Here is a 57671-nt window from a genome sequence, read left to right as displayed (position 1 = left end):
CAACCATTCTACTAAACGCCCTTGATCACGCATGACCACTCCCTTCAGCCTATCTTTAGGTCGTTACAAACTTTAAACGCTCAATTAACATATTGCGCATTTCAGCTGGGTTTTTCTGCAAAATATCATCCCCTGTACGGCCTTCAGCGGCATTTTTTTGTGCCACTTGCAAACGCATCATCCAGAAACGACCTGCAGCCATGGCCAAGTACAGCTCCAAACAAGATTTTTCATCCGAGGTTAAAGGGCGCACCGTTTCATAAGCATTTAAAAATGCAATGGCCTTTTCTTCATTCAACGCAACACTTGGGTATTCTGTACAAAAGTCATTGAGCGTAATCGCAATATCAAACAATAATTCGTCTTGATTTAACTCATAAAAGTCCAAAATGCCTTTGAGTTCATTGCCTTCAAATAAAGTGTTATCACGGAACAAATCGGAATGAATAAAGCCCTTTGGACGCTCTGGATACATTGCAGTTAATACTTCATATAAGCCTAAAAGGTTATTGAGTAGCATGGTATCGGCATCGTTTAAGCTTGGACGAAGCTCACGTGAAACCCCTAACCAATAGGCATGGTCACGGTAAAATGCGCGCTCTAATGGAAAACCTTGTAAAGCCACATGCATTTTTGCTTGCGCCACGGCAATCTGTTTCACTTGCTCAAGTTTAGATGGCATGGGATGTTCCCCACGCATACGCGGTGCAATTTGCGCAGGCTTATCTTTTAGCGTATGGATGGCTTTCCCCGCATAAGACAGAGGCACGGGTACAGCTAAGCCTGCTTGTCCCAAATGCTCTAATACAGGTACAAGTTCCCCTGCACCTTGCTCATCCATTTCTTCAAAAATGGTTAAAACAAACTGCTGATCATTTTCACAGACAATAAAATAGTTGGTATTTTGAATTCCGCCTTGAATGGGAATCAGGTCCACAACATTTAAACCATAAGGTGTGGCGAAGTCCTGAGCTTCCTTTAAAGTCAAAGTGGTATAAACCGACATACAAAACCTGCAAAAAATCTTACATAAGTTTGATAGAATAACCGCTCCGACTATTAAGGTGTAGCATCTAAGTCGCGAAGTTTCATAATCGGCTGTTATTTTTGGAAAAAATTATGCTTGCTAAACGTATTATTCCTTGCCTCGATGTCGACAATGGTCGCGTAGTAAAGGGTGTTCAATTCCTTGATATTCGTGATGCAGGCGATCCAGTAGAAGTAGCGCGCCGTTATAACGAACAAGGCGCAGATGAAATTACTTTTTTAGACATTACTGCCACATCAAATGGCCGTGACACGACTTACCGTACCGTAGAGCGCATGGCTGAGTCTGTATTTGTCCCACTGACTGTAGGTGGCGGTGTACGTAAAGTAGAAGATATCCGCTTATTACTCAATGCAGGTGCTGACAAAGTTTCAATTAACTCTGCAGCCATCTATAACCCAGAATTTGTACAAGAAGCATCTCAACGCTTTGGCGCACAGTGCATTGTGGTTGCTATTGATGCCAAAAAAACTGGCGACAATAAATGGGAAATTTTTACCCACGGTGGCCGTAAAGAAACAGGCATTGATGCCATTGAATGGGCAGTTAAAATGGCAGAATTTGGCGCGGGTGAATTACTCGTGACTTCAATGGATGCCGACGGCACTAAAGCTGGTTATGACCTTGCCCTCATGCGTCAAATCAACGACCGCGTGACGATTCCAACCATTGCATCAGGTGGTGTTGGTAATTTACAACATTTAGCAGATGGCATTATTCAAGGTGGTGCAGATGCGGTATTGGCAGCCTCTATTTTCCACTTTGGTCAGCATACCATTCCTGAAGCGAAAAAATATCTTGCAGAACAAGGTATTGAAATGCGTCTTTAATTGACTGCATAGCAACAAATATGATTAAAAGAGCATCTATATAGATGCTCTTTTTTTTGTCCATAATGTACTTAGACACCGCATTATTTATTACAAGCTTCGGTAGCTTGATCTTATTTGGCCTCGTTGCTTATGGGCTTAAAATGAGCCAAAACACACAATCTATCATCATCCTAGTGATGATCTGTGGTTTTATGTACATGTATTTATTTGGCTTAGACCTGTACCGTGAGTCAAAGTATCAAAAAGCCTTAGATACACCACTTCAAAATTATACTTGTGCCATTTTTGTAAGACAAATTCACTTCAATATAGGGCGCAAGCAACAATATGAAACTGCTTTTCAATTCATAACTCCGAATTCTAAATTTTTAGAATTTAATGGCGATCCGATTGCATTCAAGCATATTGCACAGTTGCAAACTTTGCAGGCTGGTCAAACTTATTGTTTTCATTATGCAAGTCAAATTCATGATTGGAATGGACGTTTTATTTTGACTGAATTACATCCATTCGCATTACTAAAATCAGAATAAAAAAAAGGAGCCTTTTCGGCTCCTATAAACCAAGAAAAACTACAGCACTTGGTTAGTGAATTTCAATATACGTCAATCTAAAATGCAGTACATTTTCGATAATAGGATTATAAAAACACTCAACTTAGAAATATTGACAATATTGAAGCAATTTATTGACCAATCACGACAAAACGATATTTTTAGACACCATTCGTCGTCTTTTCGGCCTAAGAGCGTAGCTCTTCAACAGCGGCCGCCTTTTTATCTGCGAGCTGAACAGGAAAGAAACGTGTAACCGCTTGATTTAAAGCTTTTGAAAGCAACGCTGGCAATGGAATACCTAAAGGGTTCTTCTCTTGTAAATTTGGTGATGAGATCACTCTGGTACCCAACAGATAATCAAACCAAGGTTTGGTCACACACCAATTGGCATCCTGATTTGAGTTCATGTGGTGGTCATAGTGCCACGGAATTTTTTTCATCGCCCAATCTGGCTCTAAGTGTGCACGGCGATGGATATAGTAATAATTACCTGCAGCATACAACACGGCAAGGCTCATTCCTTTAGATACAGGATAAAACAAAGGTGCAAATACACCTACAGCAACTGCCAAAGACATGACTTCATTTTTTGTACGCCAATTTTTTAAACCTTCGACATAGCCATAATCTTCAAAAGCAGTTTTTCGTACTTCACGATGATGCTCCCAATGCGATTTCATATTGCTTGGTGATGGGCTCCAGCGTGGCTTGCCTGTGCGGTGAGTGCCATGCAAAAGATACTTATGTGCAACCCACTCAAAACCATTAGCAACCACGAGGCCCACAAGAAAACCTTTTAACATATATGCAACCTCCGATCTTTTATCTCACTATAAGCAATCAAAAAGGCTAGATATTGACCATGTTTTTAAATATCATTGACAAATTACGACAAAACCAAGAATAAAAAATGCAGCACCTTAAAGATTATACTGGCACTGTGTATGGTGGTCTCGGGCATTTGCTCTATACGTTTTATGAGCAACAACAGCTAGAGATTCCTTCCGCCTTGACTCAAGTTCAAAACCTAGAACGTTTCGACTATTCGGTTTGGCGCGATTTACTCAACTTACTCAATGAACAATTACAACGCCCTGCACTCGGGCTAGAAATTGCCAATGCCGTACAGCCCAAACATTTGGGCATTATTGCCTATATCGCCATGTCCTGTGCCAATTTAGGCGAGGCGCTGTATCGTTATCATGATTTTCACCGTCTGGTTTATGATGGCTCTCCCTTAAAAGTCGAAGGCTTAGGCGCGTATTTATCCATTTGTTGGTCAGAGTTGCCACCGAATATGTCCAACCAACTCACCGATGAAGTCGCGATTGCATTAATGGTTGGTTTTTTAAAGCATTTTATTAATTTTGAAGATCTGCACATTCATGAAGTACATTTTAGGCAACCTGCACCTAAGCATGTGGCCTTATATGAACAGTTTTTCCGTTGCAAGGTCCGCTTTTCTCAACCGAGTTCACAAGTACTTTTACCCATCGAAGAGTTGTCTCGCCCGTTTTCACACAGTGATGACACCCTGCAACAGCTCTTAATTCAACAAGCGCAAGCCTTACTGGAAAAGCTCCCCAATATCACCCAAACGGATAAATATTTACAGCAAGCCATATTAACAGGCTTACAAAAAAATCAATTTCAGATTGAAGATATCGCCCAGCAATTGCATATTTCTGTGCGCCAACTACAACGCCATTTACAACAACAAGGCAGCACCTATCAACAGCGTATGCAACAAGTACGCTGTATGTTGGCCGAAGAATACTTAAGAGATCCACATTTGGGCTTACATGAAATTGCACTATTACTCGGTTATTCCGAACAAAGTGCCTTCCAACGTGCCTTTAAACAGTGGCGTCATGTGACCCCACTACAATGGCGTCAACAGGTGCAATAATCACAACATAAGCTCCGTTTATCTTTTGATTATTGTGAAGTGAATCACATTTTGATAAATATAATTCAGGCAAAACTCCACGCCGTCATACAACAAAAAAAGGATCTTTGGAGCACAACATGAATAAATATATTGCGGAATTAATCGGTACATTTTGGCTGGTGTTTGGTGGTTGGTGGTTGTGGGAGCGCAATTTTTGCCGCTACCTACCCTGAACTCGGTATTGGATTTGCAGGCGTTTCTCTGGCTTTTGGTTTAACGGTTTTAACCGGGGCTTATGCACTAGGTCATATCTCTGGAGGACATTTTAACCCTGACGTGAGTATTGGCTTATGGGCAGGTGGTCGCTTCAATACCAAGGACTTAGTGCCTTATATCATTGTACAAGTGATTGGTGCAGTCTTGGCTGCATGGGTGCTTTACGCCATTTTCAGTGGTCAAGCGAACTTCGCAGGAACAGGTGGATTTGCTAGTAATGGTTTTGGCGACCTTTCACCCAACAAATATTCGATGATGTCTGCACTGATCATTGAGGTTGTTCTCACTGCAATGTTCTTAATCATTATTATGGGTGCAACTGACAAACGCGCACCTGCAGGTTTTGCACCCATTGCTATCGGTTTAGCGCTCACCCTTATTCACCTCATTAGTATTCCTGTGACCAACACATCGGTAAACCCAGCACGAAGTACAGGTGTAGCACTGTTTGCAGAAACCGTCGCACTCAGCCAACTTTGGCTGTTCTGGATTGCGCCTATTGTTGGTGCTGTCATTGGTGCGGTCATTTATCGAGGCATCGCACAAGATGAACCTTAAGCAACACTAAATGCCCACTATACCCATAAAAATGCCCGTCATAGTGTGGGCATTTTTGTGTAAATTTAGCAGCGTTTATAAAAAAGGATTTTCGACTTCACCCGCCTCTGCACGTTGAATTTTTTCGGGTAAATTCACCTCAGCTTCTAAGGCTTTTACAACATCGTTTAACACTGCTTGCAAAGCTTTAGCCGCAGCTAACCCTGCTTGATCTTTGGTCAATTGTAAGTTGCCATAAAGATTGACGCAATCAAGGTCATTTTCTAAAGTCAGATCATGAATTGCGTGTGATTCTGTGCCATTTTCATAAGGCTTAAACATGATTATCTCGCTTTTTATTGATCATATCGTTGTTATATTGCCATGCCTTCGACATGGCCCTGATTTATCCTAAAGCAAGCACATTATTTCAACAACTGCAAAATATACTGCAATAATGTTTCGATCAGCTGACTAATGATCGCATCTTGTGTACTGCTGTTTTGCCCTGTACCGCTGTTCGCGTCCGTACTACTATTTGTATTAGATACATTTGAACCACCAGCAGACTTAAACTGGTTTTGCATCGCATTTAGCTTGTCAGTTGCAACATCTTCTGCACATTGGCTTTCTGCATCCCAATGTGAATAAGCAAATTGGGTGTTGGCTTTTACTCCAGCAGCGGTCAAAGGCAGTTTGTAAGTATTGCGCTTTTGCTCTTCAGTCAACTGCGGAAATAAATTAATGCCGAGTTGTTCTTCTAAATAGCAAACACTCACAACTTTCACCTGTAGCGAATTGTCATTCGGTGCATAGTAAGCACCGATCGTACCCGTTTTAGGTAAGTAGATTGCCTTATAGGTTGCCGTTGGAACAATCACCCCATTACCAATGGTTTTTAGTTTCTTCGCAGCAAATACTGGCCCAGTAACGACATACACATCTTGCTTTTGCTTTGTCACAATAGCGCGGGTCGCTTCTTCTAATTCACGCCAAACCTTTTGGTTATTCTTTGGCGCTTGAGGCACCATGTTGGCTAAAGAGAAACTGTCAAACTGCGATTCTGTGTTTGGCATATCGGCATTGGGTGCCATGTGACCACGATCATAACCCGATGCTTTGTAATCCGATAAAGTCGCGCGGTGTGCACGATCTACGCGCTCTTCTTCATGAAAGCTATCTTCACGCGGAATTTTTTGACTTAAACGAGAAGGTGTTAAAGCTTCCGCTACCCACAACGGCGTTTTAGACACCCCTGAATACATGACGTTAAAACCATTAAAACATAATGGATAACTGTGCTTATTCAAGCTGTCTTTCATTAAATAAGGGGGCACATCACGGTAAAACTGATCTAGGCATGCGCTATTTGAACCTGAGCCTGTATTAGACACAAACTGCTGAATTTTTTCTTGTCCAAATGCAATGGCAAAACTCCCTGCAGCAACCACACCCAAAATCGCTTTCACCCCATTTTGGTTGAATAATTGGGAAAGAACACCACCAGAACTACTTTTCTTTTTTGCCATTGCTACAACGATTACTTAAAAACAGATTATTTTTCTGGAGCTTAACAAGGGTAAGTCCGCCTGTATATGTAATCGCAATAGCATTGATGAAGTTTTATGCAAACATTGTCTAACAATTCACCAGATGATGTAACAGTTTGTCGCGCTTCTATATCAGTTTCATACAAGTCTTGACGTGATTAAGTATGTTTCATTGAATAAAGAACTTTGATTATGACATGGTAAGCCTACTTAAAATTCGAAGAATCGATTATTGGAGTCATTATGTATTCTAAACTTCTAGGCCTTGGCCTGATTGCTGGTCTTGCTAGTGCATCTGTATTTGCAGAACCTGCTGTACAGCCAGGTGAAACTTTGGAAAGCTTATCTAAAGCCAAAATTACCACCACAGTAAATGGCCAACCTGGCTCCTTAAATGAATTAATTGCAAGTGGCAAAATCCAACCGATTACGACAGCACCTGCGCAAGGTGCTGACAGTACAGTGACTGAAAACACACCCGTAACCCAAGCCGAACCCACTGCAGAGGCACCATTAAATCCAGCCAATGCTCAGGCGGAACTTCCTGACCCAAACGCTGAAGCACAGGCTACACTTTCATCCTCTGCTGATGCACCAGTTAACCTAGAAACGCCTGTACAAGCCACCCCAAATGCTCAAGCAACAGACGAAGCCCTGCAAGCATCACCTGAGCAACCTCAGATTAATGAAGATGCCTTTGCTCAATAAAATAAAGGTGGCAATAAAAAAACCAGAGCTTTGCTCTGGTTTTTTTATTGCTGATTACATATCAAATTTCAATTTGACTGCCCAACTCCACCACACGATTGGTTGGAATCTGGTAGAAGTCACTGACTGGACTGGTATTCCGTTGCATCGAAATAAACAGTTTTTCTCGCCACGGCGCCATTCCCTCACCCAAAGTATGAATAATACGATCGCGTGAAATGAAGAAGCTAATTTGCATCAAATCAAAATCAAAACCTAATTGCGTATATGCATGTGCTAAGGCCTGTGGAATATCAGGTTGATCTTTAAAACCATAGTACATAAAAATACGATAGAAACGATCATCCAGTTTTTCTACCTTAAAACGCTCCGCTTCAGTCACATAAGGAATGTCTCGAGTGACCACAGTCACCATCACATTACGCTCATGTAAAACCTTGTTGTGCTTAATATTATGCAACATTGCATGAGGCACAATATTTGGCGTTCCTGTTAAAAACACAGCATCGCCAGGGACAAACTTGGTTTCGTCACTAAAACCAATACTCTTAATAAATAAGTCGATTGGCAAGGCATCTTTGGCTAAGCGATTTAACACTAACTCGCGACCATCTTTCCATGTCATCAAAATAGTAAACAGCACTGCACCAATCATGATTGGCACCCAACCGCCCGACAGAATTTTTAATGATGTTGACGCGACAAACACCAAATCAATCAGCAAAAATGGCACCGCAAATAGCGCCACTTTCCACACGGGCCAACGCCATAGGCCATAAGCCAAAACTGAAATCAGAATCGTGCCACAGAGCATCGTCATAGTGACGGCTACACCATAAGCGCTGGCTAAATTGGCACTATTTTCAAACAGTAAAATCAGGATCAGAACCGAAATAAACAATGCCCAGTTAATAAATGGCAAGTAAATTTGGCCACGTTCCACATCTGAGGTATGACGTACTGTTAATCGGGGCAAATAGCGTAATTGAATGGCTTGGTTCACCATTGAAAATACACCCGTGATCACAGCCTGCGAAGCAATGACCGCAGCGGCCGTGGCTAAGCCAATCATCGGATACAGGGCCCACTCAGGGATCAGCATATAAAATGGATTGGCCAAAGCTTCAGCATTACGTAACAGTAGCGCTCCTTGGCCTGCATAGTTAAGTAGCAAGCAAGGTAACACCACAATAAACCACGCTAAACGAATCGGTAAACGCCCGAAATGCCCCATATCTGCATATAAAGCTTCACCGCCAGTGATGGTTAAAATCACAGCGCCCATAGTCAAAAAAGCCACATAAGGCTGATTAAATATGAAACTGAGTGCCCAATAAGGATTGGCCATTAACAACACATGTGGCGTTTGAATCACGCTCCACAGTCCAAACAACCCAATAGAGAGAAACCATGCCAAGGTAATTGGTCCAAAGAATTTCCCCATGGTGCCTGTGCCGTGTCTTTGTACCAAAAACAGCCCTGTCAAAATACCAATGGACAATGGCACCAACCATTGATTGAACATTGGCGTTGCAATGCTGAGGCCTTCAATCGCAGAGAGCACAGAAATTGCAGGTGTAATGATCCCGTCGCCAAAAAATAGCGAAGCACCAATAAAACCTAGAGCAATGAGATAAATCTTTTTATTGTCATTGATTAGTGTGGTACGTAGATTTAAGGCCAAAAGAGACATAATGCCCCCCTCGCCGTTATTGTCTGCGCGCATAATAATCATGACGTATTTAAAGCTGATGGTGAGCATCATGCACCAGAAAATCAGCGATAGAATACCTAACACGGATGCTTCTGAAATAGCTAAATGTGCAGTAAGGAAACACTGACGCAGTGCATACAACGGACTGGTCCCAATATCACCAAACACCACGCCGAGTGCTGCTAGGGTAATAGCGGGCAATGCGGCTTTTTGTGCAGTACTTTGCATATTATGTGTCTTCAGTTTAGACAGTATTTTCGCGCATCATATCACCATAGAAAAAGTTTTTCTCTAAATCAATTGTTTCAGCTTGGCAGTCCCATTATTTTTCGCTATTATCCTCCGCGCAATAAGGTGAAGTGTCCGAGTGGCTGAAGGAGCACGCCTGGAAAGTGTGTAAACGTTTATAGCGTTTCGAGGGTTCGAATCCCTCTTTCACCGCCAGAATTTAAAATCCCTAAATGGTTTCATTTAGGGATTTTTTTATGCCTGATAACAAGCGGACAATAAAAATTAAAGCTATCCCCAGTAAAATCAATACACTCAACCATCCAAATCATCCAGCCCAAGCTTATAAAGACTGTTTTAATGCTCATCACTCAACTTGGCACATATTTAGCTTCATACACATGCAATAAAAGCTATGTTATGTTTAAAACATCACTAAAAAACAAGGCGCGAATTAACCCATAACATTTTATCTAGGCTGAAACAAAGACACTGCAGCATAAAGCAAGTACCCAAAACCCTGCTATTTTTTGGAGTGAGCATGAATAACAGTGCAAATAACTACGCCAAACAAATGAAAAATGCCAAACGTGGAGGCTATGTGCCGACCATCGCCAAGGATGTGAATAAACATAAAATTCAAAAAGCCCTCAGACTGATCGAACAATGGAGGCAACTGGCCAACGAACTTAAGCCTCAAATGCAGTTAGATATGGCCTTTACGCTGGAAGAATGTGCCCAAGACCTCGATAAAATCCTAAGACAAAAATAGCCCCTAATCCCTCTTCATACCTTGCCATAACCCGATCTGATTGGGTTATGGCCATAATATTTAAAATTAAAATTCGATTGGCTATTTTTTGGCTTGCAGCTTCAAAAAAAATCTGTAGAATGCAACCCATAATGCCGGCATAGCTCAGTTGGTAGAGCAACTGACTTGTAATCAGTAGGTCCACAGTTCGAATCCGTGTGCCGGCACCATTATCTTAGCCTCGCTTTTTAGTGAGGCTTTGATGTTTCTGGGCTTTGTATTTTTACACCTTTCTTGCCCACGCAAAACATACTGCAAACCTAACTTTCAAGCATCTTCAACATGTGCACTATGCGTCTTTTAGACGTCTTTACTCGCACTAACCTGTACATAGTGAACCAAGCCTTCTTCAAATAAAGTACGGCATAATTTTGCTGTCATTTGAATTTTAAACTGCGCTAAACCTTGTGCTGTCATATTTGAATTTAAAACGTGATGTGCATACTGTGCAAAGCCCGAAAAAACCTGCATGCTGATATTTTCGATCTGAACATTTTTAAATTCAAATTGCTTCAAATTTTCTTGCAAGCTATTTGCTGTTGGTAATTTTCTTATATCAACATCAGCCGCCTTTAACAAAGCACGATAACGTAGTTGTTGCATCGCATTTAAATTCAAAAATTTCTCATCCACAATTAAATAATGGAAGCCCAAACGGCCTTTTGAATTTAAAACGGAAGTTGTGGATAACAAGAATGAATTTAAATTGCTGTGATACGCAGCATCAATGCACATCACAACATCGAAACATTTTTTTGGAAAGATTGAATTTAAATTCAAAAAAGAATCAGCAAATATTTCAATATTTGAGGTGGGTATGTGTTTTGAATTTAAAAGGTTTTGAATGCGTTGAACACAAGCCTCTTGTAGTTCAACAGCTTTGATGGATGCAACCTGATATTGCGTATGCCAATGCAAAATACTCGCACCCTGACCGCAGCCCAAATCTAAGACCTGATCATTGGCTTGTAGTTTTAAGCTCTGTGCTAAACGATCTGCGAGTGCTTGGCAAGCCTGCGGATAAGGATCATCCACGGCCTGCCAATAGCCTAAATTGCTCCAAGCCAACAGTGCATCATCACCCAAAAACTTTGCATCAATGGCATATTTATGGCGTGGAATATACTGTTTAATGCTGTGAAGCCACTTCATAGATTTAATAGCCGAGTTGCGGTGCAACCTCTACTTTAGGTTTTAAGCCTACAAACGGCAATGGTGCACCCAAAATTTCTGCAATATGCATAGCTGAGGTTACTGCAGATTCTAAAATTGGCAATCCATCACAAGACCATGAGCCACAGAAAAATACTTTACGGGCTGCGCTCATGTGACGTTGTTGCAATTGCTTATTTAATGCGACTGTTTTTGAATCAACAACCGCACGTGTAAGCGTCACTGTTGAAATCACTTTTTTAGGATCAATATCCGTTACTGGACGCCAAGTTTGGAACACTGGCGTTTTACCAACCAAACTCGGTTCAATCGAATTCAACCATACCGTAAACTGCTGACGGGTAAATTTACGGTCCATCATATAACTGAGTACAGACCAATCTTTACGCTTTGGTGGCATCACACTACTGTCAGTATGAATAACCAATTCACCTTGCTCAAACTTAAATTGTTTTAACAACGCAATATCTTCAGCAAACTGAGTTGGCTCTAAAAACTCTTCAATTTTAGTTGTTGGCGTTGCCACCACCACACGATCAAACAACATCTGCTGAGCTTGCGTATTTTCGACCAGAACTTTTTCACCCTGCTCTTGTACCTTGGTAATAGCTGAACCACTCACTACTTCAATATTTTCGATTAGCTTAGTTACCAAAGCTGAAGTGCCCCCCTGAATACGCAGTAAGGCATCACCATCCGTCAATTGGCGTAAAAAAATCAATAAAGGTTTGGCTGGCCAATCCCCAATGGTCTTCGGATTGCAGGTACAAATGGTATACAGCACAGGCATCACCGCACCATGCCAAAACACTTCTTCAATATCATTGCGGTTAATAAATTCCGCCAAGGTAATGTCTTGATCCTTCGATTTAAAGAATTTGCTCAGCGCAGTTTTCAGTTGCAACATACCTTTGACCAAACGCCAACCGTACTGCTGAATACCTTTACGGTTATTAATGATTGGAATATTGCCAATACGCGTGCGCGAAGTCGTCAACCATGTTTCAGTTTTGTCTTCAAATAACCAACTGCATGCCATATAGGTACGCACAGGAAAAGTAGGAATACCCAAATGAGCAGCCAGACTGAGCGTATTTTTCCATAGATGAGGATTCATAACTCTTAAAGGTGCATCAATAATGCCACCTTCAAATTCAGTACTGTGACTATCCATACCACGCCCAGGAAGCGCTTCAAAAATTGTAATGTTATGTCCTGCATCTTTCAGAATTCTTGCGGCAGCAAGACCAGCCATGCCGCTGCCGATGACTGCGATATCCAATCTTCTATTCCATATTTGAAATTTTATAAAATTATGACCCATGCCAGCAGAAAACAAGTTATTAAAAACTGCCAAATTCTGTTGTTTTCAGCAGATGCCAGACCAAAGTAAACAAACATCGCGTTAACATTTCTTAACATTTCTTAACATTAGAAAATCAAGCAAATAAGTTCATGAATTCACTTAATTTTATGCAATTTAAAATAAAAAACCTTATAAAAAAACAATATAGTTTAACCATTTCTTAAAATTTCGTTTTACTTCGCTACCTGTTCTCGCTATCATTCGAAGCACATAAAAACGATAACTGTGTCACATATTATCATTCTAACAGTACGTGTGATGACGACAAAAAAAGAAAATACAGCGCAAACGATAAAGCCCCTGAATTCATTCAGGGGCTTTTTTTATGCTTGAGTATTATGTGTAATCGCGTCACCAGAACTTAGGCCTGAACTGGAATTTCACCAAATTTTCCTTGGTTGAAATCGTCAAATGCCTGCACGATTTCTTCTTTGCTGTTCATCACAAATGGACCATAACCTTGGATAGGCTCATTTAAAGGTTCACCTGTTAAAAGCAAAAATTTAGTATCTTGATAGGCCTGTAACTGAATCGCTGTTTCACCATCTTTAGCAAACATCACAATCGAGCTATCAATCACTTTTTGTGTACCATTGACCAATACTTCACCATTCAACACCACCAAAATCGTGTTATGGCTAGCAGGAACAGTTAAAAAAGTTTCATATTCTGCTTTGAGCTCACCATCCCATACATTGACGGGACTATAAGTTAATGCAGGACCATGATGACCACCAAATTCACCCGCAATGACCCGAATATGACCTGCACTCTCATCCATCTCAATACGCGGAATCTCGCCCGCGGTTAAACCTTGATAGCGTGGCGCGGTCATTTTGTCTTTGGCCGGTAAATTAATCCAAAGTTGTACCATTTCAAATAAACCACCCGCCTCAGCAAATGCAGGAGAATGAAACTCCTCATGCACCACACCCGATGCTGCAGTCATCCATTGCACATCACCCGCTTGAATTGTGCCACCACCACCGCTGGAATCTTTATGTGTTACTTCACCTTGATAGGCTAAAGTGACCGTTTCAAAGCCACGGTGCGGATGCGAACCTACACCATGTTGAGCAGTAGTCGGATCAAAACGATACGGCGCAGCATAATCCAACAGTAAAAATGGACTAATTGCCTGTCCCAAACGGTCATAAGAAAACAGGTTTTTCACTGGGAAACCATCACCCACCCAATGCATGTTTTGATTGCGATAAACGCCTACAACTTTTTTCATCTTTTAACTCCTATATATGCGATAGGATGAACATGGGAGCTATCTTATTCTTTTGCTGCTCCGCTTTATAGATGCATAGCAATATTCATAATCTTAAAAATGAGATAATTTAATAAGCTTTATCTTATTACCTAGAATTATTTAGTGAATTTTTACCATATTTTACAAATAATCCTATTTATATGATTATTTTTCCTATCTATCGCCCTTACATTGTCATAATAATAGAACTAATATAAAAACCGAAATATATATCCCCACACACGTCTTTGCATTCCCTCAACACTGTGCAAAACACCAAAAAGGACATAGAAAATGGCTAAACCTTACGTTCGTTTAGATAAAGACAACGCTGCGGTTCTTTTAGTTGACCATCAAACAGGTCTACTTTCTCTAGTACGTGATATCGATCCAGACAAATTCAAAAATAACGTTCTTGCTTTAGCAGCAGCTGCTAAATATTTCAACCTGCCAACAATTTTAACAACAAGTTTTGAAGACGGTCCAAACGGCCCGCTGGTTCCTGAACTAGTAGAAATGTTCCCAGATGCGCCTTATATTGCCCGCCCAGGCCAAATTAATGCATGGGACAACGAAGATTTCGTTAAAGCAGTAAAAGCAACTGGCAAAAAACAATTGATCATTGCTGGCGTAGTCACTGAAGTTTGTGTTGCATTCCCGACGCTTTCTGCGCTCGCTGAAGACTTTGACGTATTTGTTGTGACCGATGCTTCAGGCACATTCAACCATTTGACACGTGATTCTGCATGGGATCGTATGTCTCAAGCTGGCGCACAGCTCATGACGTGGTTTGGTACAGCTTGCGAATTACACCGTGACTGGCGTAATGACGTAGAAGGTTTAGGAGCACTATTTGCGGCGCACATTCCAGACTACAAAAACTTGATCCAAAGCTACGTGAAAAACACCACAAAATAATTTATTTTGCGGACAAAAAAGCGGTCTTTTGACCGCTTTTTTTATATCTATAATACTTATACTATAATTTTATCCATGCGCTTGATTCAAGCGTGTTCATTTTCATGATGCATTTTGCATTTCATTTGCCCATGGAGCCACGATGCATTCATTTGATGATTACTATTATTTTTATCTTGTCGTCAAACACGGCGGATTCAGTGCAGCCAGCGAAGCGTCTAACATTACCAAATCCAAATTGAGCCGTCGGATTTTAGACTTAGAAGCCCAGTACAATGTCACCCTCATCCAGCGTTCTACCCGTCATTTTAAAGTCACACCTTTAGGCCAAGAACTGTATGAGGAATGCATTAAACTAATCCAACAGGTCGACTGCGCCAACAATGTCTTGCTGAAACAAAAAAGTGAACCTCAGGGCTTAGTCAAAATTAGCTGTCCGTCGGTGATGATGCGCTATCAAATCCGTAGCCTACTGAACAGTTTTTTATTGCAATACCCAATGGTACAAGTCGAAATGGAACTCACCAGTCGCCGTGTCGATGTTTTACATGATGATATTGATCTGGCCATCAGAACCAATTTTCAAGCCAATGAAGATTCCAGCATTGTGGTCCGCGACGTTGTTAAAACCACGCACTGCCTTGTGGCAAGTCCAGCCTTATTACAAGGACGTACTTTGCAATTCGCGACCGAAATCAGTGAATTTCCAAGTATTGTATTGGGCACACACAAAAACCATTACCAATGGACACTCCACCATCAGCAACACGATGAAGAGTTAGTTATTCCATTAGAACCACGGGTCAAAAGCAATGATTTGGCAGGTGTGTATTATTCTGTTTTGGATGGTTTAGGCATTGCAGACTTACCCTACCTGACCGTTGAAAAAGATATTGCTGAAGGACGCTTGGTCCATATTTTGCCAGAGTGGTGCTCAAATGTCGGGACGGTACAGCTGGTCTATGCATCACGTAAAGGACAACGTTTAGTCATGGAAAAACTGATTCAACACTTGGTCGACGGCTTGCGTGGTCAAGCCACTCAAAGCCAAGGCTATCTCAACTAAAATGGTGTTTATCAGAACTAAAAAAACCGGCAATAATGCCGGCTTTTTTATATTTTAAACTTAGATTTTACCTACTAAGTCAATTGAAGGAGCAAGTGTTGCTTCACCTTCTTTCCATTTTGCTGGGCAAACTTCACCTGGGTGAGCGTGAACATATTGAGCAGCTTTTACTTTACGAAGTAATTCAGATGCATCACGGCCAATACCACCCGCATTAATTTCTACAATTTGGATTTTGCCGTCTGGATCGATGACAAACGTACCACGGTCTGCAAGACCATCAGCTTCAATCAGTACATCGAAGTTTTTAGACAAAGTCCATGTTGGATCGCCAACCATTGGATATTGAATTTTTTTGATTTCTTCAGATGAATCATGCCAAGCTTTGTGCGTGAAATGTGTATCTGTTGATACTGAGTAGATTTCTACACCCATGCTTTGGAATTCAGCATAGTGATCCGCAAGATCGCCTAATTCTGTTGGACATACAAATGTAAAGTCAGCAGGATAGAAGAAAACCACAGACCATTTGCCTTTCATATCTTGCTCAGATACTTCAACAAATTGGCCATTTTGGTAAGCTGTTGCGTTAAATGGTTTTACTTCTGTATTAATCAAACTCATTGTGTATTCCTCTTCAATCATTTCAGGGAGTGCTTATCTGTTGAAGCTAGAATACGAAAAACATCTAAATAGGTAAAACTGTTCTTTTTTATAAAAACAATCGAATATTTAGATTTATTATTTCTCTAACGACCTTCAAGATTATCTCATTTTCCGATATCAGCCTAAATCAGACTGTCTGATCGAATCCCATGCCGAACGCGCCAATTGCTCTTGATACTGTAGCGGTGAGCTTTGCACACGACCTGAAAGCCATGCGCGGCAGTAGCTCTCCGTTGCACCAATCACCAAAGAAAATAGCAATTCATAAGGAATATGCTCCAACACGACACGGTCCAATTGCTGGTCAATCCAAAGCAATAAATACTGATTGCGTTGCTGATTCTGTTGCTCAATATCGGTTTGGGTCACTGTGTTAAAACTACTACGCGCTGTATATAAAAACCGTGCGAACTGTGGATGCTGCACAGTCCAAGCAATATAGCTGTGTATTAAAACCGCAATACCTTGTTGTATCCCTTGCGCATCATGTAAAGCATGCATACGTTGCTGACTTTGATCTTGCAGAGCCGCAAGATAAAGCGCACGGACAATCCCTTCTTTGTTTTTAAAATGATGATAAACCGCCCCCACACTGGCACCAGAGCGTTCGCAAATCTGTTCAATTGTAGTGGTTTCAATGCCTTGTTCTAAAAAACAATCTAATGCTTGCACCAAAATTTGACGTTTAAGTAACGCTCTTTTTCCTGAGTAAACCCGTTCCAGCAAGTCTTGTTCGTACATCGTTGCACCCATCTATAGCCCAAGCTCATCATAATCGGTTTATGGCAATTTGAAAGTGCTTGCGCGTCATCCAAGTCATTTACAGAATATTATTCTGTTTTTAAAGTAAAGGAATACAAATGAAGGACAAGCCAAATGAGCCAAGCACTGAAAATATGGAAAGCACTGGAAAATAAACCCGCAGGGAAATGGACTTTTTCTAAAATGCTGTGTTTGAAAGCACCTTATTTCAGCAGTATTTCACCGCTGTTTGAACAGCTTCAGCCCAGCCTTTGCATCATCCGAATGAAGAAGCATCGTGCCGTACTCAATCATTTGGGTACAGTCCATGCCATCGCCATGTGCAATATGGCAGAACTCGCTGGTGGGACCATGACCGATGCGACAGTACCCAGCACACACCGCTGGATTCCAAAAGGCATGACGGTCGAATATCTGAAAAAAGCCAAAACCGATTTAACTGCCACTGCGACCCCAGTACAAGCAAATTTTGTCTGGACAAATAGCAGTGAATATTTGGTCAATGTCGAAATTACCGATGAAGCACAACAGCCTGTATTCCGTGCTGTCATTACCATGCAGGTCTCTGCCAAAAAATAATGTCGAGTACAATGACATAAAAAAACCGCCTACTACAGGCGGTTTTTTATAAGGATTTTTCAGACTTAAAACGGAAGGTCGTCATCTAAATCTGCTGGTGCAGCTGCAGGCGCCGCTTGTGGTTTTGGCGCAAATGCAGCTGGGTTGTTGTTACCATAACCATTTGATTGGTTATTGTTAAAACCACCTTGCTGAGCACCACCATAGCCACCTTGACCGCCTTGGTTAGCATTACCATAACCGCCCTGCTGGCCGTAACTACCTTGCTGACCGCCATTATTGTTGTTAAAACGTGGCTGTTCAAAACCTTGGCCTTGTTCGCCTTGCTGACGGTTATTGTCTAGCATTTGCATTTGTTCGCCACGAATTTCAGTCGTGTAGCGCTCTTGACCATTTTGGTCTGTCCACTGACGCGTACGTAGTGAACCTTCGATATAAACTTTTGAACCTTTGCGTAGGTATTGCTGTGCAATTTCGCCTAAACGATTGTGCAATACAATACGGTGCCATTCTGTTTGTTCTTTACGTTCACCTGTATTTTTATCAGTCCACGAGTCGCTTGTTGCAATTGAGAACTGAGTCAAAGAGCCGCCATTTGGAAAAGTTTTGGTTTCAGGATCACGACCTAAAGTACCAACTAAAATGACCTTATTTACACCACGCATCAGACGTATTCTTCCTATTTGTTTCTATTATTTACTTTATAAGAGTTATGCTTAAATGGCTAGCTCTTTCCCGAACAACTGCGTTAAGTGTTGTCGCGCTGACTCATCTATGAGCTGCTTATCGACTTTCACATACGCCACTTGCTGGTCGGCCATTACCACGACCTCTTCAATACCACGAATTGCTAAAAGCTGAGAAGTCCATTCATCTGTTTCTTTGCCCTCAGGCAAACGAAAAACCATTGAAGATAAATAGCGTGGCTGTGCCAAACCAAAGCTAATCAATAGCCAAAGAATAGCGATCCCAGACAAAATGCCCCAGCCCATCGCAGTATTTTGCATTTGAAGTAACTGCCCACCCAGCATGCCTCCAAAGAAAGCACCCAAAAACTGACTACTGGCATTCACGCCCATTGCTGTCGCTTTAGACTGAATAGGCGCAGCTTTAGATAGCCAAGACGGTAACAATGCTTCCATGACATTAAAGGCGATAAAGAATAAACCTAAGCCTGTAAGCAAGATGTATTTGGATTCAAAACCAAAGATCAGCACCAATAAGCCTAAAATAATCCCACCAATGGCGGTAAGAAAAATACCGCGCATTTTGCGATATTTTTCCGCCAAAATAATACTTGGGAATGCAAAAAATAGGCTAATAACCAATAATGGCAAGTACACCAAACCATGACTCGATAACGGGATTTTTGCAAAATCAATCAGCTGCGATGGCACATAAATAAACATCGCTGTGAGCAATAAATGCAATGAAAATACCGATACATGCAGACGGTTGAGGTCTGGCATTTTGAGTACTTCTTTGAGCTGTGTGAGATAACCTTGCTGAAAATTTCGATGATGACGCGTTACTTTCGGCACCAGCAAAAGCATAGAAATGGCAGCCAAGCCCATCACAGTTGTGACCCAGAATAGACCTGAAATTCCCACCAAGCTGGTGAGCCACGGCCCTAGGCTAAATGCCACCACAAAGGATAAGCCAATGCTCATCCCCATGACCGCCATTGCTTTGGTGCGTTGTTCCTCTCGAGTGACATCCGCCAAAAGCGCCATCACCACTGCTGATACAGCACCACCGCCAGCAATCGCACGACCAATAATGACACCGTAAATGGTTTCAGACATGGCCGCTACAGCACCACCTAAAGCAAAAAGCAATAGACCAATCACCACCAAAGGCTTACGGCTATAGCGGTCTGCAATTAAGCTAAATGGAATTTGTAAAATCGCTTGGGTTAAACCATACACCCCGACCGCCAAACCAATCAGCGCAGGCGTTGCATATTGATAAGACTGTCCCGCAACTGAAAATACGGGGATAATCATGAACAAACCCAACATGCGCAATGCAAAAATACTGCTTAGGGCAAAGGTTGAGCGACGTTCTAAGGCATTCATCATATCAATAAGCGAAAATTTAAAAGGAAAACTGGTGCAACTATCGTACATCATTCCTGCCACCAATGCAGATGTATTGATGACTCAAGGGCAATAAAAAAGGGCGCATGACTGCACCCTTTTCATTGTATTGGTTTTTCTTAAATCAAACTTAACCGAGTTGTTCCTGACGCTTTTTGTACTGAATTGACGCGATGACCGCCCAAACAATAAATGCCACACCAATCAAGCCTGTAACCACTTCTGGGATGTGTACACCTGTACCACTTGCAAGCATAATAAATGCTAAGGCGCCAATCGCATAATGCGCACCATGTTCAAGGAAAATATACGCATCCAAGGTGCCTTTATCGACCAAGTAAATCGTCATTGAACGTACAAACATCGCACCAATGGCAAGACCAAGCATAATGATGACTACATCTGAGGTAATCGCAAATGCACCAATCACACCGTCAAAGCTAAATGATGCATCTAAAACTTCAAGGTAAATAAAGCCACCAATGCCGGCTTTAATCAGACCTGTTGGTGCACCATTTGCGTCATGACCAATAGCATTGCCATTTTCATCTACTTCTGGCTCGCCACCCAATAAGTGACTTAAAACTTGCACGCCAATATAAATCACGATGCCCCAAATACCGGCCATCGTCACAACTAAGCGTTTGCTTTCATCCACATTGGCTGCCATGATCAATAGTGCAATCAATGCAATAAACACAGACATTGCAGGAACATTGGCCAAGTTTGCTAAACGACGTTCAATCCACTTAAACCAGTGGGTATCTTTGCCTTCATCCAAAAAGAAGTTTAAAAATACCAACAGCAAGAATGCGCCACCAAAGGCTGCAATTTCAGCATGATGTGCCATCAACTTTTCAGAATAGTGCGTTGGATCATTTAACGCCATATTCACCACTTCAAGCATGCCCATATCTGCGGTCACTGCCACAATTACAATTGGGAACACCAAACGCATACCAAATACGGCAATCACAATACCCACCGTCAAGAAAATCATTTTCCAAAAATGATCCCAACCTCGTAGGACGGATGCATTGACGACAGCATTATCAAAAGATAAAGACACTTCCATCACTGCCAAAATCGCAGTAATGGTCAGTGCAGTAATCATGGCTTGTACGCCTGCATTGGGTCCGTGGTTGAACCCCCAATATGCAGAAATCGCTAAACACACGATTGTAAATACAATAGAGAAACCAAAATGTTTCCACATAATTCAATCGACCTAAAACAAGTATTTGAATACATAAAAGTTAGTCATAACAAAAACTTAGGTTTCGTTATTTACTGCTTATCGCTAAGTTCTTTGCTGTGTTTCACTTTTATTTGACCTGACTATTGCGTGAGCTTTTAATCAAGAACACCATAAAATGTGCTTATTATGGCCTTTTTATGTTTAAAAACCACTGACCACCCTGCTTATTTTTCAAAACAACAACCGTGTTTTGCGCTTTATCGATTACTCTTGGCACACGATGCTTAAATAGGACATGTTCATGCGTTTTTCTGAAGCCCTTTGGCAACGCAATCTCAATCTGTATGAAAAAATATTGGCACACCCATTTAACCAAGAACTTGCACAGGGTCGCCTCGAGCAAGGGGCCTTTTGCCATTATATTATTCAAGATGCACATTATTTAGTGAACTATGGACGTGCCTTAGCAGTCTGTGCTGCCAAAGCTTTTGATGCTGAAGATATTATTCAATTTTCCGAAGCTGCCAAATTGGCCATCGTATTTGAACGTGATATGCACAATAGCTTCTTTCAAAATTTTCACATTAGTGCCGAAGACTTTACCAATACGCCACTGAGCCTTGCTTGCCACCATTATTGCTCATTTTTAACGGCAACTGCATGGTCTGAAAGCTATCCCGTGGTATTGGCATCCTTACTGCCATGTTTTTGGATTTATGCTGAAGTAGGCAAAAACATTGTGCATCATTCTGTGCCGAATAACCCTTATCAAGCATGGATCGACACCTATGCAGGCGAGGAATTTAACCAAGCCGTCAATAATGTATTAGCAACCATTGACCGTGTAGCCAGTCGTTGTGATGCCGATACTTTAGAAAAAATGCATCAGGCCTATACCCGCGGTGCCGAGTTAGAATGGCTGTTTTGGGACAGTGCCTACCAACAAGCCAAATGGCCAGGCTTAACCGCAGAATAATACTTATACGAAGCTCACAACGTGGGCTTCACATTTGCCTTCAATATAATCGAACTTTGCAATCCGCTACACATTCGCCATATAAGTATTCCAGCCATAAATCAGGCCCGCCGCCACGACGATCCAGCATAGCGTCGCCAGACTCAAACATGAGAGTACGGACATTCGCGTTGCCAACACATACACCACCAGCAAATACACAAAATAAGGAATCAATGCCCACAAACCAAATAAAGCGGTTTGAGCTAAAGCCTCACTGCCCCGCTCTTGCGCGACAATCACATGTGCAATTAAAGCAAAAGTAGGAAAAAGTGGGACTAAGCCTGCAATATAAAATGCCTTACTTTTTGAAAGAATAGAAATCAGGAGCACGACGCCCGCCCCCATGACACATTTCAAAAATAAAGACAGCATCGCCCATCCCATCGTTCAAGATTAAAAAAGCGTAGTCTACGCTTGTTACCCAGTTTTAAACATATTGCCTGATTTGAGCTAGCATAAAAAATAATGCATCAGCATTAGACTTTATGTCACAAATCATGCAAAATAAATGATAATAATTATCATTCAATAATTTATTTTTTCATTTATCCTTGCGAGGCAAAAGAAATGCACCAAAATAATTTAGGCACAGAAGCCATCCGCGCATTTTTTACATTGCAATGTTGCTGGCTCAACAGTGAAGAAGTGTATTTAGAAAAAGGCTGTACCCATTGTGGTTCTGCCGCCACCTATTTAATTTATTTTACTAATGTTCATATTCAAAAACTGATGTTGCAGTTTATTCAGCAATATCAATGTCATTTGTCACAACGGATGGATTTACTCGACTTGCATCATTTTGCAACCGACTACAATCAATTTTTAAATACCTTAGAAAACGAAATTAATTTTTATGCACGTACACATCACGAACTTCCGAGAACTCAAGCCTTTGAAGAAATCGAATCGATCTTTGAACGCCCGTACTCACGTGCCTGTTAATCTACGCGCTGATTGTTAAAATCATTTGAAGCCTAAATAGGACATGAGCATCCTTTTAGGTTTCGGTGCGTAGAAAGTTTTAAGCCATAACATTCACCACCAACAATGCAATGAGCGCAGGTAAGGCTTGAACATATAAAATCTTTTTACTGACAGTTATTGCCCCATAAACGCCTGCCACAATGACACAGCCCAAAAAGAAATTGGCCAATGAAATGGCAAAAGCGTCTGTTGCACAAATTGACCAAATCAAGCCTGCAGCCAAGAAACCATTATACAGACCCTGATTTTGCGCAAGTACTTTGGTCAGTTGTGCTTTTTGTGGCGTATTGCCAAAAACTTTCATGCCCAAGGGTTTATCCCATAAGAACATTTCGAGCACTAAAAACCCAATATGTAAGATTGCTACTAATGCGATACACAATTGGCCGAGTATCATCTTTACACTCCTTGATTCACGTTATTTTTATTCAATAGAAGCATTACATAGCACCTATGCCGTTTTACAATACAACAGTTGGGCCAAATATGAAAAATTGCATGCAAAACGACATAAATTGACCCTTAAAATCATCTGAATAACACTTGAACATTTTTCATGCGCTATCATATAGAGCTGTATTGAAAATAATTTTTTAGGATCATTTCATGAGCCAAAGCCATATCCGAATTCGAGGCGCACGCACCCATAATTTAAAAAATGTGAACCTTGATATTCCCCGCGACAAATTCGTGGTGATTACGGGGCTTTCGGGTTCTGGTAAATCTTCCCTTGCCTTTGACACCCTGTATGCCGAAGGTCAACGCCGTTATGTGGAATCTCTTTCGGCTTATGCGCGTCAATTCCTTTCGCAAATGGAAAAACCTGAAGTCGACTCAATTGAAGGCTTAAGCCCTGCGATTGCCATTGAACAGAAATCGACCAGCCACAACCCACGCTCAACAGTGGGCACAATTACAGAAATTTACGACTATTTGCGTTTACTGTATGCCCGTGTCGGCACGCCCTACTGTCCTGAACATGACCTGCCGATGGTGGCGCAAACCGTCTCAGAAATGGTCGATGCCGTTAAAGGCTTAGAAGAAGGCACAGCTTTAATGCTACTTGCTCCTGTGGTACGTGAGCGTAAAGGTGAATATTCGAATTTATTTGAACAGCTACAAAGCCAAGGTTTTGTCCGTGCCCGTGTCGATGGCGAAATTGTTGACCTCGACCCAATTCCTGAACTGGATAAAAAGAAAAAACACACCATTGAAGTGGTGGTTGACCGCTTTAAAGTCCGTGATGACTTAGGCAACCGTATTGCTGAAAGTTTTGAAACCGCGCTGCGTTTAGGCGGTGATATTGCCATTTTGTCTTGGATGAAAGGCGAACAAGACGATCGTGTATTTTCAGCCAAACACTCTTGCCCTGAATGTGACCGTGCTGTTGCCGAGTTAGAGCCACGCCTGTTTTCATTTAACAACCCATTTGGCGCATGCCCGACTTGTGACGGTTTAGGGACTCGTAGTCATTTTAGTGCTGACAAACTGATTCCCAATAATGAAGTGAGTATCAGCCAAGGGGCAATCCGTGGTTGGGATCGTCAACGTCCTTACTATTACAGCATGATTGAAAAAGTGGCTGCCCATTTTGGCTTCTCACTGGATACGCCTTGGAATGAACTGGATGCGGAAACCAAAAAGAAATTTTTGTATGGCACAGGCAAAGAAAAAGTTGATCTGAGCTATATCGATGAACGTGGCCGTAAGCACAGTCGTGTTCAAGCGTTTGAAGGGATTTTGCCACATCTGGAACGTCGTTACCGCGAAACTGAAAGTAACTATGTCCGTGAAGATTTAGCACAATATCTCTCTAATGCCGCTTGTGATGCTTGTGGTGGTTCACGTCTGAATGAAATTTCCCGCCATGTACGCGTGAAAGACAAAACCATTGCCGAAATCACTAAAATGTCGATTGGCGATGCTGAAAACTATTATCAAGACCTGAATTTAGAAGGCGCTAAAGGTGAAATTGCCGATAAGATTTTTAAAGAAATCCGTGAGCGTTTGCACTTCCTTGTCTCTGTGGGTTTGAATTATTTAAGCCTATCTCGCTCGGCAGAAACCCTTTCTGGCGGTGAGGCACAGCGTATTCGTTTGGCTTCGCAAATTGGTGCAGGCCTGATGGGTGTGATGTATGTGCTTGATGAGCCTTCTATTGGTTTACATCAACGTGATAACGACCGTTTGCTCGAAACTTTGGTGCGCTTGCGTGATTTAGGCAACACGGTTTTAGTGGTTGAACATGATGAAGATGCGATTCGTGCAGCCGATCATATTATTGATATTGGCCCAGGCGCAGGGATTCATGGCGGTCATGTGATTGCCGAAGGCACATACGATGAAATTCTAAAAAATGAAAACTCGCTGACTGGCAATTACCTTTCAGGCAAACTGAAAATTGAAGTGCCTAAAACACGTGTGCAACCGCCAAAACCTGAAGAACAAATCAAGTTGATGGGCGCTGCGGGTCATAATCTAAAAAATGTCGATCTGACTATTCCTTTAGGCATTATGACTTGTGTGACGGGGGTATCTGGTTCAGGTAAATCAACACTGATTAACCGTACCCTTTTACCGCTGGCGGCAACACAGTTGAATGGTGCAACGACTTTAACTGCTGAAAAATTCGATTCGATTGATGGTTTACAATTCCTTGATAAAGTCGTGGATATTGACCAAAGCCCAATTGGCCGTACCCCACGTTCGAACCCTGCAACTTATACAGGTTTGTTTACGCCGATTCGTGAATTGTTCGCACAAACCCAAGAAGCCAAAGCACGTGGTTATGCGGCAGGTCGTTTCTCGTTTAACGTAAAAGGTGGTCGCTGTGAAGCCTGTGAAGGCGACGGCATGATTAAAGTTGCCATGCATTTCTTGCCTGATATGTATGTGCCTTGCGATGCCTGCCACGGCAAACGCTATAACCGTGAAACTTTGGAAGTCGGCTATAAAGGTAAAAACATTTCAGACGTGCTGGATATGACGGTTGAAGATGCAATGCATTTCTTCGATGCAATTCCAGTCATTCACCGTCGTTTAGAAACCTTGCATCAGGTTGGCTTGGGCTACATCCGTTTGGGTCAGTCTGCAACCACGCTGTCAGGCGGTGAAGCACAACGTGTAAAACTGGCGCGTGAATTGGCAAAACGTGATACGGGTAAAACCCTATACGTGCTAGATGAGCCAACGACTGGTTTGCATTTCCATGACATTGCCAAGCTCTTAGACATTCTTCATGAACTGCGCAATAAAGGTAATACCATTGTGGTGATTGAGCATAATTTGGATGTGATTAAAACCGCGGACTGGATTGTGGACTTAGGCCCTGAGGGCGGTTCAGGCGGCGGTATGATTGTGGCTGAAGGCACGCCTGAAGAAGTGGCGAAGAATAAGGTTTCACATACAGCGAGATTCTTAAAGCCGATGCTTAAATAAAATCTCCCCTAGCCCCTCTTTTAAAAAGAGGGGGATTCTCTCCTTTGAGAAAGGTTAGGAGTATTGCTCCGTAAGGGAGGATTTTAAATGTTTAGATTCCATGATAAAACGGTGATTCATTCGCCGTTTTTTCTTCTTATGACTTTATTAGAAATACTAGATACAGCAGTAAAAATTGGGTTAGGTGCACTTATTACAGGAGCCATCGCTTACTTTATTCAAAAAGCAAATATCTCGGCTTCAAGTACTAAAGAAAATTTACAATTTAATAGAACATTATTGACCAATATTTCTGTTGATATTGAAGAAATCACTCATACTGTTTTGAAAATGTGGGCTATTTTTGAATATGAGGCTAAAAAAATTCAAATAGATCAAGAAAAAATATTTGAGCGTCTTGATCCACTTAGAAATACACTTTTTAAAGATTTCAATTTACTGAGTAAAAGTGAAGGTTTACTACTTTTACATGGATACATTGAACAACAAGAAAAATTAAGGGTTTATGGCGAACTCATTGGAAAGTTTAATTCATATACATTATTTAGAAATGGTACTGTCAATATTGAAACAACAGCACAATTTAGAGCTGACATTTTAGAGACAAGAAAATTACTCTATACCAGCTTAAACAAAGCCATTTCTACATAAACACTTACTCGTAACAATATTCAATCACATGACAGCGACATGGATGTCGCCCGTTTGACTGGGGCAGCACGGATGTGCCCTCAGTCAAACAAAAGCATTTTGCCTACTTTTGTGCTTTCAAAAGTAGGAACTTTCTACGAAATGGAAAAGCAATCACATTGTAAAACAAGGATGTGCAGACATTCTATTTTTTTATAAAACTCAATTTGGACAGCACGGATGCACTCTCAACCAAACACAAGCATTTTGTCTACTTTTGTGCTTTCAAAAGTAGGAACTTTCTACGAAATGGAAAAGCAATCACATTGTAAAACAAGGACGTGCAGACATTCTATTTTTTTATAAAACTCAATTTGGACAGCACGGATGCACTCTCAACCAAACACAAGCATTTTGTCTACTTTTGTGCTTTCAAGAGTAGGAATATCCTACGCATTGGAAACTCAATCCCCAATGCAAATCGAGAATGCTTAGAACTAATACTTGAAACGAATCTTCACTAAAATTTAATTAGCGCAACACCAACACACTCAATCAAAAGTAAAACCGAGCAACACAACATTTAATCCGAAACAACATTTCGACCTTTCACCTTGGCACGAAACAAAGCCTCATCCGCTTTTTCTAATAAATCTACCCATGTCTGCTCACCTGTAGCCACACCTGCACTCACCGACACCGTCAGTGGCTGAGCTGAATTTCCAACTTGAAGCATAATGTCCAAAACAGCCAAACGAACTTTTTCAGCAATCTGCAAAGCCTGAGCCAAATCCACATGTTCCAATAAAATTAAAAACTCATCACCACCGTAACGCACCAACATATCTGTTGCACGGATATGATCTTTCATCGTCAAAGCGACTGCTTCAATCACCCGATCCCCCACAACATGGCCATGTTGATCATTCACCGCTTTAAACTTATCAACATCAAACAAAATCATGCAATGATTTGAAAAGTTCTGATGACTTTGTTCAATCAAAGCCACATATTTCATTAAAGCAAAACGGTTTGATACACCCGTTAACGAGTCTGTATACGCGTGGTGCTTAAGTTGAAACTCCAAAGCATCACGTTCTTGTAATTTCTGTTTTAAATGAAAAATGGCATCAAATAAACTGACGGAATGTGATGCCGAAGCGCTACCACGCTCTGCTTGATCTTGTGCCAAATCAAAAAGTTGCTGTCGAGCATGTATCAAAGGCGCAAAGACCCATTTTTTGGCATAAATCATGGTAACAATGACCGCAGCCAAACATAAAAAGACCGACACTAAGGTGTATAACAATTTAGTTCGCGCTGCATTTAACTCAGCTTCTGCCTGTAATACACTGCTGTCTAAAATGTAGTTTTGTAATTCCACCACAGAACGAAAGTGGCCCACAATTTTCTGTGTTAGTTCAATACTACTTAGCGTATAAGGCTCATGATGCAAGCTATTAAATAATAGGCCATCGACCAAAGGTAAACCTTGGTCTAAAAACCGAGTTTTGACTTGCTGATGCAAACGCGTAAATTCAGCACTCTGCGCGTTATTGGGATGAATCACATCAATCAACTTCCACAAATATCGACTTTGGCGTTGTGTCTGCAATGATCTGGCCAAATCATCTTCAGGAATACTTTCATTAAATGCCACAGCCGCAATAATATTTGAAGCCGATCGACCTGCCTGATCACGCAAATCGGCAAGCAATAAAATCAGTGGATAGTAATGTGAGCTGGCTGTTTCTTGTCCGTGGGAATGATCTACCAGTGACTGCAAAATATCATAGCTTTCATCCCATACACTAAACATGGTACGAATGGCATGGTTCAATTGAACCGATGAACGTTGCTCTATGGGTAAATCAATATAAGCATCAACAGCATCGCGACCATGCTTCAATGCTGGCACCAATTGTGACACTATTTTTTGTGTTCCGATCTCATTCTGCGACTGCTTCAAGGTCACTAATGTCCGTTGCAGAGCCTGATCGACTTCTGCACGTCGTGTATTTAAAGCCAAACGGTGTGTCTGCAATTCTGCTCTTGTACTCGACATTGCACTGTTGGCTGGACCACGCTCAGATGAAATCAAATTAGCGAGTTCTGCCACCGCTTTTAAACTTTGCATTTCAGAAAGCGCGACTGCATTTTTTTGATAGCGCTGATAACTTTGGATAATGAGTGGCAATGCCAACATGAGCACAGAAACCACGACAATGAGCATCGCTAAATTTAAACGTTTGCTTAAATGCTCAGAACGCAATTCATGCATAACCCATACCTTAAGTTTACTTTCGTTCTGGCTATGTCGAAAAATAAAGTTATTTTGATCGACAATATAATACAGCTGTATTTTTACTCAATTATAGCAATCGAATACATAGTTTCCAAAAAATTAAGCCACAATTGAGCAATAAACTCCTGATTTTTTTAATTCAGATAGAGTTTTTTATGTACATTGCATAGAAAATATTTACACACGCTACAAATTAGTGCATAATGCACCGCATTAGGGCAATCTAATTAATTCCTCAGCAGATTTTTTAGTTTTCCCGCAAATTTTGGCGTAAAAATCCCAGTTTTGTTTCAAAACTGGGATTTTTTTTGCCATTTAAAAAGTTTAGCTGGTTTTTAACATACAATAAACGCACCATATTGATGCATAAAATATAAAAGGAATATTTTATGCCTTGCCTTCTTCAGGCATTTTTATCATTTATTCGCACAGCAGAGTCGTAAGCTAAAATTGAAAAATAAGACAAAAAAAAGCCCAACCTTGGGGAAAGCTGGGCATATAAAATAAATCATTTATGGAGAATCCAATCACAACATTTTAATAAACAATGTCGTATTCGATCTTTCAATTATGATAATAATCGTAGAACTTGTAAAGTATATTAATTCAGTAAGGATTGAAATACAACACCAAATTGTAACACTTATGCATATTAAATCACATTATTTACCAACTAGTGTCTATTTTTTATACCATTCCGTTTTTTTTGACTATTTTAAACAACACCAAGTCACATTATTTACTCATTTATACGCACTATTTTCATTTGGTTTATTTTTTGAACAATTGAAATTTACTTAGTTTATTTTGATTTTAATCGCTTTTTACAATTAATAAATGACTTATTTCTGGGCATTTTTTTTCTATCAATGTGCTGTAGAGCGCACTGAGTGCATTGTTATGAATCATTTTTTTAATTGGTTGACATTATTTTATAGAAAAACTTCTTTTTGATCAAAAAACAAACAAAATACTTTTCATGAATTTAATTGCTTTTAAGATCATTGACTTAATAAATTGTTACAATACAATGCTCAATGTTTAATCCATTAGTAACATAACTGGTAATTCTCATGAAAAAACTCGGTTTAGCCTCTGCTTTATTATTAGCCATGACCGGTGCACAAGCGTACCAAGTAGAAGTACAAGGTCAATCAGAATACATCGACAACACTGTAAATAGCAAAAACTTCACAGGTGCTGTACAAGGTACTTACTATTTCAAAAATGTTGACTCTTCTAAAGGTCCATTGGCTGAAGCAGCATTCTTAAACCAAGCTTCAAATGCATCTTTGGCGTATAACTACGGCGAATACGATGTAAATGGTATTGCTGACCAAAACACTCACACAATTGGTGCTAAAGCTGAAGCTTACGTTCCAACTAAATATGTTCCTGTATATGCTAGCGCATCTTACAGCAACACAATTATTGACAACAAAGATCACAAAGCTGACGACCACGGCGACCGTTTCTCTGTAGAACTTGGTGCTGTAGTTGCGCCTAACTTCTTAGTTGCTTTAGGTTATACAAGCGCTCCTAACCAAGTTGCTTACGATGCATTCGGTATTCTTGCGAATGGCGTAGCTCAAGCTGCTCAAGAACAAAAAACAATTGGTCAAGACCAAGACGCGATCACTGCACGTACTAAATACGTTGGCGCGATTGACGGTACTAACATGGCGATCGGTTTCGAAACTAACGCTTTGTTTGCTGAAAAAAATGCTTACGGCTTAAAAACTGATTTATACATCAACCCAGCTCTAAGCGTAGGTGCTTCTTATGCACAAGCTAACGGCGCTGTGGACAACAAAGAAGCTTGGGGCGCGAACGTAAACTACTTCATCACTCCAGCTGTTGCTGTTGGTGTTGACTATGTAAACGTTAATGCTACAAACAACGCGAAAACAGATACTCAAACTGTTGGCGTAAATGCAAAATTCCGTTTCTAATTCATTTTAGAATCTGAATCAAAAAAAGGACGCTGTATGCGTCCTTTTTTATGGTTTATGATCATCTGATTGTTTTCGATTATGATCCGGCAAATAGGCAATGTACTGTAAAGCAATGAGACGTGACACCACCAAGGCCAAGTACATTACTCCACAAAACATTTGTAGCATCGCCAATACACGTGCTGGCGCGCTCATCGGCATTAAATCAGACAAACCTGTCGCTGACTGTAAGCTAAAACTCAAGAATAAGAGATCAAGCCAAGACTGTAAGCCTGGCTTAGTTGGGTTCATAAAACTATCGGGATAAATTAACTGACAAATGCTATATAAGAAAGCAAAAGCCCATGCAATTAAAGTAAAAACAGTACCCGCTGCAAAGAGTTCATCTTTGGTTAAGTAACGGTCCGAAAACATATAACGTACTACACCATAAGCCGTACTCAAGTAAGCACAAGCTTCAAATGCATGAGCAATGATCTGAATATTTGGATCATTTACCCCTAATATAATTAGGGTTGAAAATAGCACCGCACATCCGACAAAACTCAGCCCTAAAATTGTAAACATTGGAGTTTGTCGAATGACTTTGGCAATAATCAATAACACCAATACGCCCATGACCCACAATAAAGCGCGAAATGATGAACTTTCACGGGCAAAAGCTGTGAGTATTAAAATCACAAATTGTGTGAGTAACAACCAAGCCGAAGGCAACAAGCGAAAGCCTTTCCAAAAATCAATAAATGCCCGCATAAACACTTTATCCTTTTTGTTTTTCATCGCATCAATATCCACTGCCATCTGGATCGCTGATTCTTTATATAAAAATTGATACTGCTGTTTGCCAATAGGCACCATTTCTCCAAAAAATTCAAGAAGCTTTATTATATTGCTTTGGATGAAAAGAATTATGTTCATCTTTATCAATAAATATTTACATGATAAATTTCATAAATTGATTCATAGCATCAATATGCAATACAAGAAAATTGATTATTTTTTCTAAAAAATTCAATGCATGTCAAACTAAAATGAGAACACTTGTTATCTACAGATAATATATTTATTTATCAATATCTCATGAAAATTTTGCCCTTTTTCACCCTATTAATCCTCTTTATTTGTTTTTTATCTATTTATTTAATAAAACTTAATATTCATAAAAAATAATTCAGGGTACGGCTATGAATAAAAAACTACTTTTGGCAGCATTTATTGGCGCAAGCTTTTCTCTAAGTGGATGCGGAAGCTCCAGCAACGATGGCAACAATTCCAGCACAGACTCAGAACAGCCCGCTCCAAGCAATCCTTCACTCCCTACTATACCTGTTACTCCGAGCGACCCAACCAGCGATAAAGAAAAAATTGAAGCACAGGAGATTGCAGCATTTTTTCTTCATGCCATTACAGCTGAAACACTCAATAATGGCTTAATTGACCGACTGTTCTATCTACAGGAATATATGCTTGATGATGAAGCAGATAATTTAGACTGTTATAAAAAAACAGTCATATCTGGTAGCACTTTTACTTTAACAAAAGAGTGTACAGTGCCCTATGATGCAGGCTCATCCTTTAAAGGCTTATCTGGCTCCTTTAGTGAATCTGGAGATCCAGAAAGCAGTACTGGCTTGAATACCAAACTGGGTAACTTAAAAATTGATGTTGATGATGCTGTATTCACTGCGAATGGCACGCTGAATATTAAAGACAGTGCAAATACTGAGACACATAGTACAAATGATTTAGTCATTAGCTCTGAAGCAACTGGAAATAAATTCTATTTCAAAAACTTTATCCTGAAAAATACCGAAACCAGCTCAGCATTTATCAATAAAGCTTCTGGAGAACTTACAGTCACAGATAAAGACGGTCAGATACTGTATGCCGTTAGCTTCGATCAAGATTCTGATTGGAGCACATTAGCAGGAAACACTTACCCTACACTTGGAAAACTCAAAATTCAATTTAAAAATGACAGCACCCGTTACCTGACATTGACTGCCTTAACAAACAAAGATAATGCAACTTACTATGCGCAGGCAGGCACAGGTACGCTCGAAGATAATGTGACAAAAGCTTGGAAAGACATCATTATCAGTCCTGCAAAATATAAATTACCTTGAGCGTATAGACATTCCTTTTCGCAATAAAAAAGCCCCTCACTAGGGGCTTTTTTAAGGTGTTCAGATTAGTGATCTGAAGCACCAGAGATACCCATACCTGTTTGTGAACGTACATACTGAGCATCAAATGCTTTACGTTCTGCTTGCGCTTGTGCTGAGTTATCCGTTACAGAGAACAACCAGCAGCAGATAAACGCCAAAGGCATTGCAAAAATTGCTGGACCATTGAATGGGTTCACCGCAGTTTCTGAAATAGCCAAAGTATCTACCCAAACTGCTTTAGACAGAATAATCAATACAACAGCAGTAATTAGACCCACCAAGCCGCCAATCACTGCGCCACGCGTTGTTAAGCCTCTCCAGAACATAGAGAGTACAAGCACTGGGAAGTTTGCACAGGCAGCAACAGAGAATGCTAAACCCACCATGAATGCAACGTTTTGTTTTTCGAACAAAATACCCAAAATCATGGCAAAAATTGCTAGACCTAAAGTGGCAATTTTAGACATGCGTAGTTCAGATTCAGGTGTTGTTTGACCTTTTTTTAATACGTTCGCATACAAGTCATGAGAAATTGCTGACGCACCTGACAGTGTCAAGCCCGCAACAACTGCAAGAATTGTGGCAAATGCAACTGCTGAAATAAAGCCCATGAACAAGTCACCACCCACTGCATCTGCAAGGTGTACGGCTGCCATGTTGTTACCACCCACAAGTTCTAACTTGCCAGTAACTGCCATTTTTGCAACATCAATGAATTGTGGGTTGTTTGATACATAAAGAATCGCACCAAAACCAATGATGAAGGTTAATAGGTAGAAGTAACCAATAAAGCCTGTTGCGACAACCACAGATTTACGTGCTTCTTTCGCGTCTTTTACCGTGAAGAAACGCATAAGAATGTGCGGTAAACCAGCTGTACCAAACATGAGTGCTAAGCCTAATGAAATCGCATCAATTGGATTGGCCGCTAATTTACCAGGGCCCATAATATTTGATGCTTCAGACAGCGTAATCTCATGCACTTTTGCAAATACTTGGATCGACTGAGTGAACATTTCAGAGAAGCTAAAGCCCACGCCTTTCATGACCATAAATGCCATGAAAGTAGCACCAGACAATAACATCACGGCTTTAATAATTTGAACCCATGTTGTTGCCAACATACCACCGAAGATAACATAAGCCATCATGAGAAGGCCAACGATCACCACCGCAATATTGTAGTTCAAACCAAAGAGTAGTTTGATTAACTGGCCTGCACCAACCATTTGCGCAATTAAATAAAATGCAACAACAACAAGTGAACTCACCGCTGCCAAGGTACGTACTGGTTTTTCAGCTAAGCGAAATGACACAACGTCTGATAAGTTGAATTTACCCAAGTTACGTAAACGTTCAGCCACCAAGAACAATACAATTGGCCAGCCCACCATAAAGCCCAATGAGTACAGCAAGCCATCAAAGCCTGAGCTGAACACCATTGCCGAAATACCCAAGAATGACGCAGCTGACATATAGTCACCCGCAATCGCTAAACCATTTTGGAAACCTGAGATCCCGCCACCTGCTGTATAGAAATCTGCAGTATTGGTGGTTTGCTTGGCTGCCCATTTGGTAATGAAGAGCGTTAAACCAACAAAAATTGCAAACATGATGATTGCATGCCAGTTGGTTGCTTGTTGCTGTGCCTCACCCAAATCTGGGCCAGCCATAGCAACACTCGACATGAGCAGGGCTGGAACAGCCAACGCCTGCGCTTTCAATGAATTCCATTTCATCTTAGTGCGGTCCTTTTTCCTTCGCAATCGCCTCAACTTCTCGCATTGCTTCTTCGTTTAATTGGTCTAGTTTGTTGTTGGCAATGTACGAATACACGCCACACAAAAGAAAAGACAACACAATAATGCTCAGTCCTAATGGCATACCAATCGTGGTGACACCACCACTCACAGATGTCATTAGAAATTCTTTGTTGTAGCCAACCAGCAACATGAAACCGACATAAACCACTAACATGATGATCGTTAGTGTCCAACTAAGATTACTTTTCCTGCGCACCATCTCTTTAAATTTTGGATTTTGCAGAATGCGTTCAACCTGAACTTCATCCATAATTACACTCCTGACACCCGACCTTGGGTGTTAACTTTTTTTAATTCGAATTATTACCTGCACAAAGTAACAAGCTTCTAGGGCTGCTGTAATTTAGACTTTGGTCGTTAAATTTTGACCATTTTCAATGGGAGCTGAGCAGATGCGGTATGATAAAGCCATGATTTATCTGCTGCAGACAATATGAACAGTTGGCTCATTATTGGGGTGCTCGCCCTTTATATCGCATTACTTTTTATTTGCGCCTTTTTTGGTGAAAAGCATGCCAGTCGCCTCAGCACACGCGGGCGTATGTTGCTGTTTAGCTTAACCTTAGGCGTTTATTGCTCGTCATGGACTTTTTATGGTGCGACGGGTGCGGCGGTGCGTGAAGGCATTATTTTCTTGCCTATTTATTTAGGGCCACTGCTGTTTGTTGCGGTAGGTTATGACATTTGGCGCCGTTTAGGACGTGTACGCCAACACCATGCAATTTCATCGATTGCCGACTTTGTGGCAGCGCGTTATGGTAAAAGTGGCCCCTTGGCGTCCTTAGTCACCATTTTAGCCGTCATTGCGATTATTCCTTATTTGGCATTGCAACTTCGTGCAATTGCTCTCAGTGCAGCTGTCATTTTAGAACCGACTGCAGGTGGCATTGCCTCAACCACCAATGGAGTACTGTTCCTCACAGGAATTTTGGCCATTTTAGCCATGATCTTTGGCACACGACAAATTGCCAACACCGAGCAACATGGTGGCCTCATGCTGGCTGTGGCCTTTGAGTCATTTGTGAAGCTTTTTGCACTATTGGCTGTAGCAGCCTTCTTTATGTTTGAAGCACCCGAAAATTTGCATCAAATTAGTCAAGACATCAGCATTACGTTTAAAGAAGTGCAAATGTTTGGCGTACCTGAAAGTTTTTGGGTACAAACTTTATTGGCAGCCTTGGCCATTATTTGTTTACCACGTCAGTTTCATGTGGCCGTGGTCGAACTCCGTGATGAAAAGCATATTCGTGGGGCACGCCGTTGGTTTGCCGTGTATCTGATTTTAACTACTATTGCTATTATTCCAATTGCCAGCTGGGCCTTACATGCAGCCCCTGCGTATTTAGCAATTCCAGATGTTGCTGTACTGTCTTTACCACTGAGCTATAGTCAAGATTGGTTAACGCTACTGGCCTTCTTAGGGGGCTTTTCTGCCTCAACAGGTATGCTATTGGTGTCCTCTGTTGCTTTATCAATCATGCTCAGCAATGACTTGATTATGCCTGCACTTTGGCGCACCAACATTTTGGCTCGTCACGATAAACGCTTGCCACTGGTACTAAAATTTACCCGTCGCGTATGTATTTTAGCCGTGATGCTGTTGGGCTTTTTGTTCTTCCATTTCTTCAATGATATTGATCAACTGTCTGTATTTGGTCTCTTGGCCTTTAGTGCAGTTGCGCAGTTCGCACCTGCACTGATTGGTGGCTTATATTGGCGTGGTGGTAGTAAACAAGGCGTGTATGCAGGTCTGCTCACTGGCTTTGCCATGTGGGCCTATACCTTATTATTTCCAACTGTTTTACGCAGTTTGCCTGCACCCTTTGAAGCGTTAAGCCAACAAATTATTCAAGATGGCCCCTTTGGCATTAACTGGTTACGTCCTGAAGCCTTACTCGGTTTTGAGTCTTTTGATCCGCTTACGCATGGTGTGGTCTGGGCCTTAGGTCTGAACATCCTGTTGTATATTTGGGTATCTCGTATTTTCCGTCCAAGCATTGCCGAGCAAATTCAGGCCGAAAGCTTTTTCTATTACGAAACCAAGCCACTGCCGTCGCACAATGCTTCTAGTGATATTAATTATTTACACCACGACGTTGCACGCTTAAAAGTCGGTGATCTATTGACACTCGCAAAACGAATTACTGGTGAGGGTCCTACCCTACGTGCCTTCCAACAATTCTGTACGCAAAACAATGTCACCCTCAATGAAAACAGTAGTGCCAATGGCATGTGGTGGCGTTTTACCGAGCAATATCTTGCGGGTACGATTGGCGCGGCCTCTGCCCGTACTTTGCTGACCACAGCGATGGTCAACAACGGTCTGGCTTTAGGTCAGGTGGCCAATATTTTAGACCAAGCTTCACAGTGGCAGCGCTTTAACCAAAACCTCATCATGACCATGATTGACCACATGACCCAAGGGGTGAGCGTGGTCGATGAAAATATGTGTTTGGTGGCATGGAATAACCAATATCTCAAGCTTTTTGATTATCCAAAAGATATTGTCTATGTTGGTTGCCCAATTTCAGACCTGATTCGTTATAACGCCGAGCGCGGTGAATGTGGTCCTGGTTCGATTGAAGAACACGTCCGTAAGCGAATTCATTGGATGCAAGTCGGCAGTTCGCATGAATTTGAACGGATTCGTAAAGATGGTCGTGTCATTCAGATGCGCGGTAATCCAATTGAAGGTGGTGGCTTTGTGACGACTTTTGCTGATATTACCGCATTCCGTGAAAACGAAGCTGTACTTGAAGCACGTGTACAAGATCGTACTCAACAATTGGCGGATGCACTATCTGAACAACAATTGGCACGTGAAGTGGCCGATAAAGCCAATATGTCGAAAAGTCGCTTTATTGCAGCGGCCAGCCATGACTTATTACAACCGATGCATGCAGCTCGCTTATTTAGTACAGCCTTAGAGCAAAGTGTGCAAAATGATGAAGACCGTCGCACCCTACAACAGCTTGATCGCGCCCTACACGGTGCAGAAAGCATGCTGTCGGCTTTACTTGATATTGCACGCCTAGAAGGCGGTACGATTCAGCCGAAGCGTCAAGCTTACCCGTTGCATGACTTACTCAGCGATTTAGAATTACAGTTTAAATCGATCGCAGCGCAACGTGGCATTCAGTTTAAAGTGCATGATGTTCAATTCTGGATTGACACAGACCCACAATGGATTCGACGGATTATTCAAAACTTTGTGAGTAATGCACTGCGCTATACCGCGCGTGGGCGCGTGGTGGTCGGCGTATTACGCTCGAGCACTCAGCCACAGCATATTCGTATTGGGGTGTGGGACACTGGCCCTGGGATTGCAGAAGAACAACGCATCAAACTCTTCCAAGAGTTTGAGCGCTGTGGCCATACCTCACCTTGGGGTGAGCAAGGCTTAGGTCTGGGCTTGGCGATTGTCCAACGGATGACCAGCTTACTCGACTACCCTGTGCATGTGTATTCAGATTTGGGCAAAGGCTCATGCTTTATGATTGAAGTGCCTTTGGTTGAAGCACCTAAAGTGGTGGCTGCCCCTGTACAAGCAGTACCACTACGTACCAAAGCCTATAAAATTTTATGCTTAGACAACGATGAAACCATTTTGGAAGGAATGTCGACCTTACTGACCAAATGGGGTTATCAAGTCTTTAAAGCCACAGAACCCGAGCAAGCTTTGGCCATGATTGAACAAGAAAATATTCAAGTTTGGTTGGTCGATCAGCATTTAAATAATGGTAAGATCGGACTCGACTTTATCTTGAATAACCGCCAAGAAAATGTCCCGACTGCGCTGATTACGGCGGACTCTGATCCAGAATTACCGCAGCGCCTCAAAGAGCACAATATTGTATTGCTGAAAAAACCGCTGAAACCTGCATCTTTACGTTCTTGGCTGTCTGGCTTAAAAATTTCCAGCGCTGATTAAGCTGAAAATTTCGCGTCATCAAGGCCTATTTCAATCCTCTGAAATAGGCTTTTTTGATTATCACGATGTAATCATCTCGACGATTGGCTGGAGTTTTATGCAAATGTGCATAAAAGCTCAAAAAACATGCAAACACAAACAGATTAATTGACCAAAAATATCAAAATCTATTTACCTATGGCGAAATATAACTTCATTTTAAGTGAACAGTTGTACACTTACTTACAATTTTTTAAGTGATTGTTTAAGCAATTATTTTTTGTAAATTTTGTTATTTTTAATACTTTAGTCGTATTTTTTTTAAACAATAAAAAGCTCAAAACACAAGTAAACAACGGCCTCATTTTTTGCTCACTGTTCAGCTTAATATCAGGCTCATCCCATTCAGAGGAATTTCGCTATGGACATGTCCAAAGATCTAGCACAAGGTTTAGCCCAAACACAGCAATTTCATCGCCAATACGGTGCCAATGCACTACTCCCCGAAATTAGCTGGACTGAAGTTTTTGATCACAGCAGCTTAGCACCAGAACAAGTACAAGCACTTGAAGTGCTGTATCAAAGTGCTGTTCCCCTAGCACTACAAGTATTTGAAGAACTTAATTTTGATGTATTTACACCGGCTGCCTATAAACCACAAGGTTTAGGTTTGTTTGATCGTTTGGCCGAGCAAGAACAAGCGCTGTTAGCACGCTTACAGGCCGAATCAAAACATTTACCTACAGCAGTACATCATCAAATTTGGAGTATGTTACTGCGTGGTGGTGCCGTATTGGTGTTTAAAGCATGGCTGGGCAAAGTGAAAACTGGCCTTAACCAAATAGATACCACACAGTTTGATGAATTATCTGACTTACTGTTTATTAAGACTTCGCCTTTTGAGTTGGCGGGCTATTTAGATGTCGATATTAATTCCAAACAAGACCATATTTTCCTCATGCAAGGCCAAGATGTTTATCTTGATCGTTTTAATAGCCTCGAAACGGCCGCGCTCTTTGTAGACTTGGGTGTATATGATGCAGCCTTTTTAAGCCTACGCGATGACCATGTGGCGGCTTACTTAAAAAGTAAGGGCTATGTGACGGATGAACAAATTGAAGAACTACAATGTGCCTTAAATCCACTGTTTTGTACGGACTTAAATCCAAAACAAAATTATGTGGTTTAAGCGAGCCCTGATTTAGACTGCGCTAGCCACACTGAACCTATAAAAAAAGACCTCGGATGAGGTCTTTTTTTATCAGTGCCTTGTTGGCTGCATGTGCGAAAGTACGCGCACGCTTCACACCATCAAACAGCCTTACATTTTTTTATCTTCAATATTTAACGCATTAATAGCCAATACCGCTTGAGTACGATTTTGTACCCCCAATTTACGGAAAATGGCTGTCACATGCGCTTTAATGGTCGCTTCTGAAACATCGAGCTCATAGGCAATTTGTTTGTTGAGCAAACCTTCTGCCACCATCATCAATACACGGAACTGTTGAGGCGTCAGTGATTGAATACGTTCTGCTAATGCGGTTTCATCTGCCGCACGCGGGTCAAATGCAGTACTACTTGGCAAGTTTGGCGGTAACCAGATATCACCTTCCAAAACTTGACGAATTGCTTCACCAATATGGCTTGGATGCGCTGATTTTGGAATATAGCCCATTGCACCATGTGCAATCGCACGATGAATAATCGAAGATTCTTCATGTGCAGAGACCACGATAATTGGAATTGCTGGATACTGTGCACGGACATGCACCAAAGCAGAAAAACCTGAAGCACCGGGTAAATTTAAATCCAGTAAAACAAGATCTGGCTCTGCGCCACTTTCTAAACGTTCATAAAATTCATTGACTGCAGCAGTCTCATGAATTTGAGCCTGCGGTAGACTATAACGAACAGCCTGAATTAAAGCATGACGAAACAATGGGTGATCATCAACGATTAAAATATTCATAAGCAGCGTGAGAGATCTTGTGCACAATAGCCCTATTCTAACCACACAAGCTCTATTTAGGATATGCAGGAACTCACTATTTTTAAAAGAATATGCTTTTTTTCACCTGAATTTATCTACTTTTCTTCAATTTCTCTAAATCTGCATTTCTAATCTTTTTTTTTTATAAATTTTATCAAGCACATGAAAATACTTAGTAGCTAAAAATATAAATTTAAATTTCAACTAATTAATAGGTATTTATCTGGCTATAAATACCATAAAAACTTATATCTCAAAAACAGATAACTTTTCGTCTTTTCCTTATTTTACAGAAATTAGCCTGATCGGCCTTAATGATTGTTATTCCGAGCTAACCCATTTTCAGGTTAAAAAATGTCAAATGTAAATCTACAAAAACCACTCAATATTGTTGCTGTATCAGGTGGTCTCAATAATCCTTCAAAAACTGAAGCTTTGGTTCAAGCGATTTTAGATGAACTGGCAGATGCCACACCAATCAATGTGCACTTTATTAAATTTAGTGAAATTGGCCAATTATTGGGTGGCGCAATTTACCGTAATCAATTGCCCCAACGTGTGCAAGATGACTTGGCTGCCGTAGAAGCTGCTGATGCGCTGATTGTGGGTACACCAGTTTATCGCGCTTCATTTACAGGATTATTCAAACACTTCTTTGACTTTGTAGAACAAACTGCATTGGTCGATGTACCAGTATTGCTGGCAGCATCTGGCGGTTCAGAGCGTCATGCTTTGGTACTCGAACACCAGTTACGTCCATTGTTTAGCTTCTTCCAAGCACAGACACTGCCAATTGGTGTGTATGCAACAGATCGCGACTTCACACCTGAATACACCATTCATAGCGAATTACTGCGCGAGCGTATTACCTTAGCCGTAGCACGTGCTTTACCTGTACTTGAGTGGGCACCTGCCAAAGGTCTTCGTGCTGAAGCCGTTAAAGAAAAATCTCAACAAGCCAATCAGAACTTAGGTATTAACAAACAAATTGAACAAGCCGAAGTTCTGCCTTCAGCCGCTGTTCCAAGTTTAGATGCTGCTGAAGCGCGCTTACATCATAAAAAACCAAAGACACACGTCGCTTAATCTTGAGCTCATTCGAGGGTATATGCCATGTCAAAGAATAATCAGAACATCACATTTGCATACTGGGTTCCCAATGTAAGTGGTGGCTTAGTGGTGAGCCAAATTGAACAACGCACCGATTGGAGCTATGACTACAACGTGCGCTTAGCGCAAGCCGCTGAAAAAAGTGGCTTCGATTATGCCTTAACGCAAATCCGCTTTACAGCTGGCTACAATGCAGAAAATCAGCATGAGTCTGTGAGTTTTAGTCATGGCATATTGGCAAAGACCGAGCGCCTCAAAGTGATTGCAGCGATTTTACCCGGTCCATGGAAACCCGCGCTGGCGGCGAAACAGCTGGCAACCATTGATCATCTCACTAATGGCCGTATTGCCATTAATGTGGTGAGTGGTTGGTTCCGTGGGGAGTTTGATGCAATTGGTGAAGAATGGCCTGAACACGATCAGCGCTATGCACGCTCAGAAGAATTTATTCGTAGTTTAAAAGGCATTTGGACACAAAATAACTTTAGTTTTGATGGCAAGTACTATCAATTTAAAGACTATACCTTAAGCCCAAAACCACTACAAAAACCACATATTGAAATTTTCCAAGGTGGTAGTTCACGTGCAGCCCGCGATATGGCTTCACGGGTATCAGATTGGTACTTTACCAATGGCAACACCCCTGAAGAGCTGAAAAAACAAATTGATGATATCCGTGAAAAAGCCAAAGCCAACAACCATCAAGTCAAAGTTGGGGTCAATGCTTTTATTATTGCCCGCGATACCGAAGAAGAAGCAAAAGCTGTCTTGCAAGAAATCATTGATAAAGCCAATGTAGAAGCAGTAAATGCCTTTGGTGATGCCACCCGTGAGGCAGGTGCAGCCACGCAAGAAGGCGAAGGCAACTGGGCAAAATCAACTTTTGAAGATTTAGTTCAGTACAACGATGGTTTCCGTACCAATTTAATCGGTACTCCACAACAAATTGCCGAACGTATTGTGGAACTTAAAAGTGTAGGCGTAGATTTAATCTTATCGGGCTTTTTACACTTTATTGAAGAAGTCGAATACTTCGGTGAAAAAGTATTGCCATTGGTGCGCGAGTTGGAAGCACAGCAGCAAATTCCAGCAAAGGCGGTCTCAGTCGCTTAGCAAACTCAACACACCCTAATAACGACTATAATTTTGGCAATTGTGATTTGTTCCTCCAAGGCTCGGCTTGGAGGATTTTTTATTGCGCACTTTTATTTATTTGCACTGTGTTTTGAATCGTCACAGGCCTGTTTTAAGCCTTGCATTGCATCTGGTGCCATTGGTGCAGTCATCATACCACGGTAGTTCATACAGGCTTGGCTTTCTTGCATCACTTGAGGCTGAGTACTGGCACAGCCATAAATGAGCATCGCAGTACAACTCAAAAACAACATCTGAAATAGCTTGTTCATCCTCAACTCCCAAAATAGTTGACTTTCGAAGTGTATACCGCCCTACTGTGCTGGCCTACTTTAAAACCGTAAAATTTCCGCACAATTTTCAACACCAAAGCCACAAAATCCATTTACACTTAAAACGCTACACATTCAGCTCAAAGGAAATCTGCAGATGTACACAGGCATTGTTCAAGGCTTAGAAAAAATTCTAGACATCCGCCAGGGGGATGGCTTTATTACATTGGTCGTTTCCAATGATCACAATTTTTTCCATGATGTTTTTATCGGTGCCAGTGTTGCGCTCAATGGGACATGCCTGACTGCAACGCAGATCGATTTAGCTGCCAATCAAGTGCATTTTGATGTTTCAAATTTAACGCTTAGCTTAACGACTTTAGGAAGTCTCAAAACTGGCGATGAAGTCAATATTGAACGCTCTGCCAAAGTGGGGGCTGAAAATGGTGGCCATAATCTGTATGGACATATTGAAGGCATGGCTACTGTCAAGCAGCTGAGTCGTACAGGTGATACCGTGCATATTGATATTGAAATTCCACAGGGCAATATCAAATACTTTTTTTTAAAAGGCTTTATTGGCCTCAATGGTTGTAGCCTCACCGTCAACCGTGTAGACCGTGATGCCTCAGAAATATCCATTGACTTGATTCCTGAAACACTACGCCTCACCACATGGAAAAATGTCAAAGCTGGCGATGCTGTGAACTACGAAATTGATCAAACCACGCGTACGTTGGTGGATACCTTAGAAAATATCCACCGTCGATAAAACCTACGTATCGCTTCATTTTTTACAATGCAAAATTAAAAAAGGGCTTCAATGAAGCCCTTTTTTGCATAGCAACGTTTAAGAATAAAAGCTTGGATCGGGTACTTTGCCTGTCAGTACCCACTCACCAATTTCCTGATATTTATAATCAATGGGATCATGCAAGGTTTGTGTACGCACATTACGCCAAAAACGGTCTAAATTCAGCTTGGCTGTGGTGGCACGTGCACCCATCACTTGGAAAATATTCTGGGTAATATTTAATGATGCATTGGTGGCTGCAATTTTTGCCGTGGCAATAGCAACAGACACTTCACCACGCTGTGCTGCTGTTAAGTTTGCACCTACATCCCAAGCCGCTTGCAATTGATCAATCGCTTTGTGCGCCAGCAAACGTACGCTTTCGAGCTGTACATAAAAATCTGCAAAGTGTTTTTGGGTATAGGGATCATTCACCGCATTTTCAGCTAAAGATTTTGACCATGCCTTTTGCGTTTGCACGGTCTCTATTGCTGTTTGATATGCACCTTCTGCCACGCCCAAAAATAAATGCACAAAAATCAGCTGTGCAATCAGTGGACGTAGGCTGGAATACGGCGTACTGAGTGGCCCTGGATTTAACAACAACTCACTTTCATGAATTTTCACTTGTTCAAAATGACTGGTGCCACTATCCGTTTGGCGCTGTCCCATATTGTTCCAATCACCTAAAAAGCTCACGCCTTCACGTGCTGTTGGAATTACTCCAATTAATAATTTGCCTGCATCGTTATAACCCGAGCAGAGTAAAATGTCGGAATCGATAGAGCCTGAACAAAAGCTTTTATCGCCCTGAAAGACGTATTCTTCTGGCGCAGTTTTTACCGCGGTTGTGCGACGGTCTAAAGGGTTTAAAGTATTGCCCCAAAACAAATTTTTCGCTGCCGTTTGTTTAAACCATGCGCCATATTGCTCAGGCTGGGCAAAGAGCTGCACCGTGGCAATCAATAAGTGATGAAAGCCATACACATGTGCCAAAGAACTATCAACACGAGCAATGGTTTGTATGGTTTTAAAAATCTGTTGCCAGCCAGCATCTTGGCCACCATATTCACGTGGAATCGACAGCGATAACAAACCACTTTGACGGATTAAATCACGCTCATGCTTTGGGTTTCCGCCCTGCTTATCACGTGCCGCCGCTGTTTTTGCAAACTCATCAGCAAGTTGTTGTGCAATCTGTAGAGGGTCTCGCGACAAAGGCGTTGAAGCATTCATATTATTCAAATCTAATGTTCTCGTTCTATCCAAGCTTAACAGAGCACTTAGGCCTGATTTATATCAATGCCTGCTGTACTTATTCTAAAATTAAAAATGCTGCCATGACGGCAGCATTTTTCTAATCTCCCCAATTCAGTGTTCGTTGCCATGACTGAGTCAGAATTAAAGCTAAAAGCAGAATTTCGCTGTTATCGCCTAGCCTTTAGATTGAACCTCAGCAATTAGCTGATCCACCACGGCAGGATCTGCCAGCGTCGAAGTATCGCCTAAGCTATCTAATTCATTGGCTGCAATTTTTCTAAGGATACGGCGCATAATTTTTCCCGAACGGGTTTTAGGCAAAGCTGGTGCCCAATATAAAGCATCAGGTGTCGCGACAGGGCCCAATATTTTACGCACCCAAGCCACCAATTCTTTACGTAGCTGCTCTGACTCAGTCGCATCTGCCTGTAAGGTCACAAAGGCACAAATCCCCTGTCCTTTAATGTCATGAGGCATGCCCACTACAGCTGATTCCGCAACCAATTCATGTGCTACCAAAGCACTTTCTATTTCTGCTGTACCCAATCGATGCCCTGAGACATTGAGTACATCATCCACCCGCCCTGTAATCCAGTAATATCCATCTTCATCTCGGCGTGCACCATCGCCCGTAAAATAGGTGCCCGGATAGGTCGAGAAATAAGCCTCAATAAAGCGTGCAGGATCACCCCAAATGGTGCGCATTTGCCCTGGCCATGAATCCTTAATCACTAAATTGCCTTCAACTGCACCTTCTAGCTCTTTGCCTTCCGCATCCACAATGGCAGGTTGTACACCAAAGAATGGCCGTGTTGCTGAGCCGGGTTTCAAGTCGGTTGCACCCGGCAAAGGTGTAATCATGAAACCACCTGTTTCGGTTTGCCACCATGTGTCCACAATTGGACATCGGCTTTCACCCACTACTGTGTAGTACCAATTCCAAGCTTCAGGGTTAATTGGCTCCCCTACTGAACCCAGTAAACGTAAGCTACTGCGGTCACTTTCGCGTACAAAAGCATCGCCTTCACGCATCATGGCACGAATGGCCGTAGGCGCTGTATATAAAATCGTGACATTGTGCTTATCAATTAAATGCCCTGTACGCGCCCATGTTGGGTACTGAGGTACACCCTCAAACATGACTGTGGTTGTACCATTCGATAATGGACCATACAACACATAGGAATGCCCTGTGATCCAGCCCACATCAGCCGTACACCAAAATACATCGTCTTGTTTAAGGTCAAAGACTTCACGGAAAGTGGTGTTTACATAAGTTAAATAGCCACCTGTGGTATGCAACACCCCTTTGGGTTTTCCTGTAGAGCCCGAGGTATATAAAATAAAGAGCGGATCTTCTGCATTCATTGGCTCTGGTGGGCAAATGTCATTCACCGACATAATTTCCATGTGATACCACAAATCACGCTCAGGCTTCATGTCAATCGGATTACCTGTACGGTGCACCACCATTACGTGTTCAACCGAGGACGTCCCATCAATGCGCAAAGCCTCATCCACATTTTCTTTTAAAGGAATGGGTTTCCCGCCACGCATACCACAGTCAGCAGTAATGACCATTTTGGCTTGACTGTCTTCAATACGGCTGGCCAACGAATCAGGAGAAAAGCCACCAAATACCACACAGTGCACTGCACCGATACGAGTACATGCTAGCATCGCAATGGCTGCTTCTGGCACCATTGGCATATATAACACCACGCGATCGCCTTTACCCACACCATGTTTTTTTAGCACATTGGCAAAACGGCAAGTTTCATCATGTAATTCTTCAAAAGAAATAATTTTATGCCGTGAAGGATGATCACCTTCCCAAATAATTGCAGGCTTATGCGGATGCTCTTTTAAATGCCGATCCAAGCAATTGGCACTAACATTTAATTGACCATCGGCAAACCATTCGATTTTAAAATCATCTTGCGCAAAGCTGGTATTTTTTACTTGGCTAAAGGGTTTTATCCAGTCTAAACGCTGCGCTTGTTCTGCCCAAAAAACCTCAGGTTGTTCAATAGATTGTTGATAGCGCTTAAAGTACTCAGCCTCGGTGACACGAGCGGTTTTTTTAAAACTTTCAGGTACAGGATATCTTTCTTTCATATTTTACTTCCTTGCTCTTATGCATCTCATCACGAGATGTGCTGCCATTTTTTTGCTGTTATTCATGGTTCTTTATGCAGTATTGCGCTTATTTTTTGTACTGATCAATCATGCTTTGGTCGCAGCCTGATACTTTCATTTAAACCATAAGCAGGCTGCTAAATTCAACAATTTTTGATCTGATTTTCATATCTCAGCAGTCAAATTACTTTTATAATACGGCTGAAATTGCATGTTTTTTTTAGTGAATGAGTTCGTATCTTCACAGTATATTCATGTCTTAATTCTGAATTTCATTTATATTGCTAACGACTGGCACAGCCCATGAATCCACAAGAATCTTCACCATTTTTCTCACGTAATCCTCCGCCTACACCAGACAATCCACTGTCATTTAATGGTCGCTTTGGACGTCTGAGTTTTATTGGTTGGTATACCTTCTTTCATATTGTGATGTTCTTCGTTGGTTTTGGCCTCACCTTATTTACTGGTGTGATTAACCTGACCAGCTTGAATGTAGACAGCCAACTGCTTCAAACATTCGCCAGTGCCACAGGGCTGAGTTATACCCTGCTACTGTTGGTCTACCTGTATTTTAGTATGGTGCTGATTAGTCGCCGCTTACATGATCTAAATAAATCAGGTTGGTGGATGCTCTTGTTCTTTATACCTGTGCTAAATGTTCTTTTTATTCTTTATCTTTTATTTGCTGCAGGTAATACCCACCCGAACCAATATGGCTGGCCGCGTCCAAGTGCAGTCTGGGAAAAAATTCTGGCATGGCTGATGATTATTTTGACGGTGCTAAGTATCTTGGCAACGGGCAGTCTGGTGTCATTTATGATGGGCTCTGGTCAAATTGAAACACCACAAGAAGTGATTCAAAAAGGCACTGCATATTTTTAAGTCAACTACAAACCTTGAGCAAAACAACACAGAATACCTTGCATTTTTCAGTTAAGTTCTTGCTCAATTTAAGGCAAAATACAGAAAACTTTTATCAATCGGAATATTCGTGGCCGAACAAACAAATGGCTTGGGTAATGTTGCTCAAGACACAACACAGCTTCTACAAGAAGCAACAGAAAAGACGGCGCAAACCGTGTTGCAACACACTGCAAAATACAATGATGCCTATAGCACCATCGATAAGTTTGTCGATGGTTTCTGGGAACGTGTCCCATATATTTGTATTGCATTGTTTGTATTTACAATCTTTTATTTACTCTCAAAACTGTTCAAGTTATTTGTCCGTAAAGCCCTCTCTGAACGTTCTTATACAAAACAAAACTTAGTTTTGGTACTGAACCGTGTAGGCACTTCGGCCATTATCTTTATTGGCTTTTTAATTGCCATGGTCATTGCCATTCCAGGCTTTACACCAGGTCAGCTGATGAGTGCTCTGGGTATTGGTTCTGTAGCCATCGGTTTTGCATTCAAAGATATTTTCCAAAACTTACTGTCTGGTATTTTAATTTTACTGGGCGAACCGTTCAAAATTGGCGATGACATTATTGTGTCTGGCATGGAAGGGACGGTTGAAGATATTCAAATTCGTGCAACCTTCCTACGCTCACCAGATGGTCGTCGTATTGTGATTCCAAACGCGACGGTATATACCAGTGCAGTAACCGTTAACACAGCTTATCAACGTCGTCGTTGTGAGTTTGTGGTGGGCATTGGCTATGAAGACGATATTCAAAAAGCCAAAAAAGTCATTTTAGGTATTCTAGACAAAAACACCGCAATTTTAAGCCAACCTGGTTTTGCGGTGAATGTAAATGCATTGGCTGACTTTTCGGTGAATTTGAATGTGCGTTGGTGGGTAGATACAACTGAAACCACAACGGCTGCATCTGTCAGCGAAGTTCAAGAACAAGTGATTGAAGCCTTCACACAACACGGCATTTCAATTCCTTACCCTGTACAGGAAGTGAAAGTTTTCCGTGGCGAATCTGAAGCGGTATCAGAGACTAAATAAACGCCCGAACACATAGGGAATAACCGTTTCTGTACGAATAATACGGTTGCCTAAGCTCACTGCTTGGCAACCGTTTTTTATGAGCAAATCAACCTCATAAGGGATAAATCCACCCTCTGGCCCAATAATAACTGTACAAGGATGATCAATCGCCACAGGCATCGCTTCTGTGACATAAGGATGAGCAACAAATGCAGGCCGATCTGCTGTAATCAGCGTAGGAAGTACATCTTCCACAAAAGGCTTAAAGCGCTTGTGCAGCTCAATTTGCGGGGCAATCGTATCGCCAGCTTGCTCCAAGCCTAAATCAACATAATGACTTAACTGCTGTAAAAATGGCGTTTGCCAATAGCTTTTATCTACACGGTAACTGTGTAGCAAAATAATTTTTTCTACCCCCAGCGTAACACTGTCCATAATTAAGCGACGCAGTACTTTAGGCCGTGGCAATGCCACAATCAAAGTCACGGGCAATTTGGCAGGTACAGCTTCTTCGTGTAAGGCTTTAAGCTGAATCTGCTGTTCAGACACATTCACTATTTGGGTTAAATAGCGTTTACCTTCACGAACCCCTACTTTTAAGGTATCGCCCACCTGCACATCTACATGCGTGCGTAAGTGTTCTAACTGACGTTTGGCAGTAATACTCCAAATTTCAGATGCGGTTTGACGTGGATCGAGAAGGACGAGATTCATATAAGCCTAAGATAAAAAAGCATGTTCAAGACAAAAAAAGGCAATGCAAATATTTGCCATCGAGGACGGCGACATGGATGTCGCCGGTATGCCGAGATACAGGATGTATCTTCGGCATACACAGGATTTTTGCTACTTTTAATCCTTAAAAGTAGAACACGCCTACGAATCGCATGTTCCAATATCACCATCAAATCTGGTAGTGATTCTGCTACAGATACTTAAAGATACTGATCAATCACCGCAATATGCTTTGCTAAAGACCCTGTATTCTTCTGCATAATCCGCTGTGCTGCTGTATTTAAAGCCTGCGCCTGTTGTTCATTTTCAAGCAGTTCAATTAACTGTTGAATAGCTTGATCAGCATCCTGCGCAACCAATACAGCATTCACCACAACAAACTCATCTACAATGGTTTGAAAATTAAAATAGTTTTTACCTAAAACCGTCGGCACCTTCAGCGCAATCGGCTCTAAAATATTATGCCCACCCCCAGGTTCATTCAGCGATCCACCCACAAAGCAGGCTTGACTTAAAGCCAACCATTGCCAAAGCTCGCCCATACTATCGGCCAAATACACTTGCGTGTCAGACAGAATAGCCTGCCCTAGACTTCGGCGCTGCGTGCGCAATTCTAAAGTCTGTGCGACTGCAAAAACCTCATCAAAGCGTTCGGGATGACGTGGCACCACAATACAAAGCAGTTCGGGATGACGCTGCAAATACGGTTTTAATGCGGTTAAAAGGGTCTGTTCCTCAGGCGCATGTGTGCTAGCAATGGTCACAATTTTTCGGCCCACCAAAGACCAATCGGCTTTTAACTGTGTTGCCTGCTCAACAGCATGCTGTGGTGCATGAATATCAAATTTAATGCTTCCTACCACCTGACTGCATTCAGCTTTCGCACCCAAGGCTATAAAGCGTTCTAGCGCCGCCTGATCCTGCGCTAACAACTGATCCAGTCCCTGTAGCATAGGACGAGTTAAACTCGGTACTTTAGCGTAGCCCTTCGCCGACTTTTCGGATAAACGTGCATTAATCAATAAACATGGCACTTGTAGCTGTTTGGCTTGGTCGATCAAATTCGGCCACAGCTCAGTTTCAACTAAAGCCAACAGTTTAGGCTGATATTTTTCAATAAAATGTTTAACCAAATACTTTTGGTCGGCAGGTAAATAAACCGCTTGAAATAGCGCTTCGTATGGCGCTTTTAAAAATAAAGATTTGGCACGGGCCTGCCCTGTTTTTGTCGTATTGGTGACTAAAACAGGATGTCCTTGTTTAAGATAATGTTCTATTAAAGGTTGTGCAGCGTTGGTTTCACCTACCGACACCACATGAAACCAAATCGCATGCAGATTTTTGACTGGCTGAAATGGGCCAAAACGCTCAAGGCATTCTTGCTGATACTGCGCATCATTGTCGGCACGCTTTTTAATACGTGAACGATACAAAGGCTTAATGATGGAAAGCGCTGCGTTATACCAAAAAGGAGTAGCCAAATAGAATGCTCTGATGCGGATAGTCACGCAGAATATAACAGAGCCGCATCAACTTGTTAATCGATGCGACTCAAATCTATTTGATTCGATAACAGCTCACGGATTTAGTTGTGTGCCTGACCTGCACCAAATTTATCCTGCAAACTTGGATAATCAATATAGCCTTCTGCTGTTTGCGAACCAATCATATTGTCAAAAACCAGTTCATTTAAAGGTGCATTTTGAACTAAACGTTCAAACAAATCAGGATTGGCAATATAGGCTTTACCAAAAGACACCGCATCTGCTTTCGATTTTTCAAGTAAATCAATCGCATCATCACGACTTAATTTCATATTCGCAATGTATGGCACACCGCCTGAACGCTGTTTTAAATATTCACTTATACTGTCATTTGCCAAATATTCACGAGTAAAGAAAAACGCGATCTTGCGCTGACCTAACTGTTCCAATGCATAACCAAAGGTTTCACGTGGATCATCATCACCCATATCATGCTCGTCACCACGTGGTGCCAAATGCACACCTACACGGCCTGAACCCCAAACTTCAATCAGTACATCAACAATCTCTAGCAACAAACGTGCACGGTTTTCGACAGGACCACCATATTCATCAGTACGAAGATTGGTTTTTGTTTGCAAGAACTGATCAATTAAATAACCGTTAGCACCATGTAGTTCTACACCGTCAAAACCCGCCTCTTTTGCACGTATGGCCGCTTGTTTAAACTGTTCAACAATCGCTTGAATTTCGGCAATTTCTAAGGCACGTGGTAATACATATTCACGTTTTGGACGCAGTAGACTGACATGACCTGCTTGCTGTACAGCACTTGGCGCTACAGGCGTTTCGCCATTGAGTAAGTCAGGATGCGATACACGCCCCACATGCCAAAGCTGGGCCACGATTAAGCCACCTTGGTCATGCACGGCCTGAGTCACTTTCTTCCAGCCTTGTACTTGTGCATCATTAAATAGCCCTGGGGTATTTAAATAACCATTGGCTTCTTCTGAAATTACTGTCGCTTCGGAAATAATTAAACCCGCACTTGCACGTTGCGCATAGTACTGCGCCATCATATCGGTTGGCACACGGTCAGCCGTTGCACGACTTCGGGTCAAAGGCGCCATCACCACACGGTTTTTAAGATGTAAATCGCCAAGAATTAAAGGAGTGTTAAATTCAGCCATTGTCGCCTCTTCACCCACGGATATTGAAATCGTTTTTTTGAGATCAAAGTGAGTTTTGTAAGTAATCAATATATTGCTGAATAAGAGCTTCATTGCGTGAAAAATACGACCATTGCCCGTATTTTTCTGCTTTGATTAAACCAGCCTGTTGCAGTACCGACAAATGATTAGACATAGTCGACTGCGAAACATTACCGAGTTTTTCAATATTGCCTGCACACACCCCACGGTTAAAACCGCCACATTGTTCTTCAGACAAAAACTGCTCTGGAGATTTTAACCATTCCAGAATCTGCCTTCGGGTTGGGTTTGCCAGCGCTTTAAAAATTAAATCGATATCCATGATTCAGACCGGTTGAATGAATTCATAATAAAAGCAGCGCAAAGCGTTATTCAGCTTCTACAACCAATATATCGTATTTTTTCGATTTTAATATCGATTTTTTTAAATATATTGTAAACAAACTGAAAACGCTTTGTTTTTAAATAAGATTTAAATTAAAGCCCTTGCTTCAAGCTAGCTTCAATAAACTTATCTAAATCGCCATCCAATACCGCACCTGTATTTGAGCTTTCTACACTGGTACGCAAATCTTTAATACGCGAGTCATCTAAAACGTAAGAACGGATTTGACTGCCCCAGCCAATATCAGACTTGGTGTCTTCTAAAGCTTGTGCTGCATCGTTACGTTTTTTCATCTCTAATTCATAGAGTTTTGCACGTAATTGTTTCCAAGCATGGTCACGGTTGGCGTGCTGTGAACGCTGGTTCTGACATGCCACCACAATACCTGTTGGCGCATGCGTCAAACGTACCGCAGAGTCAGTTTTGTTAATGTGCTGACCGCCCGCGCCTGATGCACGGTAAGTATCTGTACGAACATCCGCAGGGTTAATATCAATTTCGATATTGTCATCCACTTCAGGCGAAACGAAAACTGCAGAGAATGAAGTATGACGACGGTTACCTGAGTCAAATGGTGACTTACGAACGAGACGGTGTACACCAGATTCAGTACGTAACCAACCGTATGCATACTCACCTTCTACACGGATCGTTGCAGATTTAATCCCTGCCACATCACCATCAGACTCTTCCATCACTTCTGCTTTAAAGCCATGACGTTCGATCCAACGTAAGTACATACGTAGTAGCATAGACGCCCAGTCTTGTGCCTCCGTACCACCAGAACCTGCTTGAATTTCGACATAACAAGGGTTCGGGTCCATTGGATTACTGAACATACGACGGAATTCTAATTTTGCAAGCTCTTCTTCAGCAGTGGTTAATTCTGCTTGTACATCCACCAATAAGCTTTCATCTTCAGCTTCAACAGCCAAATCCAGCATGGCTTGTGCGTCATCTAATTGCTCAGACAAACCTTCAAGCACATTAATGACATTTTCAAGCTCGCCTTTTTCTTTGGCCATTGCTTGTGCGCGACTTTGGTCATTCCAAATCGCTGGGTCTTCTAATTCACGGAGAACTTCTTCTAAACGCTCTTTCTTTAGATCGTAGTCAAAGATACCCCCGTAGCGTTTGACCACGTTCGTTCAAGTCTTTTAGCTGGAGTAGATAAGGATTAATTTCCACGTGAATTCTCTCAAATCAAAATTTTGGCTTAAATAGCCCGCAATTATAGCACAGACCGTTTATGCAATTTCAGCCCCAACATGCGAATCATCGATTGACTTTGGTGCTTACTTTATAAACAATACGCACGCTTTTGAAGCATTTGCTGCACTTTTTTTACATACAAAACTAGGATAATAAATAATGAATAAATTATTCATCGCATTGGGTTTAATGGGTTTAGCAAGTACAAGCTTTGCTTATAATGGCCAAGTTGAAGGGGGCTATACATTCCGTGATTATGATAGCAATGCTGTAGATACTTCTGGCTTATTTGAACTAAAAGGCACTTTCTACTTCGACAATGTCAACGCGAAAGGCCCTTTAAATGAAGCAGCGTTCTTAGGCCATAACAGCAATGTTTATTTAGGCTATGCTTACGACTTCACCAAACTCAATACAATATTAGGCCAAACACCTAAAGATGAAACCAACCTTTTCACAGCTGGTATTGAGTACTTTGTCGATCAATTTTATCTCAATGCTGAACTCGGTTATGGTCAAGAATCAGTTAAGCCACCGAAAAAAGACTATGATATTTTCACTTACCGCGCGCTTGCTGGTTATATGCCAATTTCAAACTTGCTTTTGGCTGCAGGGATTGATGGCTACAATACCGACCTTCCAAATTCTGATGACACTCGTTTTGCCATCCAAGCAAAATATGTAGCACCAGTAAGCAATGGCCAATCGATTAATCTAGAAGCTGGCGCTGAGTTTGGGGATATTGACGAAGTTCGTTTAGGTGCTGATTACTACATTAACCCTGCTCTAAGCCTAGGTGTGGGTTATGAATCTATCGACTACGGCAACAATACTGCTGATGAAGATACCTTCCTGATTCGTAGCAAATACTTCATCAATCCAAACTTTGCTGTGGGCGGCGCAATTGGTTTTGGTGATGATCTAAACACCTACAACATCAATGCAACTTTACGCTTCTAATCTTCTAAATTTGCAATAAGATTGTATAAAAAAGACGCGTTTTTAGACGCGTCTTTTTTCTTAAACACATCTAATACCCCCAACAATAAAGATTAAAAAACAAACAAAAACAATGAAATTCACAAAAAATCCTTAATTTTAATAAAACTAAACATTATATTTTTTACATTAATATTCAAAAAGATAGTGAACATATTTTACATAAAATTACCGTGGAAACATTTCTGTAACTTTCTAAAATTTGACGGGGCTGAAAATTTCTCTAGACTGAAACTTGTAACAAAAAATGTATTTATTAAGGCAAATTTCAGAGGGGTATGATCCATGAAAAAATTAGCACTTGCTTCAGCACTACTTTCAGTTGTTGCAATTACAGGTACTGCTCATGCATACCAAGCAGAAGTTGGCGCGTCAGCAGCCTATATTGATCCAGACAATGGTAGTTCAGGTAGCGAATTCGGTGTAAATGGTAAATATTACTTTAAGCCTGTTCAAACACGTAACGCACCACTTGCAGAAGCTGCGTTCCTTGACCGCGCAAGCAATGTTAATGCACATGCAACATTTGCAGATCGTGGTGATGTAGACGACAACACTTACGGCGCTGGCATTGAATACTTCGTGCCAAACTCTGACTTTTACTTAAGCGGTGACATCAGCCGTAATAATTTAGAAGTTAAAACACCACTTGGCAAACGTGACTTTGACACCACTTATTATGCAGCTGAAGTGGGTTACCTTCCAGCACCTGGTTTCTTAGTTGCTGCGGGTGTGAAAGGTTATGATAACGACAATGACAGCGGTGCAGATCCAACAATTCGTGCCAAATACGTAACAACACTAAGCAATGGTAAAGACATCAACTTAGAAGCTGGCGCGTCATTTGGTGACCTTGATGAATTTAATGTGAAAGCAGATTACTTCATCGACAAAACATTCAGTGTAGGTGCTGATTACTACAACAATGATCTTACTGATCAAAGCGAAGTAGGCATTAATGCACGTAAATTCATCAATCAACAAGTCAGCCTAGAAGGCCGTGTTGGATTTGGTGAAGCTGGTAAAAATGATTACAACTCATTTGGCGTAGCAGCAAAATACCGCTTCTAATTCAAATTAGATTCTCCACAAAAAAAACCGCTCTTAAGAGCGGTTTTTTTGTACTTAATTAAATGTACAGTGATTTAGCCCTACCCCATTACTGCTCCAAATGCAGAACTCTGAGCTGTAAATTAGTCACGCCATTAAAAGTGTTTTTATCCAGCTCATACACTATACGAAGCTCGGATTGCATAGGATCAAACTGATATTTATCCGCAGCATTAAAAGCAATCGCATCAACCACTTGCCCTGAAGCCAGCGCCAAACGTAGTTTTAAATGGATGTCTTTCAGCCAGCGATAGTCAACCACTTTAAACATCCCATCAAAAATGGGTGCAGGAAATTTTTGTCCCCAAGGGCTTAAGTTTTGTAAAAGATCGACCGTTTCAAGATGAAAAGCATAATCAGGAAGCTCACCATCAGTCCACAAAACTGCTTGAAATAGCTGTTCATCTTGTGTGGCCATTAAGG

Annotated in this window: 53 protein-coding genes, 2 tRNA genes and 1 pseudogene (2 of these 56 cut by a window edge); 26 read left to right on the top strand and 30 right to left on the bottom strand. The window is 41.5% G+C overall.

The genetic code is table 11. The features are described 5' to 3' along the window. On the bottom strand, window positions 1–33 hold the beginning of the coding sequence (locus HYG93_RS03440) for a DUF1294 domain-containing protein (protein ID WP_106984254.1). 588 nt of this gene lie to the left of the window's left edge; only the first 33 of its 621 coding nucleotides appear in the window; its start codon is at window positions 31–33; its stop codon lies off the left edge, out of view. A gap of 22 nt (window positions 34–55) precedes the next feature. Then, window positions 56–1006: a homoserine kinase gene (locus HYG93_RS03435; protein WP_117006619.1), complete on the bottom strand. Its 951-nt coding sequence runs from the start codon at window positions 1004–1006 to the stop codon at window positions 56–58. Between the two features lie 110 nt (window positions 1007–1116). On the opposite strand from HYG93_RS03435, the gene hisF reads away from it, so the two are divergent. Then, the gene (gene hisF, locus HYG93_RS03430; RefSeq protein WP_320158835.1) at window positions 1117–1878 is read left to right on the top strand and encodes an imidazole glycerol phosphate synthase subunit HisF; all 762 of its coding nucleotides are present in this window, start codon (window positions 1117–1119) and stop codon (window positions 1876–1878) included. A 143-nt stretch (window positions 1879–2021) separates the two neighbouring features. Further along, entirely contained in the window at window positions 2022–2414 is a 393-nt protein-coding gene (locus HYG93_RS03425; protein WP_178961855.1) for a hypothetical protein, read from the top strand. A gap of 209 nt (window positions 2415–2623) precedes the next feature. Here the strand turns inward: HYG93_RS03425 and HYG93_RS03420 are convergent, their stop codons facing one another. After that, the gene (locus tag HYG93_RS03420) at window positions 2624–3241 is read right to left on the bottom strand and encodes a sterol desaturase family protein (RefSeq protein ID WP_178961853.1); all 618 of its coding nucleotides are present in this window, start codon (window positions 3239–3241) and stop codon (window positions 2624–2626) included. Window positions 3242–3348: 107 nt separating this feature from the next. On the opposite strand from HYG93_RS03420, the gene HYG93_RS03415 reads away from it, so the two are divergent. Both HYG93_RS03415 and aqpZ read left to right on the top strand, forming a co-directional pair. Continuing rightward, window positions 3349–4347, top strand: coding sequence for an AraC family transcriptional regulator (locus tag HYG93_RS03415; RefSeq protein ID WP_106984249.1), 999 nt, complete (start codon window positions 3349–3351; stop codon window positions 4345–4347). 119 nt (window positions 4348–4466) lie between these two features. After that, a pseudogene (gene aqpZ, locus HYG93_RS03410) lies at window positions 4467–5163 on the top strand (aquaporin Z). Between the two features lie 75 nt (window positions 5164–5238). On the opposite strand, the gene HYG93_RS03405 reads toward aqpZ, so the two are convergent. Then, window positions 5239–5484 carry a hypothetical protein gene (locus HYG93_RS03405; protein WP_106984248.1) on the bottom strand — a complete coding sequence of 82 codons (246 nt, stop codon included), beginning with the start codon at window positions 5482–5484 and terminating at the stop codon, window positions 5239–5241. An 83-nt stretch (window positions 5485–5567) separates the two neighbouring features. Then, window positions 5568–6671, bottom strand: a complete 1104-nt coding sequence (locus HYG93_RS03400; RefSeq protein ID WP_117006617.1) for a DNA/RNA non-specific endonuclease — start codon at window positions 6669–6671, stop codon at window positions 5568–5570. Window positions 6672–6935: 264 nt separating this feature from the next. Between HYG93_RS03400 and HYG93_RS03395 the strand changes: the two genes are divergently transcribed. Then, a complete protein-coding gene (locus HYG93_RS03395; protein WP_117006616.1) occupies window positions 6936–7400 on the top strand; it encodes a hypothetical protein in 465 nt (154 codons plus the stop codon). Between the two features lie 61 nt (window positions 7401–7461). On the opposite strand, the gene HYG93_RS03390 is transcribed toward HYG93_RS03395, so the two are convergent. Then, window positions 7462–9342 carry a potassium transporter Kup gene (locus HYG93_RS03390; RefSeq protein ID WP_178961851.1) on the bottom strand — a complete coding sequence of 627 codons (1881 nt, stop codon included), beginning with the start codon at window positions 9340–9342 and terminating at the stop codon, window positions 7462–7464. A gap of 125 nt (window positions 9343–9467) precedes the next feature. Between HYG93_RS03390 and HYG93_RS03385 the strand changes: the two genes are divergently transcribed. From HYG93_RS03385 to HYG93_RS03375, 3 genes are all read left to right on the top strand, one after another. Next, window positions 9468–9558, top strand: a tRNA-Ser gene (locus HYG93_RS03385). Between the two features lie 325 nt (window positions 9559–9883). Continuing rightward, window positions 9884–10114 carry a hypothetical protein gene (locus HYG93_RS03380; RefSeq protein ID WP_106984244.1) on the top strand — a complete coding sequence of 77 codons (231 nt, stop codon included), beginning with the start codon at window positions 9884–9886 and terminating at the stop codon, window positions 10112–10114. 133 nt (window positions 10115–10247) lie between these two features. After that, window positions 10248–10323, top strand: a tRNA-Thr gene (locus HYG93_RS03375). A 130-nt stretch (window positions 10324–10453) separates the two neighbouring features. On the opposite strand, the gene HYG93_RS03370 is transcribed toward HYG93_RS03375, so the two are convergent. From HYG93_RS03370 to HYG93_RS03360, 3 genes are all read right to left on the bottom strand, one after another. Further along, window positions 10454–11305: a cyclopropane-fatty-acyl-phospholipid synthase family protein gene (locus HYG93_RS03370; RefSeq protein ID WP_178961849.1), complete on the bottom strand. Its 852-nt coding sequence runs from the start codon at window positions 11303–11305 to the stop codon at window positions 10454–10456. A gap of 4 nt (window positions 11306–11309) precedes the next feature. Continuing rightward, complete coding sequence (locus HYG93_RS03365) at window positions 11310–12608, bottom strand: FAD-dependent oxidoreductase (RefSeq protein ID WP_194229665.1); 1299 nt, start codon at window positions 12606–12608, stop codon at window positions 11310–11312. A gap of 445 nt (window positions 12609–13053) precedes the next feature. Further along, on the bottom strand, window positions 13054–13929 hold the full coding sequence (locus tag HYG93_RS03360; protein ID WP_117006598.1) for a pirin family protein: 876 nt from the start codon (window positions 13927–13929) through the stop codon (window positions 13054–13056). 315 nt (window positions 13930–14244) lie between these two features. On the opposite strand from HYG93_RS03360, the gene ycaC reads away from it, so the two are divergent. Together ycaC and HYG93_RS03350 are read left to right on the top strand one after the other, a co-directional pair. Further along, on the top strand, window positions 14245–14868 hold the full coding sequence (ycaC, locus tag HYG93_RS03355) for an isochorismate family cysteine hydrolase YcaC (protein WP_120364670.1): 624 nt from the start codon (window positions 14245–14247) through the stop codon (window positions 14866–14868). A gap of 142 nt (window positions 14869–15010) precedes the next feature. Next, window positions 15011–15934 (top strand): LysR substrate-binding domain-containing protein, encoded by a 924-nt coding sequence (locus tag HYG93_RS03350; protein WP_178961847.1) that lies wholly within the window; start codon window positions 15011–15013, stop codon window positions 15932–15934. Between the two features lie 60 nt (window positions 15935–15994). Here the strand turns inward: HYG93_RS03350 and ahpC are convergent, their stop codons facing one another. Then, window positions 15995–16558 carry an alkyl hydroperoxide reductase subunit C gene (gene ahpC, locus HYG93_RS03345; RefSeq protein ID WP_106984238.1) on the bottom strand — a complete coding sequence of 188 codons (564 nt, stop codon included), beginning with the start codon at window positions 16556–16558 and terminating at the stop codon, window positions 15995–15997. Between the two features lie 159 nt (window positions 16559–16717). Further along, window positions 16718–17341, bottom strand: coding sequence for a TetR/AcrR family transcriptional regulator (locus tag HYG93_RS03340; protein WP_117006645.1), 624 nt, complete (start codon window positions 17339–17341; stop codon window positions 16718–16720). A 135-nt stretch (window positions 17342–17476) separates the two neighbouring features. Here HYG93_RS03340 and HYG93_RS03335 point away from each other — a divergent pair, with 135 nt between their 5' ends. Next, a complete protein-coding gene (locus HYG93_RS03335) occupies window positions 17477–17941 on the top strand; it encodes a hotdog fold domain-containing protein (protein WP_117006596.1) in 465 nt (154 codons plus the stop codon). 65 nt (window positions 17942–18006) lie between these two features. Here HYG93_RS03335 and ssb read toward each other — a convergent pair whose 3' ends face one another. From ssb to HYG93_RS03320, 3 genes are all read right to left on the bottom strand, one after another. Further along, window positions 18007–18606 carry a single-stranded DNA-binding protein gene (gene ssb / locus HYG93_RS03330; protein ID WP_106984236.1) on the bottom strand — a complete coding sequence of 200 codons (600 nt, stop codon included), beginning with the start codon at window positions 18604–18606 and terminating at the stop codon, window positions 18007–18009. 51 nt (window positions 18607–18657) lie between these two features. Then, window positions 18658–20022: an MFS transporter gene (locus HYG93_RS03325; RefSeq protein WP_106984303.1), complete on the bottom strand. Its 1365-nt coding sequence runs from the start codon at window positions 20020–20022 to the stop codon at window positions 18658–18660. Between the two features lie 148 nt (window positions 20023–20170). Further along, window positions 20171–21256 (bottom strand): DUF475 domain-containing protein, encoded by a 1086-nt coding sequence (locus tag HYG93_RS03320; RefSeq protein WP_106984235.1) that lies wholly within the window; start codon window positions 21254–21256, stop codon window positions 20171–20173. A 283-nt stretch (window positions 21257–21539) separates the two neighbouring features. Here HYG93_RS03320 and tenA point away from each other — a divergent pair, with 283 nt between their 5' ends. Beyond that, window positions 21540–22214: a thiaminase II gene (gene tenA, locus HYG93_RS03315; protein ID WP_106984234.1), complete on the top strand. Its 675-nt coding sequence runs from the start codon at window positions 21540–21542 to the stop codon at window positions 22212–22214. Window positions 22215–22280: 66 nt separating this feature from the next. Here the strand turns inward: tenA and HYG93_RS03310 are convergent, their stop codons facing one another. Next, window positions 22281–22628: a GlpM family protein gene (locus HYG93_RS03310; RefSeq protein WP_106984233.1), complete on the bottom strand. Its 348-nt coding sequence runs from the start codon at window positions 22626–22628 to the stop codon at window positions 22281–22283. Between the two features lie 195 nt (window positions 22629–22823). On the opposite strand from HYG93_RS03310, the gene HYG93_RS03305 reads away from it, so the two are divergent. Next, window positions 22824–23198, top strand: coding sequence for a hypothetical protein (locus tag HYG93_RS03305; RefSeq protein ID WP_106984232.1), 375 nt, complete (start codon window positions 22824–22826; stop codon window positions 23196–23198). 79 nt (window positions 23199–23277) lie between these two features. Here the strand turns inward: HYG93_RS03305 and HYG93_RS03300 are convergent, their stop codons facing one another. Beyond that, window positions 23278–23637: a DUF1304 domain-containing protein gene (locus HYG93_RS03300; RefSeq protein WP_218646761.1), complete on the bottom strand. Its 360-nt coding sequence runs from the start codon at window positions 23635–23637 to the stop codon at window positions 23278–23280. 209 nt (window positions 23638–23846) lie between these two features. Here HYG93_RS03300 and uvrA point away from each other — a divergent pair, with 209 nt between their 5' ends. Continuing rightward, window positions 23847–26678, top strand: a complete 2832-nt coding sequence (uvrA, locus tag HYG93_RS03295) for an excinuclease ABC subunit UvrA (protein WP_120365481.1) — start codon at window positions 23847–23849, stop codon at window positions 26676–26678. Window positions 26679–26765: 87 nt separating this feature from the next. Further along, window positions 26766–27329: a hypothetical protein gene (locus HYG93_RS03290; protein WP_117006592.1), complete on the top strand. Its 564-nt coding sequence runs from the start codon at window positions 26766–26768 to the stop codon at window positions 27327–27329. Window positions 27330–27891: 562 nt separating this feature from the next. Here the strand turns inward: HYG93_RS03290 and HYG93_RS03285 are convergent. Then, complete coding sequence (locus HYG93_RS03285) at window positions 27892–29589, bottom strand: GGDEF domain-containing protein (protein ID WP_256733377.1); 1698 nt, start codon at window positions 29587–29589, stop codon at window positions 27892–27894. 1097 nt (window positions 29590–30686) lie between these two features. Here HYG93_RS03285 and omp33-36 point away from each other — a divergent pair. Continuing rightward, window positions 30687–31565 carry a porin Omp33-36 gene (gene omp33-36, locus HYG93_RS03280; RefSeq protein ID WP_120364064.1) on the top strand — a complete coding sequence of 293 codons (879 nt, stop codon included), beginning with the start codon at window positions 30687–30689 and terminating at the stop codon, window positions 31563–31565. 48 nt (window positions 31566–31613) lie between these two features. Here the strand turns inward: omp33-36 and HYG93_RS03275 are convergent, their stop codons facing one another. Continuing rightward, window positions 31614–32321: an ion channel gene (locus HYG93_RS03275; protein ID WP_178961871.1), complete on the bottom strand. Its 708-nt coding sequence runs from the start codon at window positions 32319–32321 to the stop codon at window positions 31614–31616. Between the two features lie 431 nt (window positions 32322–32752). On the opposite strand from HYG93_RS03275, the gene HYG93_RS03270 reads away from it, so the two are divergent. Next, window positions 32753–33694: a hypothetical protein gene (locus HYG93_RS03270; protein ID WP_178961845.1), complete on the top strand. Its 942-nt coding sequence runs from the start codon at window positions 32753–32755 to the stop codon at window positions 33692–33694. Window positions 33695–33759: 65 nt separating this feature from the next. Here HYG93_RS03270 and HYG93_RS03265 read toward each other — a convergent pair whose 3' ends face one another. Both HYG93_RS03265 and HYG93_RS03260 read right to left on the bottom strand, forming a co-directional pair. Beyond that, window positions 33760–35475, bottom strand: coding sequence for a cation acetate symporter (locus HYG93_RS03265; protein ID WP_120365482.1), 1716 nt, complete (start codon window positions 35473–35475; stop codon window positions 33760–33762). Between the two features lies 1 nt (window position 35476). After that, complete coding sequence (locus tag HYG93_RS03260; RefSeq protein ID WP_120364067.1) at window positions 35477–35809, bottom strand: DUF485 domain-containing protein; 333 nt, start codon at window positions 35807–35809, stop codon at window positions 35477–35479. A gap of 183 nt (window positions 35810–35992) precedes the next feature. On the opposite strand from HYG93_RS03260, the gene HYG93_RS03255 reads away from it, so the two are divergent. Both HYG93_RS03255 and HYG93_RS03250 read left to right on the top strand, forming a co-directional pair. Then, window positions 35993–39490 carry a PAS domain-containing hybrid sensor histidine kinase/response regulator gene (locus tag HYG93_RS03255; RefSeq protein WP_106984225.1) on the top strand — a complete coding sequence of 1166 codons (3498 nt, stop codon included), beginning with the start codon at window positions 35993–35995 and terminating at the stop codon, window positions 39488–39490. 400 nt (window positions 39491–39890) lie between these two features. Next, window positions 39891–40658: a hypothetical protein gene (locus HYG93_RS03250; RefSeq protein WP_117006587.1), complete on the top strand. Its 768-nt coding sequence runs from the start codon at window positions 39891–39893 to the stop codon at window positions 40656–40658. A 132-nt stretch (window positions 40659–40790) separates the two neighbouring features. Here the strand turns inward: HYG93_RS03250 and HYG93_RS03245 are convergent, their stop codons facing one another. Then, window positions 40791–41441, bottom strand: coding sequence for a response regulator transcription factor (locus HYG93_RS03245; protein WP_106984223.1), 651 nt, complete (start codon window positions 41439–41441; stop codon window positions 40791–40793). 375 nt (window positions 41442–41816) lie between these two features. Here HYG93_RS03245 and msuE point away from each other — a divergent pair, with 375 nt between their 5' ends. After that, window positions 41817–42548 (top strand): FMN reductase, encoded by a 732-nt coding sequence (msuE, locus tag HYG93_RS03240; RefSeq protein WP_106984222.1) that lies wholly within the window; start codon window positions 41817–41819, stop codon window positions 42546–42548. 27 nt (window positions 42549–42575) lie between these two features. Further along, window positions 42576–43685: a dimethylsulfone monooxygenase SfnG gene (gene sfnG / locus HYG93_RS03235; RefSeq protein WP_120367330.1), complete on the top strand. Its 1110-nt coding sequence runs from the start codon at window positions 42576–42578 to the stop codon at window positions 43683–43685. Window positions 43686–43777: 92 nt separating this feature from the next. Here the strand turns inward: sfnG and HYG93_RS03230 are convergent, their stop codons facing one another. Continuing rightward, window positions 43778–43978, bottom strand: a complete 201-nt coding sequence (locus HYG93_RS03230) for a hypothetical protein (RefSeq protein ID WP_106984220.1) — start codon at window positions 43976–43978, stop codon at window positions 43778–43780. A 157-nt stretch (window positions 43979–44135) separates the two neighbouring features. Here HYG93_RS03230 and HYG93_RS03225 point away from each other — a divergent pair, with 157 nt between their 5' ends. Beyond that, complete coding sequence (locus tag HYG93_RS03225) at window positions 44136–44750, top strand: riboflavin synthase subunit alpha (RefSeq protein WP_106984219.1); 615 nt, start codon at window positions 44136–44138, stop codon at window positions 44748–44750. A gap of 78 nt (window positions 44751–44828) precedes the next feature. On the opposite strand, the gene HYG93_RS03220 is transcribed toward HYG93_RS03225, so the two are convergent. Continuing rightward, a complete protein-coding gene (locus tag HYG93_RS03220; protein ID WP_106984218.1) occupies window positions 44829–46007 on the bottom strand; it encodes an acyl-CoA dehydrogenase family protein in 1179 nt (392 codons plus the stop codon). A gap of 198 nt (window positions 46008–46205) precedes the next feature. Further along, entirely contained in the window at window positions 46206–48149 is a 1944-nt protein-coding gene (gene acs, locus HYG93_RS03215) for an acetate--CoA ligase (protein WP_106984217.1), read from the bottom strand. Between the two features lie 324 nt (window positions 48150–48473). Between acs and HYG93_RS03210 the strand changes: the two genes are divergently transcribed. Together HYG93_RS03210 and HYG93_RS03205 are read left to right on the top strand one after the other, a co-directional pair. Then, entirely contained in the window at window positions 48474–49055 is a 582-nt protein-coding gene (locus HYG93_RS03210; protein ID WP_106984216.1) for a DUF805 domain-containing protein, read from the top strand. A gap of 109 nt (window positions 49056–49164) precedes the next feature. Next, on the top strand, window positions 49165–50130 hold the full coding sequence (locus HYG93_RS03205) for a mechanosensitive ion channel family protein (protein ID WP_106984215.1): 966 nt from the start codon (window positions 49165–49167) through the stop codon (window positions 50128–50130). Here HYG93_RS03205 and HYG93_RS03200 read toward each other — a convergent pair. The 5 genes from HYG93_RS03200 to prfB form a co-directional block, all read right to left on the bottom strand. Then, complete coding sequence (locus tag HYG93_RS03200) at window positions 50116–50826, bottom strand: 16S rRNA (uracil(1498)-N(3))-methyltransferase (RefSeq protein WP_106984214.1); 711 nt, start codon at window positions 50824–50826, stop codon at window positions 50116–50118. The genes HYG93_RS03205 and HYG93_RS03200 overlap by 15 nt on opposite strands. Window positions 50827–51047: 221 nt before the next feature. After that, on the bottom strand, window positions 51048–52328 hold the full coding sequence (locus HYG93_RS03195; RefSeq protein ID WP_106984213.1) for a 3-deoxy-D-manno-octulosonic acid transferase: 1281 nt from the start codon (window positions 52326–52328) through the stop codon (window positions 51048–51050). A 104-nt stretch (window positions 52329–52432) separates the two neighbouring features. Further along, window positions 52433–53521, bottom strand: coding sequence for an alkene reductase (locus HYG93_RS03190; protein ID WP_178961843.1), 1089 nt, complete (start codon window positions 53519–53521; stop codon window positions 52433–52435). 43 nt (window positions 53522–53564) lie between these two features. Continuing rightward, window positions 53565–53864, bottom strand: coding sequence for a helix-turn-helix transcriptional regulator (locus tag HYG93_RS03185; protein WP_106984211.1), 300 nt, complete (start codon window positions 53862–53864; stop codon window positions 53565–53567). Between the two features lie 155 nt (window positions 53865–54019). Continuing rightward, window positions 54020–55115, bottom strand: a protein-coding gene (gene prfB, locus HYG93_RS03180; RefSeq protein WP_106984210.1) for a peptide chain release factor 2 whose coding sequence is annotated in 2 segments (ribosomal slippage) — window positions 54020–55042 and window positions 55044–55115 — 1095 coding nt in all. Because the reading frame shifts where the segments join, the coding sequence is not laid out codon by codon here. Window positions 55116–55298: 183 nt separating this feature from the next. On the opposite strand from prfB, the gene HYG93_RS03175 reads away from it, so the two are divergent. Next, window positions 55299–56099, top strand: coding sequence for a putative porin (locus HYG93_RS03175; protein WP_178961840.1), 801 nt, complete (start codon window positions 55299–55301; stop codon window positions 56097–56099). A gap of 324 nt (window positions 56100–56423) precedes the next feature. Further along, a complete protein-coding gene (locus HYG93_RS03170) occupies window positions 56424–57209 on the top strand; it encodes a putative porin (RefSeq protein ID WP_106984208.1) in 786 nt (261 codons plus the stop codon). Window positions 57210–57297: 88 nt separating this feature from the next. On the opposite strand, the gene recJ is transcribed toward HYG93_RS03170, so the two are convergent. After that, on the bottom strand, window positions 57298–57671 hold the 3' portion of the coding sequence (recJ, locus tag HYG93_RS03165; RefSeq protein ID WP_178961838.1) for a single-stranded-DNA-specific exonuclease RecJ. Its footprint extends 1330 nt past the window's final position; the window shows 374 of its 1704 coding nt (coding positions 1331–1704); its start codon lies beyond the right edge, outside the window — the gene reads right to left on this strand; it ends in the stop codon at window positions 57298–57300.

It is taken from the genome of Acinetobacter sp. SwsAc6, assembly GCF_013391565.1.
In the GTDB taxonomy this organism is placed as follows: Bacteria; Pseudomonadota; Gammaproteobacteria; order Pseudomonadales; family Moraxellaceae; genus Acinetobacter; species Acinetobacter cumulans.
The sequence above is the reverse complement of the archived record's forward strand: the minus strand, read 5'-3'. Positions and strand labels throughout refer to the sequence as shown.

Bases quoted from the DNA above. Each gene is read 5' to 3' on its own strand.
- HYG93_RS03435 (WP_117006619.1), bottom strand. From the start codon at position 1,006: ATGTCGGTTTATACCACTTTGACTTTAAAGGAAGCTCAGGACTTCGCC.
- HYG93_RS03425 (WP_178961855.1), top strand. From the start codon at position 2,022: ATGAGCCAAAACACACAATCTATCATCATCCTAGTGATGATCTGTGGT.
- HYG93_RS03420 (WP_178961853.1), bottom strand. From the start codon at position 3,241: ATGTTAAAAGGTTTTCTTGTGGGCCTCGTGGTTGCTAATGGTTTTGAG.
- HYG93_RS03415 (WP_106984249.1), top strand. From the start codon at position 3,349: ATGCAGCACCTTAAAGATTATACTGGCACTGTGTATGGTGGTCTCGGG.
- HYG93_RS03405 (WP_106984248.1), bottom strand. From the start codon at position 5,484: ATGTTTAAGCCTTATGAAAATGGCACAGAATCACACGCAATTCATGAT.
- HYG93_RS03400 (WP_117006617.1), bottom strand. From the start codon at position 6,671: ATGGCAAAAAAGAAAAGTAGTTCTGGTGGTGTTCTTTCCCAATTATTC.
- HYG93_RS03395 (WP_117006616.1), top strand. From the start codon at position 6,936: ATGTATTCTAAACTTCTAGGCCTTGGCCTGATTGCTGGTCTTGCTAGT.
- HYG93_RS03390 (WP_178961851.1), bottom strand. From the start codon at position 9,342: ATGCAAAGTACTGCACAAAAAGCCGCATTGCCCGCTATTACCCTAGCA.
- HYG93_RS03380 (WP_106984244.1), top strand. From the start codon at position 9,884: ATGAATAACAGTGCAAATAACTACGCCAAACAAATGAAAAATGCCAAA.
- HYG93_RS03370 (WP_178961849.1), bottom strand. From the start codon at position 11,305: ATGAAGTGGCTTCACAGCATTAAACAGTATATTCCACGCCATAAATAT.
- HYG93_RS03360 (WP_117006598.1), bottom strand. From the start codon at position 13,929: ATGAAAAAAGTTGTAGGCGTTTATCGCAATCAAAACATGCATTGGGTG.
- ycaC (WP_120364670.1), top strand. From the start codon at position 14,245: ATGGCTAAACCTTACGTTCGTTTAGATAAAGACAACGCTGCGGTTCTT.
- HYG93_RS03350 (WP_178961847.1), top strand. From the start codon at position 15,011: ATGCATTCATTTGATGATTACTATTATTTTTATCTTGTCGTCAAACAC.
- ahpC (WP_106984238.1), bottom strand. From the start codon at position 16,558: ATGAGTTTGATTAATACAGAAGTAAAACCATTTAACGCAACAGCTTAC.
- HYG93_RS03340 (WP_117006645.1), bottom strand. From the start codon at position 17,341: ATGTACGAACAAGACTTGCTGGAACGGGTTTACTCAGGAAAAAGAGCG.
- HYG93_RS03335 (WP_117006596.1), top strand. From the start codon at position 17,477: ATGAGCCAAGCACTGAAAATATGGAAAGCACTGGAAAATAAACCCGCA.
- ssb (WP_106984236.1), bottom strand. From the start codon at position 18,606: ATGCGTGGTGTAAATAAGGTCATTTTAGTTGGTACTTTAGGTCGTGAT.
- HYG93_RS03325 (WP_106984303.1), bottom strand. From the start codon at position 20,022: ATGATGAATGCCTTAGAACGTCGCTCAACCTTTGCCCTAAGCAGTATT.
- HYG93_RS03320 (WP_106984235.1), bottom strand. From the start codon at position 21,256: ATGTGGAAACATTTTGGTTTCTCTATTGTATTTACAATCGTGTGTTTA.
- tenA (WP_106984234.1), top strand. From the start codon at position 21,540: ATGCGTTTTTCTGAAGCCCTTTGGCAACGCAATCTCAATCTGTATGAA.
- HYG93_RS03310 (WP_106984233.1), bottom strand. From the start codon at position 22,628: ATGCTGTCTTTATTTTTGAAATGTGTCATGGGGGCGGGCGTCGTGCTC.
- HYG93_RS03305 (WP_106984232.1), top strand. From the start codon at position 22,824: ATGCACCAAAATAATTTAGGCACAGAAGCCATCCGCGCATTTTTTACA.
- HYG93_RS03300 (WP_218646761.1), bottom strand. From the start codon at position 23,637: ATGATACTCGGCCAATTGTGTATCGCATTAGTAGCAATCTTACATATT.
- uvrA (WP_120365481.1), top strand. From the start codon at position 23,847: ATGAGCCAAAGCCATATCCGAATTCGAGGCGCACGCACCCATAATTTA.
- HYG93_RS03290 (WP_117006592.1), top strand. From the start codon at position 26,766: ATGTTTAGATTCCATGATAAAACGGTGATTCATTCGCCGTTTTTTCTT.
- HYG93_RS03285 (WP_256733377.1), bottom strand. From the start codon at position 29,589: ATGCATGAATTGCGTTCTGAGCATTTAAGCAAACGTTTAAATTTAGCG.
- omp33-36 (WP_120364064.1), top strand. From the start codon at position 30,687: ATGAAAAAACTCGGTTTAGCCTCTGCTTTATTATTAGCCATGACCGGT.
- HYG93_RS03275 (WP_178961871.1), bottom strand. From the start codon at position 32,321: ATGCGGGCATTTATTGATTTTTGGAAAGGCTTTCGCTTGTTGCCTTCG.
- HYG93_RS03270 (WP_178961845.1), top strand. From the start codon at position 32,753: ATGAATAAAAAACTACTTTTGGCAGCATTTATTGGCGCAAGCTTTTCT.
- HYG93_RS03265 (WP_120365482.1), bottom strand. From the start codon at position 35,475: ATGAAATGGAATTCATTGAAAGCGCAGGCGTTGGCTGTTCCAGCCCTG.
- HYG93_RS03260 (WP_120364067.1), bottom strand. From the start codon at position 35,809: ATGGATGAAGTTCAGGTTGAACGCATTCTGCAAAATCCAAAATTTAAA.
- HYG93_RS03255 (WP_106984225.1), top strand. From the start codon at position 35,993: ATGAACAGTTGGCTCATTATTGGGGTGCTCGCCCTTTATATCGCATTA.
- HYG93_RS03250 (WP_117006587.1), top strand. From the start codon at position 39,891: ATGGACATGTCCAAAGATCTAGCACAAGGTTTAGCCCAAACACAGCAA.
- HYG93_RS03245 (WP_106984223.1), bottom strand. From the start codon at position 41,441: ATGAATATTTTAATCGTTGATGATCACCCATTGTTTCGTCATGCTTTA.
- msuE (WP_106984222.1), top strand. From the start codon at position 41,817: ATGTCAAATGTAAATCTACAAAAACCACTCAATATTGTTGCTGTATCA.
- sfnG (WP_120367330.1), top strand. From the start codon at position 42,576: ATGTCAAAGAATAATCAGAACATCACATTTGCATACTGGGTTCCCAAT.
- HYG93_RS03230 (WP_106984220.1), bottom strand. From the start codon at position 43,978: ATGAACAAGCTATTTCAGATGTTGTTTTTGAGTTGTACTGCGATGCTC.
- HYG93_RS03225 (WP_106984219.1), top strand. From the start codon at position 44,136: ATGTACACAGGCATTGTTCAAGGCTTAGAAAAAATTCTAGACATCCGC.
- HYG93_RS03220 (WP_106984218.1), bottom strand. From the start codon at position 46,007: ATGAATGCTTCAACGCCTTTGTCGCGAGACCCTCTACAGATTGCACAA.
- acs (WP_106984217.1), bottom strand. From the start codon at position 48,149: ATGAAAGAAAGATATCCTGTACCTGAAAGTTTTAAAAAAACCGCTCGT.
- HYG93_RS03210 (WP_106984216.1), top strand. From the start codon at position 48,474: ATGAATCCACAAGAATCTTCACCATTTTTCTCACGTAATCCTCCGCCT.
- HYG93_RS03200 (WP_106984214.1), bottom strand. From the start codon at position 50,826: ATGAATCTCGTCCTTCTCGATCCACGTCAAACCGCATCTGAAATTTGG.
- HYG93_RS03190 (WP_178961843.1), bottom strand. From the start codon at position 53,521: ATGGCTGAATTTAACACTCCTTTAATTCTTGGCGATTTACATCTTAAA.
- HYG93_RS03185 (WP_106984211.1), bottom strand. From the start codon at position 53,864: ATGGATATCGATTTAATTTTTAAAGCGCTGGCAAACCCAACCCGAAGG.
- HYG93_RS03175 (WP_178961840.1), top strand. From the start codon at position 55,299: ATGAATAAATTATTCATCGCATTGGGTTTAATGGGTTTAGCAAGTACA.
- HYG93_RS03170 (WP_106984208.1), top strand. From the start codon at position 56,424: ATGAAAAAATTAGCACTTGCTTCAGCACTACTTTCAGTTGTTGCAATT.